This is a genomic window from Lacticaseibacillus thailandensis DSM 22698 = JCM 13996 (assembly GCF_001436135.1).
GTDB lineage: Bacteria > Bacillota > Bacilli > Lactobacillales > Lactobacillaceae > Lacticaseibacillus > Lacticaseibacillus thailandensis.
Window position 1 is genome coordinate 1 of record NZ_AYZK01000004.1, and the last position, 56218, is coordinate 56218.

The 56218-nt window shown below is 50.6% G+C and carries 69 protein-coding genes and 1 pseudogene (1 of these 70 cut by a window edge); 49 read left to right on the top strand and 21 right to left on the bottom strand.

The window, feature by feature from the left end; translation table 11 throughout:
• Window positions 1–214 precede the first annotated feature (214 nt).
• The 4 genes from FD19_RS06570 to rpoC all read left to right on the top strand — a co-directional run bounded on the left by FD19_RS06570 (window position 215) and on the right by rpoC (window position 10715).
• The gene (locus FD19_RS06570) at window positions 215–682 is read left to right on the top strand and encodes a CtsR family transcriptional regulator (protein WP_056969434.1); all 468 of its coding nucleotides are present in this window, start codon (window positions 215–217) and stop codon (window positions 680–682) included.
• Between the two features lie 21 nt (window positions 683–703).
• The gene (locus FD19_RS06575) at window positions 704–3199 is read left to right on the top strand and encodes an ATP-dependent Clp protease ATP-binding subunit (protein ID WP_056969437.1); all 2496 of its coding nucleotides are present in this window, start codon (window positions 704–706) and stop codon (window positions 3197–3199) included.
• 242 nt (window positions 3200–3441) lie between these two features.
• Window positions 3442–7044 (top strand): DNA-directed RNA polymerase subunit beta, encoded by a 3603-nt coding sequence (rpoB, locus tag FD19_RS06580; RefSeq protein WP_305068999.1) that lies wholly within the window; start codon window positions 3442–3444, stop codon window positions 7042–7044.
• A gap of 11 nt (window positions 7045–7055) precedes the next feature.
• The gene (rpoC, locus tag FD19_RS06585; RefSeq protein WP_056969438.1) at window positions 7056–10715 is read left to right on the top strand and encodes a DNA-directed RNA polymerase subunit beta'; all 3660 of its coding nucleotides are present in this window, start codon (window positions 7056–7058) and stop codon (window positions 10713–10715) included.
• 114 nt (window positions 10716–10829) lie between these two features.
• Here the strand turns inward: rpoC and FD19_RS06590 are convergent, their stop codons facing one another.
• Together FD19_RS06590 and FD19_RS06595 are read right to left on the bottom strand one after the other, a co-directional pair.
• The gene (locus FD19_RS06590; RefSeq protein ID WP_054750911.1) at window positions 10830–11264 is read right to left on the bottom strand and encodes an ACT domain-containing protein; all 435 of its coding nucleotides are present in this window, start codon (window positions 11262–11264) and stop codon (window positions 10830–10832) included.
• Between the two features lie 119 nt (window positions 11265–11383).
• Window positions 11384–11803 carry a prepilin peptidase gene (locus FD19_RS06595; RefSeq protein WP_056969440.1) on the bottom strand — a complete coding sequence of 140 codons (420 nt, stop codon included), beginning with the start codon at window positions 11801–11803 and terminating at the stop codon, window positions 11384–11386.
• 598 nt (window positions 11804–12401) lie between these two features.
• Here FD19_RS06595 and rpsL point away from each other — a divergent pair.
• From rpsL to fusA, 3 genes are all read left to right on the top strand, one after another.
• Entirely contained in the window at window positions 12402–12818 is a 417-nt protein-coding gene (gene rpsL, locus FD19_RS06600; RefSeq protein ID WP_056969442.1) for a 30S ribosomal protein S12, read from the top strand.
• A 53-nt stretch (window positions 12819–12871) separates the two neighbouring features.
• Window positions 12872–13342 (top strand): 30S ribosomal protein S7, encoded by a 471-nt coding sequence (gene rpsG / locus FD19_RS06605; protein ID WP_054750914.1) that lies wholly within the window; start codon window positions 12872–12874, stop codon window positions 13340–13342.
• Between the two features lie 123 nt (window positions 13343–13465).
• On the top strand, window positions 13466–15553 hold the full coding sequence (gene fusA / locus FD19_RS06610) for an elongation factor G (RefSeq protein ID WP_056969444.1): 2088 nt from the start codon (window positions 13466–13468) through the stop codon (window positions 15551–15553).
• A gap of 106 nt (window positions 15554–15659) precedes the next feature.
• Here fusA and FD19_RS06615 read toward each other — a convergent pair.
• Window positions 15660–16214, bottom strand: a pseudogene (locus FD19_RS06615) (cysteine hydrolase family protein).
• A 432-nt stretch (window positions 16215–16646) separates the two neighbouring features.
• Here FD19_RS06615 and rpsJ point away from each other — a divergent pair.
• The 35 genes from rpsJ to rpsI all read left to right on the top strand — a co-directional run bounded on the left by rpsJ (window position 16647) and on the right by rpsI (window position 35330).
• On the top strand, window positions 16647–16955 hold the full coding sequence (rpsJ, locus tag FD19_RS06620; protein ID WP_054649271.1) for a 30S ribosomal protein S10: 309 nt from the start codon (window positions 16647–16649) through the stop codon (window positions 16953–16955).
• 26 nt (window positions 16956–16981) lie between these two features.
• Window positions 16982–17617, top strand: coding sequence for a 50S ribosomal protein L3 (gene rplC / locus FD19_RS06625; protein WP_082383919.1), 636 nt, complete (start codon window positions 16982–16984; stop codon window positions 17615–17617).
• Window positions 17618–17641: 24 nt separating this feature from the next.
• Window positions 17642–18265, top strand: a complete 624-nt coding sequence (gene rplD, locus FD19_RS06630; RefSeq protein ID WP_054750915.1) for a 50S ribosomal protein L4 — start codon at window positions 17642–17644, stop codon at window positions 18263–18265.
• The gene (gene rplW, locus FD19_RS06635) at window positions 18265–18549 is read left to right on the top strand and encodes a 50S ribosomal protein L23 (RefSeq protein WP_054750916.1); all 285 of its coding nucleotides are present in this window, start codon (window positions 18265–18267) and stop codon (window positions 18547–18549) included. The genes rplD and rplW overlap by 1 nt, the downstream gene beginning before the upstream one ends.
• 31 nt (window positions 18550–18580) lie before the next feature.
• The gene (gene rplB / locus FD19_RS06640) at window positions 18581–19414 is read left to right on the top strand and encodes a 50S ribosomal protein L2 (protein WP_054750917.1); all 834 of its coding nucleotides are present in this window, start codon (window positions 18581–18583) and stop codon (window positions 19412–19414) included.
• A 33-nt stretch (window positions 19415–19447) separates the two neighbouring features.
• Window positions 19448–19729, top strand: a complete 282-nt coding sequence (gene rpsS, locus FD19_RS06645) for a 30S ribosomal protein S19 (RefSeq protein ID WP_056969446.1) — start codon at window positions 19448–19450, stop codon at window positions 19727–19729.
• Window positions 19730–19746: 17 nt separating this feature from the next.
• Complete coding sequence (rplV, locus tag FD19_RS06650; RefSeq protein ID WP_054750918.1) at window positions 19747–20100, top strand: 50S ribosomal protein L22; 354 nt, start codon at window positions 19747–19749, stop codon at window positions 20098–20100.
• A 13-nt stretch (window positions 20101–20113) separates the two neighbouring features.
• Window positions 20114–20773: a 30S ribosomal protein S3 gene (gene rpsC / locus FD19_RS06655; protein WP_054750919.1), complete on the top strand. Its 660-nt coding sequence runs from the start codon at window positions 20114–20116 to the stop codon at window positions 20771–20773.
• A 3-nt stretch (window positions 20774–20776) separates the two neighbouring features.
• Window positions 20777–21208 carry a 50S ribosomal protein L16 gene (rplP, locus tag FD19_RS06660; protein WP_054750920.1) on the top strand — a complete coding sequence of 144 codons (432 nt, stop codon included), beginning with the start codon at window positions 20777–20779 and terminating at the stop codon, window positions 21206–21208.
• Complete coding sequence (rpmC, locus tag FD19_RS06665; protein ID WP_054649285.1) at window positions 21198–21392, top strand: 50S ribosomal protein L29; 195 nt, start codon at window positions 21198–21200, stop codon at window positions 21390–21392. Before rplP ends, rpmC begins: the two co-directional genes overlap by 11 nt.
• Before the next feature lie 20 nt (window positions 21393–21412).
• A complete protein-coding gene (gene rpsQ / locus FD19_RS06670; protein ID WP_054750921.1) occupies window positions 21413–21676 on the top strand; it encodes a 30S ribosomal protein S17 in 264 nt (87 codons plus the stop codon).
• A gap of 30 nt (window positions 21677–21706) precedes the next feature.
• A complete protein-coding gene (gene rplN, locus FD19_RS06675; RefSeq protein ID WP_054649289.1) occupies window positions 21707–22075 on the top strand; it encodes a 50S ribosomal protein L14 in 369 nt (122 codons plus the stop codon).
• Between the two features lie 22 nt (window positions 22076–22097).
• Window positions 22098–22409 (top strand): 50S ribosomal protein L24, encoded by a 312-nt coding sequence (rplX, locus tag FD19_RS06680; RefSeq protein WP_054750923.1) that lies wholly within the window; start codon window positions 22098–22100, stop codon window positions 22407–22409.
• Between the two features lie 22 nt (window positions 22410–22431).
• Window positions 22432–22974, top strand: coding sequence for a 50S ribosomal protein L5 (rplE, locus tag FD19_RS06685; protein WP_054750924.1), 543 nt, complete (start codon window positions 22432–22434; stop codon window positions 22972–22974).
• A gap of 13 nt (window positions 22975–22987) precedes the next feature.
• A complete protein-coding gene (locus FD19_RS06690) occupies window positions 22988–23173 on the top strand; it encodes a type Z 30S ribosomal protein S14 (protein ID WP_054750925.1) in 186 nt (61 codons plus the stop codon).
• A 32-nt stretch (window positions 23174–23205) separates the two neighbouring features.
• Complete coding sequence (rpsH, locus tag FD19_RS06695; RefSeq protein WP_054750926.1) at window positions 23206–23604, top strand: 30S ribosomal protein S8; 399 nt, start codon at window positions 23206–23208, stop codon at window positions 23602–23604.
• A gap of 30 nt (window positions 23605–23634) precedes the next feature.
• Window positions 23635–24165 carry a 50S ribosomal protein L6 gene (rplF, locus tag FD19_RS06700; RefSeq protein ID WP_054750927.1) on the top strand — a complete coding sequence of 177 codons (531 nt, stop codon included), beginning with the start codon at window positions 23635–23637 and terminating at the stop codon, window positions 24163–24165.
• Window positions 24166–24198: 33 nt separating this feature from the next.
• Complete coding sequence (gene rplR, locus FD19_RS06705) at window positions 24199–24567, top strand: 50S ribosomal protein L18 (protein ID WP_054750928.1); 369 nt, start codon at window positions 24199–24201, stop codon at window positions 24565–24567.
• A gap of 20 nt (window positions 24568–24587) precedes the next feature.
• Complete coding sequence (gene rpsE / locus FD19_RS06710) at window positions 24588–25091, top strand: 30S ribosomal protein S5 (RefSeq protein ID WP_054750929.1); 504 nt, start codon at window positions 24588–24590, stop codon at window positions 25089–25091.
• A 13-nt stretch (window positions 25092–25104) separates the two neighbouring features.
• Window positions 25105–25290, top strand: a complete 186-nt coding sequence (gene rpmD, locus FD19_RS06715) for a 50S ribosomal protein L30 (protein WP_054750930.1) — start codon at window positions 25105–25107, stop codon at window positions 25288–25290.
• A gap of 31 nt (window positions 25291–25321) precedes the next feature.
• Window positions 25322–25762, top strand: a complete 441-nt coding sequence (rplO, locus tag FD19_RS06720; RefSeq protein ID WP_054750931.1) for a 50S ribosomal protein L15 — start codon at window positions 25322–25324, stop codon at window positions 25760–25762.
• Window positions 25762–27075, top strand: a complete 1314-nt coding sequence (secY, locus tag FD19_RS06725) for a preprotein translocase subunit SecY (RefSeq protein ID WP_056969448.1) — start codon at window positions 25762–25764, stop codon at window positions 27073–27075. The genes rplO and secY overlap by 1 nt, the downstream gene beginning before the upstream one ends.
• A gap of 19 nt (window positions 27076–27094) precedes the next feature.
• Window positions 27095–27748, top strand: a complete 654-nt coding sequence (locus FD19_RS06730) for an adenylate kinase (protein WP_056969451.1) — start codon at window positions 27095–27097, stop codon at window positions 27746–27748.
• A 148-nt stretch (window positions 27749–27896) separates the two neighbouring features.
• Window positions 27897–28115, top strand: a complete 219-nt coding sequence (gene infA, locus FD19_RS06735; RefSeq protein ID WP_054750933.1) for a translation initiation factor IF-1 — start codon at window positions 27897–27899, stop codon at window positions 28113–28115.
• Window positions 28116–28138: 23 nt separating this feature from the next.
• Window positions 28139–28255, top strand: a complete 117-nt coding sequence (gene rpmJ / locus FD19_RS09615; protein WP_003567518.1) for a 50S ribosomal protein L36 — start codon at window positions 28139–28141, stop codon at window positions 28253–28255.
• 30 nt (window positions 28256–28285) lie between these two features.
• The gene (gene rpsM / locus FD19_RS06740) at window positions 28286–28651 is read left to right on the top strand and encodes a 30S ribosomal protein S13 (RefSeq protein WP_054750934.1); all 366 of its coding nucleotides are present in this window, start codon (window positions 28286–28288) and stop codon (window positions 28649–28651) included.
• Between the two features lie 18 nt (window positions 28652–28669).
• Window positions 28670–29059 (top strand): 30S ribosomal protein S11, encoded by a 390-nt coding sequence (rpsK, locus tag FD19_RS06745; RefSeq protein WP_054750935.1) that lies wholly within the window; start codon window positions 28670–28672, stop codon window positions 29057–29059.
• A 75-nt stretch (window positions 29060–29134) separates the two neighbouring features.
• Window positions 29135–30076, top strand: coding sequence for a DNA-directed RNA polymerase subunit alpha (locus FD19_RS06750; protein ID WP_054649313.1), 942 nt, complete (start codon window positions 29135–29137; stop codon window positions 30074–30076).
• 20 nt (window positions 30077–30096) lie between these two features.
• On the top strand, window positions 30097–30477 hold the full coding sequence (gene rplQ, locus FD19_RS06755; RefSeq protein ID WP_054750936.1) for a 50S ribosomal protein L17: 381 nt from the start codon (window positions 30097–30099) through the stop codon (window positions 30475–30477).
• Window positions 30478–31051: 574 nt separating this feature from the next.
• Window positions 31052–31903, top strand: a complete 852-nt coding sequence (locus FD19_RS06760) for an energy-coupling factor ABC transporter ATP-binding protein (protein ID WP_054750937.1) — start codon at window positions 31052–31054, stop codon at window positions 31901–31903.
• Window positions 31879–32745 (top strand): energy-coupling factor ABC transporter ATP-binding protein, encoded by an 867-nt coding sequence (locus FD19_RS06765; protein ID WP_056969453.1) that lies wholly within the window; start codon window positions 31879–31881, stop codon window positions 32743–32745. The genes FD19_RS06760 and FD19_RS06765 overlap by 25 nt, the downstream gene beginning before the upstream one ends.
• On the top strand, window positions 32738–33535 hold the full coding sequence (locus FD19_RS06770) for an energy-coupling factor transporter transmembrane component T family protein (RefSeq protein ID WP_054750939.1): 798 nt from the start codon (window positions 32738–32740) through the stop codon (window positions 33533–33535). The genes FD19_RS06765 and FD19_RS06770 overlap by 8 nt, the downstream gene beginning before the upstream one ends.
• A gap of 20 nt (window positions 33536–33555) precedes the next feature.
• Window positions 33556–34326, top strand: a complete 771-nt coding sequence (gene truA / locus FD19_RS06775; protein ID WP_056969455.1) for a tRNA pseudouridine(38-40) synthase TruA — start codon at window positions 33556–33558, stop codon at window positions 34324–34326.
• 153 nt (window positions 34327–34479) lie between these two features.
• On the top strand, window positions 34480–34926 hold the full coding sequence (rplM, locus tag FD19_RS06780) for a 50S ribosomal protein L13 (protein ID WP_054750940.1): 447 nt from the start codon (window positions 34480–34482) through the stop codon (window positions 34924–34926).
• 11 nt (window positions 34927–34937) lie between these two features.
• Window positions 34938–35330: a 30S ribosomal protein S9 gene (gene rpsI, locus FD19_RS06785; RefSeq protein ID WP_054750941.1), complete on the top strand. Its 393-nt coding sequence runs from the start codon at window positions 34938–34940 to the stop codon at window positions 35328–35330.
• A 208-nt stretch (window positions 35331–35538) separates the two neighbouring features.
• Here the strand turns inward: rpsI and FD19_RS06790 are convergent, their stop codons facing one another.
• From FD19_RS06790 to FD19_RS06850, 13 genes are all read right to left on the bottom strand, one after another.
• Window positions 35539–36807 carry a site-specific integrase gene (locus FD19_RS06790; RefSeq protein ID WP_056969457.1) on the bottom strand — a complete coding sequence of 423 codons (1269 nt, stop codon included), beginning with the start codon at window positions 36805–36807 and terminating at the stop codon, window positions 35539–35541.
• 61 nt (window positions 36808–36868) lie between these two features.
• Window positions 36869–37189, bottom strand: a complete 321-nt coding sequence (locus tag FD19_RS06795; RefSeq protein WP_225353571.1) for a helix-turn-helix domain-containing protein — start codon at window positions 37187–37189, stop codon at window positions 36869–36871.
• Window positions 37190–37488: 299 nt separating this feature from the next.
• Window positions 37489–37746 (bottom strand): helix-turn-helix domain-containing protein, encoded by a 258-nt coding sequence (locus FD19_RS06800; RefSeq protein WP_054750945.1) that lies wholly within the window; start codon window positions 37744–37746, stop codon window positions 37489–37491.
• 20 nt (window positions 37747–37766) lie between these two features.
• A complete protein-coding gene (locus tag FD19_RS06805; protein WP_054750946.1) occupies window positions 37767–38165 on the bottom strand; it encodes a sigma-70 family RNA polymerase sigma factor in 399 nt (132 codons plus the stop codon).
• A gap of 218 nt (window positions 38166–38383) precedes the next feature.
• Complete coding sequence (locus FD19_RS09945) at window positions 38384–38995, bottom strand: CatB-related O-acetyltransferase (RefSeq protein ID WP_056969460.1); 612 nt, start codon at window positions 38993–38995, stop codon at window positions 38384–38386.
• Window position 38996: 1 nt separating this feature from the next.
• On the bottom strand, window positions 38997–39272 hold the full coding sequence (locus FD19_RS06815) for a hypothetical protein (RefSeq protein WP_054750947.1): 276 nt from the start codon (window positions 39270–39272) through the stop codon (window positions 38997–38999).
• Window positions 39273–39411: 139 nt separating this feature from the next.
• On the bottom strand, window positions 39412–39924 hold the full coding sequence (locus FD19_RS06820) for a hypothetical protein (RefSeq protein ID WP_054750948.1): 513 nt from the start codon (window positions 39922–39924) through the stop codon (window positions 39412–39414).
• A 382-nt stretch (window positions 39925–40306) separates the two neighbouring features.
• Entirely contained in the window at window positions 40307–40894 is a 588-nt protein-coding gene (locus FD19_RS06825) for a TVP38/TMEM64 family protein (RefSeq protein WP_054750949.1), read from the bottom strand.
• A 35-nt stretch (window positions 40895–40929) separates the two neighbouring features.
• A complete protein-coding gene (locus tag FD19_RS06830; protein ID WP_056969462.1) occupies window positions 40930–41334 on the bottom strand; it encodes a GtrA family protein in 405 nt (134 codons plus the stop codon).
• A 2-nt stretch (window positions 41335–41336) separates the two neighbouring features.
• On the bottom strand, window positions 41337–43295 hold the full coding sequence (locus FD19_RS06835; RefSeq protein WP_054750950.1) for a hypothetical protein: 1959 nt from the start codon (window positions 43293–43295) through the stop codon (window positions 41337–41339).
• An 8-nt stretch (window positions 43296–43303) separates the two neighbouring features.
• Window positions 43304–44251 (bottom strand): glycosyltransferase family 2 protein, encoded by a 948-nt coding sequence (locus FD19_RS06840; protein ID WP_054750951.1) that lies wholly within the window; start codon window positions 44249–44251, stop codon window positions 43304–43306.
• Window positions 44233–44904 carry a phosphatase PAP2 family protein gene (locus FD19_RS06845; RefSeq protein ID WP_056969464.1) on the bottom strand — a complete coding sequence of 224 codons (672 nt, stop codon included), beginning with the start codon at window positions 44902–44904 and terminating at the stop codon, window positions 44233–44235. The genes FD19_RS06840 and FD19_RS06845 overlap by 19 nt, the downstream gene beginning before the upstream one ends.
• Window positions 44894–45550 carry a VTT domain-containing protein gene (locus FD19_RS06850; RefSeq protein WP_054750952.1) on the bottom strand — a complete coding sequence of 219 codons (657 nt, stop codon included), beginning with the start codon at window positions 45548–45550 and terminating at the stop codon, window positions 44894–44896. Before FD19_RS06850 ends, FD19_RS06845 begins: the two co-directional genes overlap by 11 nt.
• A gap of 359 nt (window positions 45551–45909) precedes the next feature.
• On the opposite strand from FD19_RS06850, the gene FD19_RS06855 reads away from it, so the two are divergent.
• A complete protein-coding gene (locus FD19_RS06855; protein ID WP_056969466.1) occupies window positions 45910–46989 on the top strand; it encodes a hypothetical protein in 1080 nt (359 codons plus the stop codon).
• Window positions 46990–47082: 93 nt separating this feature from the next.
• On the opposite strand, the gene FD19_RS06860 is transcribed toward FD19_RS06855, so the two are convergent.
• Both FD19_RS06860 and FD19_RS06865 read right to left on the bottom strand, forming a co-directional pair.
• Entirely contained in the window at window positions 47083–48447 is a 1365-nt protein-coding gene (locus FD19_RS06860) for a HAMP domain-containing sensor histidine kinase (protein WP_056969467.1), read from the bottom strand.
• Window positions 48447–49145, bottom strand: a complete 699-nt coding sequence (locus FD19_RS06865; RefSeq protein ID WP_056969469.1) for a response regulator transcription factor — start codon at window positions 49143–49145, stop codon at window positions 48447–48449. Before FD19_RS06865 ends, FD19_RS06860 begins: the two co-directional genes overlap by 1 nt.
• Before the next feature lie 177 nt (window positions 49146–49322).
• Here FD19_RS06865 and FD19_RS06870 point away from each other — a divergent pair, with 177 nt between their 5' ends.
• The 6 genes from FD19_RS06870 (at window position 49323) to FD19_RS06895 (ending at window position 54006) form a co-directional block, all read left to right on the top strand.
• Window positions 49323–49973 (top strand): ABC transporter ATP-binding protein, encoded by a 651-nt coding sequence (locus FD19_RS06870; protein WP_054750959.1) that lies wholly within the window; start codon window positions 49323–49325, stop codon window positions 49971–49973.
• A complete protein-coding gene (locus FD19_RS06875; RefSeq protein WP_054750954.1) occupies window positions 49966–50724 on the top strand; it encodes an ABC transporter permease in 759 nt (252 codons plus the stop codon). The genes FD19_RS06870 and FD19_RS06875 overlap by 8 nt, the downstream gene beginning before the upstream one ends.
• Before the next feature lie 370 nt (window positions 50725–51094).
• On the top strand, window positions 51095–51625 hold the full coding sequence (locus FD19_RS06880) for a hypothetical protein (protein WP_054750955.1): 531 nt from the start codon (window positions 51095–51097) through the stop codon (window positions 51623–51625).
• A gap of 155 nt (window positions 51626–51780) precedes the next feature.
• Window positions 51781–52458: a response regulator transcription factor gene (locus FD19_RS06885; RefSeq protein WP_056969471.1), complete on the top strand. Its 678-nt coding sequence runs from the start codon at window positions 51781–51783 to the stop codon at window positions 52456–52458.
• Window positions 52451–53503: a HAMP domain-containing sensor histidine kinase gene (locus FD19_RS06890; protein ID WP_054750820.1), complete on the top strand. Its 1053-nt coding sequence runs from the start codon at window positions 52451–52453 to the stop codon at window positions 53501–53503. Before FD19_RS06885 ends, FD19_RS06890 begins: the two co-directional genes overlap by 8 nt.
• A gap of 89 nt (window positions 53504–53592) precedes the next feature.
• Window positions 53593–54006 (top strand): hypothetical protein, encoded by a 414-nt coding sequence (locus FD19_RS06895; protein ID WP_054750819.1) that lies wholly within the window; start codon window positions 53593–53595, stop codon window positions 54004–54006.
• Between the two features lie 61 nt (window positions 54007–54067).
• On the opposite strand, the gene FD19_RS06900 is transcribed toward FD19_RS06895, so the two are convergent.
• The 3 genes in view from FD19_RS06900 to FD19_RS06910 are tightly spaced (at most 9 nt apart) and all read right to left on the bottom strand, a layout consistent with a single transcriptional unit that may run on beyond the window.
• On the bottom strand, window positions 54068–54991 hold the full coding sequence (locus FD19_RS06900; protein WP_054750818.1) for a conjugal transfer protein: 924 nt from the start codon (window positions 54989–54991) through the stop codon (window positions 54068–54070).
• On the bottom strand, window positions 54988–55521 hold the full coding sequence (locus FD19_RS06905) for a hypothetical protein (RefSeq protein ID WP_054750817.1): 534 nt from the start codon (window positions 55519–55521) through the stop codon (window positions 54988–54990). The genes FD19_RS06900 and FD19_RS06905 overlap by 4 nt, the downstream gene beginning before the upstream one ends.
• A 9-nt stretch (window positions 55522–55530) precedes the next feature.
• On the bottom strand, window positions 55531–56218 hold the 3' portion of the coding sequence (locus FD19_RS06910; protein WP_056969473.1) for a bifunctional lytic transglycosylase/C40 family peptidase. Its footprint extends 308 nt past the window's final position; the window shows 688 of its 996 coding nt (coding positions 309–996); its start codon lies off the right edge, out of view — the gene reads right to left on this strand; the stop codon is at window positions 55531–55533.

Consider the following 56218-nt stretch of genomic DNA (forward strand, 5'->3'; position numbering starts at 1 on the left):
AGGTTCGAATCCTGTTTTCCCGACTCATTTGACGATTTAGCCGTCACGGTTAGACCGTTTTTTTGTGCTTTCATTGACAAGTACTCCACAAACTGGTAACTTAAAGCACCAAACCACCGTGTTATAGGCTGACAAATCGTGTTTGGCAAACTTCATTAAAATAAGTATAATGGATGAAAGTCAAGATTAGTCAAATACAAGGGGTGGTGATCGCGTGCAAGCGCAAAGCATGTCGGATATTATTGAGGCGTACTTGAACGCAATACTGGCGGAGCAGCGACAAGTGGAGATTCGCCGGTCGGAAATTGCTGAACGGTTCAACTGTGTACCTTCGCAGATCAATTACGTGCTAAAGACCCGCTTTACCCCGCAGCGTGGCTATGCGGTGGAGAGTAAGCGCGGCGGTGGCGGGTATATTCGCATCGTGAAGGCGCAGTTGCGCGATGAACAGGAACCATTGACCCTGATGCGGGCCCACGTTCCCGACCACTTACGTGAAAGTGACGCTCGCGTAATGACGCAGCAATTGTTCGATGCACACGTCATTGCACGTGAGACTGGTAACGCGATGTTGGCGGCGATGAGTCACCATACGTTAGCCATTGCCGATAGTGAGTCAGAACAGGTTATCCGGGCACGGTTGATGCGTGCGTTTCTGGATAGTCTGCGGTATGAACGTTAACCACGTTCCAGGAGGTATAGTATGGATAATTTATTTACGATCAGTGCCAAGAATGTGCTGTTAATCGCACAGGAACAGGCCAAGTCCTTCCACCACCATGCAGTGGGCTCTGAACACATCCTCCTGGCTTTGGTTGTTGAACAAGAGGGCGTTGCCGGCAAAACTTTGCGGCAACTGGGCGTCAATGAGGACGAGGTCCACGACGACATTGAAGCCTTCACCGGTTACGGAACTGTGCCCGACAGCGCGTTGGGTCCGGACAGCTTTTTGCCCTACTCACCCAAAGGCAAAGCCATTTTGGCCGCCGCTGGTGATGAGGCTAAGCAGATCGGCGCGGTCAAAATCGGTACGGAGCACATCCTGTTGGGATTACTGCGTGATGACGATACCATCGCCGCCAAGATCATTCAGAATTCCGATTTGTCCCTCACTAAATTACGGCAACTGGTATTGAAGAAAATGGGCGTGACCGAGCGGCAGCAGGCCAAGCGTCCCCGTGCGCGTCAGCGCCAAACGGTGGAGACCCCAACGCTTGACGGGTTGGCCCGCGACTTAACCCAAACCGCCCGTGAAAACAAACTGGACCCCGTGGTGGGTCGGAACCAAGAAATTCACCGCCTGATTCAAGTCCTGGCGCGGCGGACCAAGAACAACCCGGTGCTTGTTGGCGAACCTGGTGTCGGTAAAACGGCGGTGGTCGAAGGCTTTGCTCAGCGTATCGTCGCCGGTGACGTGCCGGTGGAAATGCGCCAGAAGCGGCTGATGATGCTCGACATGGGCTCATTAGTTGCCGGTACTAAGTATCGTGGTGAGTTTGAGGACCGCTTGAAGAAGGTCATCGAGGAGGTAGCCGCCAACGGGCAAGTTATCCTGTTTATTGACGAGCTGCACACCTTGATTGGGGCCGGTGGTGCTGAAGGCGCCATCGATGCTTCCAACATTCTGAAGCCAGCGTTGGCCCGGGGTGAGCTGCAACTCATCGGTGCTACCACCCTGGATGAATACCAAAAGTACATTGAAAAGGACGCGGCCCTAGAGCGGCGGTTTGCTACCATTCAGGTCAACGAACCAAGCACCGACGATGCGTTCAAGATTTTGCAGGGCTTACGCCCACGCTATGAACAGCACCACGGTATTACCATTAGTGATGCTGCACTCTCCGCGGCTGTCCGCTTGTCTAACCGGTACATCTCGTCACGGTTCTTGCCGGACAAGGCTATTGACCTGGTTGATGAAGCTGCGGCCATGGTACGTCTGGATGCGGATGAGCAGCCGACTGCGGCCGATAAGGACGCGCAGAAACTCGCTAAATTGGTTGCTGACAAAGAAGAGGCCATCAGTGAACAGGACTTCGAAGCTGCTGCTAAGATTCGTGCGCGCGAGATGAAGTTGCGCGACAAAATTGCGAACAACGCCGCGGTCGCCGATAGCGATGACGGTGAGCCACACGTACGGACCGATGTTGTGGTTGGCGAGGAAGATATTGCCAAAGTTGTAGCTCAATGGACGGGGGTTCCGGTTACCCAGCTCACGAGTAAGGACAGCGAGCGGTTGATCAAGCTTGAACGCGTCCTGCACCATCGGGTCATTGGTCAGGATGAGGCCGTGAGTGCGGTTGCCCGGGCCATTCGGCGGGCACGTAGCGGTATCAAGGACCCTAACCGGCCAATTGGGAGCTTTATGTTCCTCGGCCCAACTGGGGTTGGTAAGACGGAATTGGCCAAGGCTTTGGCTGAAGCCATGTTCGGGAGTGAAGATGCCCTCATCCGTGTCGACATGTCCGAGTACATGGAAAAGTACAGTACTAGCCGCCTCATTGGGGCAGCACCGGGTTACGTCGGCTACGAAGAGGGTGGCCAGCTCACGGAAAAGGTTCGTAACAAACCATATTCCGTTGTGCTGTTGGATGAAGTTGAAAAAGCTCACCCGGATGTCTTCAACCTGTTGCTGCAGGTGCTTGATGATGGTTACCTGCGTGACGCCAAGGGGCGGATGGTCGACTTCCGGAACACCATCCTGATTATGACCTCGAACTTAGGGGCAACCGCGCTACGTGACGAAAAGAGCGTCGGTTTTGGTGCCGAAAACCATGGTCATGATTATGAGGCCACCAAGGCTCGGGTACTGGAGGAACAGAAGAAGTACTTCCGTCCTGAATTCATCAACCGGATTGACGAAACGATCGTCTTCCACAGTCTGGGCAAAAAGGAGTTGCACGCCATCGTGAAGTTGATGGCCAAGACGCTGATCAACCGGGTCACGGCGATGGGCATCGGCGTCCGGATCACGCCCGCCGCGGTGGACGCGATTGCCAAAGCCGGCTTTGATCCTGAATACGGCGCCCGGCCGTTACGGCGGGCCCTCCAGAGCAAGGTTGAAGACCGGATGAGTGAAATTTTGCTGGCGGGTGATGCCGTTGCTGGTGACACCATCGTTATTGGTGCCCGTAAAGGTAACATCACCTTCGACGTTAAGAAGCAGGAGCACCCCGCGGACGACGCCGTGACCATCCAGTAATTTCATTGACATGCAACCAGAAGACTGATAATATTATCACCAGTTGCATTTCGGTTACGAAGCAGAAGGTTAAGCGCGATCTATTGTCCGCGTGGCGCCGCAGAAAAAGTCAAAAGCAGTGGCGTGAATTTACTGCTTTTGGTTTTTTTTTGCCTGTAAGGTCGTAACCGTAGCAGTTGTAATCTGAACTTAACAAAATTTACGTTCTCTTTACAATGGATTGCCGCCAATATTTTAGAGGGGTGAACAACTTGGCAGAGCAGCACTTAGGACACAATGTGAACTACGGTAAGCACCGTACGCGCCGGTCATACTCCCGGATCAAGGAAGTTTTGGACCTGCCCAACCTGATTGAAATTCAAACGAATTCCTACCAGTGGTTCCTCGACGAAGGCCTGAAGGAAATGTTCGACGATATCATGCCGATTTCCGATTTCCAGGGTAACTTGAGTCTGGAATACGTTGATTACCAGTTGCTAGAACCAAAGTACACGGTGGAGGAAGCTCGTCAGCACGACGCCAACTACTCCGCACCGTTGCACGTGACGCTACGTTTGACGAACCACGAAACTGGTGAGATCAAGTCGCAAGACGTCTTCTTTGGTGACTTCCCGCTGATGACTGAACAAGGTACCTTCATCATTAACGGGGCCGAACGGGTAATCGTTTCGCAGTTGGTACGTTCCCCTGGGGTGTACTTCAACAGCGAAATCGATAAGAACAGCCGCACGACTTGGGGGACGACCGTTATCCCTAACCGTGGTGCATGGCTGGAATACGAAACCGACGCTAAGGACATTGCTTACGTCCGTATCGACCGGACGCGGAAGATTCCGTTGACCGAACTGGTACGGGCGCTGGGCTTTGGCTCGGATCAAGACATCATCGACATGTTCGGTGACAGCGATTCGTTGATGCTGACGTTGGAAAAGGACGTCCACAAAGACACGAACGATTCCCGGACTGATGAGGCCCTGAAGGACATTTACGAACGGTTACGCCCAGGCGAACCAAAGACGGCTGACTCCAGTCGCTCCTTGCTGTACGCCCGGTTCTTTGACCCGAAGCGTTACGACATGGCTCGTGTTGGCCGTTACAAGGTCAACAAGAAGCTGTCCTTGAAGTCCCGCCTATTGGGTCAGACGCTGGCTGAGACGCTGGCTGACCCCGATACCGGTGAAGTGATCGCCAAAAAGGGTGACCGTGTGACCCACAAGATGATGGATACACTGGGCCAGTACCTGGACCGCGACGACTTTAAAACCGTCACCTACCAGCCGAACGAAGACGGTGTCCTCCAAGACCCCGTTACGTTGCAGGTAGTGAAGGTTTACTCCCAGGTAACACCGGACAAAGAAGTCAACATGATCGGTAATGGTCACATTGACGAATTGCTGAAGCACCTAACGCCAGCCGACATCTTGGCATCGATGAACTACTTCTTGCTGCTGCAAGAAGGCATCGGTTCGACCGATGACATCGACCATTTGGGTAACCGGCGGATCCGTTCCGTGGGTGAACTGCTACAGAACCAGTTCCGTATCGGTTTGTCCCGGATGGAACGGGTGGTCCGTGAGCGGATGTCCATTCAGGACACTTCCACCGTTACGCCACAGCAATTGATTAACATTCGGCCAGTGGTTGCATCCATTAAGGAATTCTTTGGTTCATCCCAGCTGTCACAGTTCATGGACCAGACCAACCCGTTGGGTGAATTGACGCATAAGCGGCGTCTGTCCGCCTTAGGACCTGGTGGTTTGACCCGTGATCGTGCCGGTTACGAAGTGCGTGACGTGCACTACACACATTATGGGCGGATGTGCCCAATCGAAACGCCTGAAGGGCCTAACATTGGGCTGATCAACAGCCTGGCTAGTTACGCCGTGGTTAACCGTTATGGCTTCATCGAAACGCCATACCGGCGTGTCGACTGGACGACCCACAAGGTTACCGACAAGATTGATTACCTGACGGCTGACGAAGAAGATAACTTCGTTGTTGCCCAAGCCAACTCCGTGTTAAACGAAGACGGTACGTTCCGTGACGCGACCGTTCTGGCCCGGCACAAGGATGACAACATTGAAGTTAGTCCTGAGAAGGTTGACTACATGGACGTTTCGCCAAAGCAAGTAGTTGCTGTGGCCACGGCCTGCATTCCGTTCTTGGAAAACGACGACTCCAACCGTGCCCTGATGGGTGCCAACATGCAGCGTCAGGCCGTACCTTTGGTTCGCCCCCACGCACCGTTGGTTGCCACGGGGATGGAGTACAAAGCTGCGCATGACTCTGGTACTGCGTTGCTTGCTAAGCACCCTGGTCGTGTGGAGTACGTTGACGCCAAGGTCATCAAGGTACGGCGTCAAGACGACACGCAGGATGTTTACCACCTGATGAAATTCCGGCGTAGTAACGCCAACAAGAACTACAACCAAACACCAATCGTACGTTTGGGTGACCAGGTTGACGCCGGCGAGATTATCGCCGACGGGCCAGCCATGGACCAGGGCGAATTAGCCTTGGGCCAGAACCCAATTATCGCCTTCATGACGTGGAACATGTACAACTACGAAGATGCCATCGTTATGTCCGAGCGTCTGGTGAAGGAAGATATTTACACCTCGATTCATATTGAGGAGTACGAGTCCGAATCACGTGACACCAAGCTGGGACCTGAAGAGGTCACCCGCGAAATTCCTAACGTTGGTGACGACGCCTTGAAGGACCTGGATGAGGACGGGATCGTCCGCATTGGGGCCGAAGTTAAGGACGGCGACATCCTGGTTGGTAAGGTTACGCCCAAGGGTGTGACGGAACTGTCCGCTGAAGAGCGGCTGTTGCACGCCATCTTTGGTGAAAAGGCTCGTGAAGTCCGTGATACTTCCCTCCGTGTTCCGCATGGTGGTGGTGGTATCGTGCAGGACGTCAAGATCTTCACGCGTGAAGATGGTGACGAACTGTCTCCAGGTGTCAACATGATGGTCCGGGTTTACATCACCCAGAAGCGTAAGATTCAGGTTGGTGACAAGATGGCCGGTCGTCATGGTAACAAGGGTACTGTTTCCATCGTGGTTCCTGAAGAGGATATGCCATACTTACCAGACGGTACGCCAGTTGACATTTGTCTGTCACCAATGGGTGTGCCATCCCGTATGAATATTGGGCAGGTACTTGAACTGCACTTGGGGATGGCCGCACGTAAGTTAGGCATCCACGTCGCTACACCAGTCTTTGATGGTGCGACTGAAGATGACATGTGGGCCACCGTTAAGGAAGCCGGTATGGCTAGCGATGGTAAGAGTGTGCTGTATGATGGCCGCACTGGTGAACCGTTCGAAACGCGGGTTGCCGTCGGGGTTATGTACTACATGAAACTCTCCCACATGGTTGATGACAAGATCCATGCTCGTTCCATTGGACCTTACTCCTTGGTTACGCAGCAGCCGCTGGGTGGTAAAGCTCAGTTTGGTGGCCAGCGTTTCGGGGAAATGGAAGTTTGGGCCCTTGAAGCCTATGGTGCTGCTTACACCCTGCAAGAAATTCTGACGTACAAGTCCGATGATGTTGTGGGTCGTGTGAAAACGTACGAGGCGATCGTTAAGGGCGAACCAATTCCGCACCCAGGTGTCCCAGAAAGTTTCCGGGTTCTGGTGAAGGAATTGCAGTCTTTGGGCTTGGACATGAAGGTGCTTGACACCCAGAAGAACGAAATTGAACTGCGTGACCTGGACGACGATGATGACGAAGGCGGTTCCGCCGACGCATTAGCGAAATTTGCGGCTCAGCAGGAAGAAAAGAAGGCAGCTGAAGCGGAAGCTAAGGCTGCACAGCAAAAAGATAACGAATAGGAGGGTACCCTGTGATTGACGTCAACAAGTTTGACAGTATGCAAATCAACCTGGCATCGCCAGACAAGATTCGCAGCTGGTCGTATGGGGAAGTTAAAAAACCCGAAACCATCAACTACCGTACGTTGAAGCCAGAACGCGACGGTCTGTTCGACGAGCGCATCTTTGGCCCGACCAAGGACTGGACCTGTGCTTGTGGTAAGTACAAAGGCATTCGGTACAAGGGCATTGTTTGTGACCGTTGTGGTGTTGAAGTTACCCGTGCTAACGTTCGCCGTGAGCGGATGGGCCACATTGAGTTGGCTGCACCGGTTTCCCACATCTGGTACTTCAAGGGTATCCCTAGCCGGATGGGCCTGGTACTGGACATGTCGCCACGCTCCCTCGAAGAAGTAATCTACTTTGCTTCCTACGTTGTGATTGACCCAATGGACACACCATTGGTCAAGAAGCAACTCCTGACCGAAAATGAATACCGTGAAAAGTACGAAGAGTACAACGGTAAGTTTGTGGCCAAGATGGGTGCTGAAGGGGTCAAGGAACTGCTGGAGCAGGTTGACCTGGAGAAGGAAGTTGCTGACCTCAAGGAACAGCTGAAGAAGGCAACCGGTCAGAAGCGGACCCGTGCCATTCGTCGGTTGGACATCTTGGATGCCTTCCTCGAATCTGGCAACAAGCCGGAGTGGATGGTTATGGACACGATTCCGGTTATCCCACCGGACTTGCGGCCCATGGTGCAACTTGAAGGTGGTCGGTTTGCCACTTCCGACCTGAACGACTTGTACCGGCGGGTTATCAACCGTAACAACCGGTTGAAGCGCCTGCTGGACCTCAAGGCACCAAACATCATTGTCCAGAACGAAAAGCGGATGTTGCAGGAAGCCGTCGACGCCCTGATCGACAACGGTCGTCGTGGCCGTCCCGTTACGGGTCCTGGTAACCGTCCGTTGAAGAGTTTGTCACACCTGCTCAAAGGTAAGCAGGGCCGGTTCCGTCAAAACCTGCTCGGCAAGCGTGTTGACTACTCTGGCCGTTCGGTTATCGACGTTGGCCCTACGCTGAAGTTTTACCAGTGTGGGTTGCCCCGTGAAATGGCTTTGGAACTGTTCAAGCCATTCGTGATGCGCGAATTGGTTAAGCGTGACCTGGCCAGCAACATTAAGAACGCCCGGCGGAAGATCGACCGTCAGGATGATGACATTTGGGATGTTTTGGCCGATGTCATCAAGGAACGGCCAGTACTCCTGAACCGTGCGCCTACGCTGCACCGTTTGGGGATTCAAGCCTTTGAACCCGTTCTGGTTGATGGTAAGGCGATGCGTTTGCACCCAATCGTGTGTGAAGCCTACAACGCCGACTTTGATGGTGACCAAATGGCTATCCATGTGCCACTGTCTGATGAAGCTCAGGCTGAAGCGCGCATGCTGATGCTGGCGGCACACCACATCCTGGCACCTAAGGATGGTAAGCCAATCGTTACGCCTTCTCAAGATATCGTTTTGGGGAACTACTTCTTGACGATTGAGGAACCAGGCAAAGTTGGCGAAGGCATGATCTTCAAGGATCCTGCCGAAGTCATCATGGCGCATGAGGATGGCGACGTCACGTTGCATACTCGCATTGGCCTGTCTACGGAAGGTCTGCCCAACAAGCCGTTCGGTGATGATCAGCGTGGTAAAATCATGGTCACCAGCGTGGGTAAGGTCATCTTTAACGAAATCATGCCCGAAGGTTTGCCGTTCCTGAACGAACCGACGCGTGACAACATCGTTAATGGTGTACCGGACAAGTACTTCTTGGCAGAAGGTCAGGATATTAACGATTACTTGGCCAACGCGGAACCAATCAGTCCGTTCAAGAAGGGCTTCTTGTCCGACATCATTGCCGAGGTCTTCAAGACCTACAAGGTGCAGCGGACTAGTGACCTGTTGGATGACATGAAGACCCTGGGTTACACGCAGGCCACCAAGTCTGGCTTGACTGTTGGGGTTGCCGATGTGCCTCACTTGCCTGAAAAAGCGGACATCGTCGCTGAAGCCCACAAGCAGGTCGACATGGTTTCCAAGCAGTTCCGGCGTGGGTTGATCACTGATGACGAACGTCATGAGCGGGTCATTTCCATCTGGAACGACGCGAAGGACCAGGTTCAGCAGAAGCTGATCGAACACTTTGACCAGAAGAACCCTATCTCCATGATGAGTGATTCTGGTGCCCGTGGTAACATTTCTAACTTTACCCAGCTTGCCGGGATGCGTGGTCTGATGGCTGCGCCTAACGGTGGGATGATGGAAGTGCCCGTTATCTCGAACTTCCGTGAAGGCTTGTCCGTCATGGAAATGTTTATGAGTACTCATGGTGCACGTAAAGGGATGACCGATACCGCCTTGAAGACCGCCGATTCTGGTTATCTGACGCGGCGTCTGGTCGACGTTGCCCAGGATGTCATCGTCCGTGAAGAGGACTGTGGCACTGACCGTGGTTTGGTTGTTCGGGCCATCACTGAAGGTAACGAAATGATCGAACCGCTGTACGACCGTCTGGTTGGCCGTTACAACATGAAGACCATCCGTGATCCGAAGACGGGCGAAATTTTGGTACCACGCATGACGCTGATGGACGAAGATATCGCCCAGAAGGTTGTTGATGCTGGTGTCGAAGAAGTCACGATCCGTTCCGTCTTCTGCTGCAACACCCGTCATGGTGTTTGCCAGAAGTGCTACGGCCGTAACTTGGCTACTGGTGAAGAAGTTGAAGTTGGTGAAGCTGTTGGTACTGTTGCCGCTCAGTCGATCGGTGAACCAGGTACCCAGCTGACCATGCGTAACTTCCATACCGGTGGTGTTGCCGGTGGTGAAGATATTACCCAAGGGCTGCCTCGTGTTCAGGAAATCTTTGAAGCACGTAACCCTAAAGGGCTGGCTGTTATTACTGAAGTTACTGGTGAAATTACCGGGATCGATGAGAACCCGGCTGAACACACCCGTGAAATTACCGTTCAGGGTACGACTGACACGCGGACGTACAACGTACCGTACGCTTCCAGTGTGGCCGTTGCCGAAGGTGATCACGTTGAACGTGGTGACCGTCTGACTGGTGGTTCAATCGACCCGAAGGAACTGATTAAGGTCAGCGACGTGATGGTGACCGAAAACTACCTGCTCAGTGAAGTACAGAAGGTTTACCGTATGCAAGGGGTTGAAATCGGGGATAAGCACGTTGAGGTCATGGTGCGGCAGATGCTGCGCAAGATCCGTGTGCTCGACCCTGGTGATACCGACATCTTGCCTGGTACCCTGTTGGATATCGGTGACTTCAAGGACCAGAACCGCGACACCATCATTAGTGGTGGTATTCCGGCTACTGGCCGGGCCGTCCTACTCGGGATCACGAAGGCGTCCCTGGAGACGAACAGCTTCCTGTCCGCCGCTTCCTTCCAGGAAACGACCCGTGTCCTGACGGATGCCTCCATCCGCGGGAAGAACGACCCACTGGTTGGTTTGAAGGAAAATGTTATCATCGGGAAGATCATTCCTGCTGGTACTGGTATGGCTACTTACCGTCACGAGGAACCAAAGACGGTCGGTACTGTTTCTGACAATGTGTACTCTATTTCTGACATTGAACAGCAGATGAAGGAAACGGACACGCAGGGTGAGGATACAGACAAGTAGTTGGTTTTGCCCACTACTTGACGTCCTAGTTACACAAAAGGAGCTTGTCGCAATTCGTTGCGGCAAGCTCCTTTGCGTTACATATAGCAATGAGGTGTTGGTTGCAGGCGGGGATTATTCCACCGCGAGTAACCTTACGTCACTGACCCCGTTTAGAACCTTGAGGGCGGCGGTGAGGTCATCCAGCGTTCCGGTCAGGCTGGAGACGTCAAACGAGATGGTCACACTCGCCCATTCATGAATGGGGATGTTTTGGTTGATGGTCAAGATGTTGGCCGCTGCGTGTGACAGGGCCGCCAGCACCTCGGATAGGACACCCCGCGAGTGATGGAGCATCAGTGAGATTACGGCCTTCCGGGTCGCGGGCTGGGAGTCGGCGGCAAAGACCAGGTCCTTATACTTATAGTAGGTTCCGCGACTGATGCCAACCTGCTTGACGGCCTCACTGACCTGCTTCACGCTTCCGTTTTCGAGCAGGGTCCGGGCCGCAATCACTTTCTCAATGACTGCCGGTAGCATGGAGCTATCGACAATATAATATTTTTCCATAAGGGAACTTCCCTTCCGTGGTAGTATGTATTGGCTGCACGCCGGGTGGGTCATGGCGCGCAACTGATAGGTTCAATCTTAATATGTTTATCATAGTAAGACAAGTGTATATGCTCCTATCACAAGTAGCGGCGCAACGTGGCTACGGTGACAACGACAATACCAGCGAGGGTGAGTGCGGGGACAAAGGGGATGCGGCGTGTGTGGCGCCAGCAACTATGCGCCAACCCCAGCCCACACGCCAGCAGAATCGTCAGCAGGACGCTGGAAAGGCCGAGACAAGCACCAAGCGCACCCATCACCAGTACGTCGGCACTGCCCAATCCATGGGTGCTCCAAGCAAGTAACCCGACGACCGCCATGGTGCTGAGGGCTACGGCGAGCAGGCGCCAGTCCCGCATGGCCCCATACAGGCAGATGATGGTCGTCCACACTTCAAGCGGGTAGGCGGGGATGCTCATGGTGTGGAGGTCACAGTAAGCAAAGTAGGTCAGGGGGCCAAAGCAGAGTACGAGTTGGACGGGTTGAAGCCAGAACATGGGCATACCTCCGGGTGAGATGTTTTCATAGGGAGATTTCGCCATTTTGGGTCGGCGAGTCGGTGGTTAAGGCCAAAATTATCAGTTTGTCGGTTTTCGCGTTACAATCGGGGCAGAGCGGGGGATCACTTCGTTGGTGGCTGCTGTGGGAGATTGAAACGCGCTGCATCCCGCAGAAACTTGCACGTAAAGCGTTTCAGCAGTGAAACCAAGCACGGGCTTCACCGCTAAAGCGCGTTACGTTCTAGTTTCTGAACGTGGGGTTCCGCTCCCTGATTGAAACGAGCTGCGCCCCCCAGAAAACTACCGCGTAGCAGACTATAGCCAAAAGGCTAAGTGCGAGCCTTCCGGCTATTGTCCACTACACGCTCGTTTTCTGCACAGCCGGCTTCGTTCGCTTAAATAAACAGTTGACTTTCCCCGTGAAAACTTTGTATACTATCAAAGGTGCTTTTTTCAGTTTATGCGGTTCACCCGACGGCTGACTGGCACCGCGCCAAACTGCCGCCGAAGTGGCCATTTTTTACAATCAAAAATGAACCGCCCGGATGTGTGGACTTAAATAAGTAGTACCGAAATCGAAAGGAGGAACCTAGATATGCCAACAATTAACCAACTGGTACGTCAAGGTCGTAAGTCTCATGGCAAGAAGAGTAATGCTCCTGCCCTGAACTTTAGCTACAACAGTAAGACAAAGTCTTTGGGTGACAACCCTGCACCTCAGAAGCGTGGTGTTGCTACCCGTGTTGGTACGATGACACCAAAGAAGCCAAACTCCGCCCTGCGGAAGTACGCTCGTGTACGTCTCTCCAACCTGATTGAAGTTACGGCTTACATCCCTGGTGAAGGCCACAACCTGCAGGAACACTCGGTCGTTTTGATCCGTGGTGGTCGTGTCAAGGACTTGCCTGGGGTTCGTTACCACATCGTTCGTGGTGCCTTGGATACTGCCGGTGTTGACGGCCGTATGCAGAGCCGTTCCAAGTACGGTGCAAAGCGCCCTAAGAAGAAGTAATTCGTAATGGAAACGCCCGTTAACGGGTAATAAACAATTAGGAGGGTTTTAGGATGCCACGTAAAGGCTACGTTAAAAACCGAGATGTCCTGCCTGACCCAGTTTACAACTCAAAGCTGGTTACCCGCTTGATCAACCACATGATGGTTGATGGCAAGCGTGGTAAGGCGCAGAAGATTCTCTACGATGCATTTGACATTATTAAGGAACAAACTGGTAACGACCCAGTCGAAGTTTTCGAAGAGGCAATGAAGAACGTTATGCCTGTTCTGGAAGTTAAGGCTCGTCGTATCGGTGGTTCTAACTACCAGGTGCCAATCGAAGTTCGACCAGAACGTCGGACCACTTTGGGCCTGCGCTGGATCGTACAGTACGCGCGTTCTCGTGGTGAACACACCATGGACGAGCGGCTGGCCCGCGAACTGATGGATGCCGCCAACAACACTGGTGCAGCCGTTAAGAAGCGTGAAGATACCCACCGTATGGCAGACGCCAACCGGGCATTTGCACACTATCGTTGGTAATATGAAGGGCTATTATATGCGGTTGCTACGCCATATAGTAGCCCTTTCTTTGAACCAACTTCATTTGAACAGCACAATGGGTGCTGTCACTCTGTATTAACTTGAGAGGAGTAAATCTTTCACATGGCTAACAAGCGTGAATTCCCACTTGAAAAGACCCGTAACATTGGGATCATGGCCCACATCGATGCTGGTAAAACTACTACCACTGAACGTATCCTGTACTACACAGGTAAAATTCACAAAATCGGTGAAACTCATGACGGTGCTTCCCAGATGGACTGGATGGCTCAGGAACAAGAGCGTGGTATCACGATCACTTCCGCCGCTACTACCGCCCACTGGAAGGGTAACCGTATCAACATCATCGATACCCCAGGACATGTTGACTTCACTATCGAAGTTGAACGTTCCCTGCGTGTTTTGGATGGTGCCATCACCGTGCTAGATGCTCAGGCTGGGGTTGAACCTCAGACCGAAAACGTTTGGCGTCAGGCTACCACATACAGTGTTCCGCGGATCGTGTTCGTCAACAAGATGGACAAGGTCGGCGCCGACTTCCAGTACTCCGTGGGTACTATCCGCGACCGTCTGGGTGCCAACGCCCACGCTATCCAGTTGCCGATCGGTGCTGAAGACAAGTTTGAAGGGGTTATCGACCTCCTTGAAATGAAGGCCGACCTGTACGACGAAGACGAATTGGGGACGGAATGGGATACTGTTGAGATCCCTGACGAATATAAGGAACAGGCAGAGAAAGCTCGCCAGGACCTTGTTGAAGCCGTTGCCGATGTTGACGATGACATTATGGAAAAGTACCTGAATGGTGACGACATTAGTGTGCCGGAACTGAAGGCTGCTATCCGTAAGGCGACCATCAACCTGGAATTCTTCCCTGTTCTGGCTGGCTCTGCCTTCAAGAACAAGGGTGTCCAGATGCTGCTCGACGCCACGGTCGACTACCTGCCTAGCCCACTGGACGTTAAGCCATATAACGCCAAGGACCCAGAAACTGGTGAAGAAGTTGAATTGATGGCCGGTGACGACAAGCCGTTCGCTGCGTTGGCCTTCAAGATTGCCACCGACCCATTCGTTGGTCGTCTGACTTTCATCCGTGTTTACACTGGTAGTTTGGAATCCGGTTCCTACGTTGAGAACACGACGAAGGGCAAGCGTGAACGTGTTGGTCGTCTGTTGCAAATGCACAGTAACCACCGTCAGGAAATCCCTGAAGTCTTCTCTGGTGATATTGCGGCCGTTATCGGTTTGAAGAACACCACTACTGGTGATTCCCTGACCGACCAGGACCACCCACTGGTATTGGAATCCCTTGAAATTCCTGACCCAGTTATCCAGGTTTCCGTTGAACCTAAGTCCAAGGAAGACCGCGACAAGCTTGATGTTGCCATCCAGAAGCTGGCCGAAGAAGACCCAACGTTCCAGGCGGAAACTAACCCTGAAACTGGTGAAACTTTGATCGCCGGCATGGGTGAACTGCACTTGGACATCATGGTTGACCGTATGCGGCGTGAATTCAATGTTGACGCCCAGATTGGTGAACCACAAGTTGCCTACCGTGAAACCTTCACCAAGCAAGCTAGCGCCCAAGGTAAGTTTGTGCGTCAGTCTGGTGGTAAAGGTCAGTATGGTGATGTTTGGATCGAGTTCACTCCTAACGAAGAGGGCAAAGGCTTCGAATTCGAAGACGCCATCGTCGGTGGTGTGGTTCCGCGTGAATACATTCCATCCGTTGAGCAGGGTCTGAAGGAAGCTATGGCTAACGGTGTGTTGGCCGGCTACCCATTGATTGACGTTAAGGCCAAGCTTTACGATGGTTCTTACCACGAAGTCGATTCTTCCGAAGCTGCGTTCAAGGTTGCCGCATCCATGGCTTTGAAGGCTGCTGCGCCTAAGGCCGGTGCCGTCATCCTGGAACCAATCATGAAGGTTGAAATCGTGGCTCCAGAAGACAACTTTGGTGACGTTATGGGCCAGGTTACTGCCCGTCGTGGCCGTGTTGAAGGTATGGAAGCCCGCGGTAACGCCCAGGTCGTTAACGCCATGGTACCGTTGGCCGAAATGTTCGGTTACGCGACGACCCTGCGTTCTGCTACCCAGGGTCGTGGGACCTTCACGATGACCTTTGACCACTACGAAGCAACGCCAAAGTCCATCCAAGAAGAGATCATCAAGAAAAACGGTGGCCAGTAATTAAACTGGTTGCTTAAACGAAACGCCCGCTGCGGGTTTAGCCGTAGCGGGCGTTTTTTGCATACGCGTGCGCAGGCTGGCACGCAAGTTACTATGGTAAGGGCCGTTAAATGACCTCGGCGCCCAACGCGGAACGGAAGTGGTTCAGTGCCCAGTCCTGGCCACCCGGTGTGAACGTCGCGGTCGCGTTGGTCGGGATGGTCAACGCGTAACCCAAGTTGTACGCGTCCACGGCGGTGTGCAGGACGCAGATGTCGGTGCAGACACCGACAAGGGTGATAGTACGAATCGACCGTTAACGTAGCCAGAGGTCAAGCGGCGTGCCAGCAAAGCTGGAGTAGCGGGTCTTGGCAAAGGCGTGCACCTGCGCGTCAGCGTGGTGCGCGGCATACCATTCCCCGGTGTGGCCATAAAATGCGCGCCCCCAAGTGTCACGTTCGTTGTGGGGTGGGAAGAGCTTGGTCTCAGGATGGTACTGGTCGCCGGCAACATGCAGGTCAGTCGGTAGGTACACCCAGCCACCGTCAGCCAGAGTTTGGTCGGCTGCAGCCACGATGGCGTCGTCAATAGCCTGAGCGGGGGCGCCGGCCGTGAGGGCACCATTGGGCGCAACAAAGTCGTTAGTGTAATCGATAATCAGTAGGGCGTGAGTCATGAGCATATCCTCCAGTTTGTGTTCACTAAGCATCGGTGTTAATGTATATGCACGGTGCGTGCGTTGGTGTCTTGACACCTGATTTTACACCAGAAAATGCGGGATGAAAATGGGTGTATGGGGTTGCGCTCCCCAGAATAGCTGTTTGTCCCTGAACGCGAACGTGTACGGGCAAATTACGGGGTCGGCACGCGCAAACGCGAACGTTGCAAATTACGCGAGAAAGCTGTATAAAGGCCTTGAACTCGGCGTTAATATCATGTATACTAACAAAGTTGCAGGTTAATTCGGGGCGCAGTGTGCGCTCCGCGGCGGTTTGCACAAGCATAGCGTGGATGTGAGAGGTTGCGACACGCCCGGCCGCTTTGCCACGGAGAGCGCGACGGAAATTTTCACGGAGCTAGTCTACTAAAGATAATAGACGAAGGAGGACACACAATGGCAAAACAGAAGATTCGGATCCGGCTTAAGGCTTACGAGCACCGGATTATCGATCAGTCCGCAGAAAAGATTGTCGAGACCGCAAAGCGCACAGGTGCTACGATCTCTGGCCCAATCCCACTGCCAACGGAACGCACACTTTACACGGTGCTACGTTCACCGCATAAGCACAAGGATTCACGGGAACAGTTCGAAATGCGCACGCACAAGCGTCTGATCGACATTGTTAACCCAACGCCAAAGACAGTTGATGCTTTAATGAAGCTCGACCTGCCAAGCGGTGTTGATATCGAGATTAAACTTTAATCTGTAAGAAACTGGAGGTGTACCCATTGTCTCGAAAAGGAATCTTAGGTAAAAAGGTCGGCATGACCCAGGTCTTCACTGAAAACGGCGAGTTGGTTCCAGTAACTGTCATTGACGTTACTGGCAACAAGGTGTTGCAGGTTAAGACTAACGAAACTGATGGCTATGAAGCCGTTCAGCTCGGGTTTGACGACAAGCGTGAAGTTCTGTCCAACAAGCCAGAAGCTGGCCACGCAAAGAAGGCAGACACCACCCCTAAGCGCTTCATTAAGGAGATCCGCGATGTAGCGCTTGATGATTATGAGGTCGGTGCCGAAGTAAAGGCTGACACCTTTGCAGCAGGCGACATCGTGGATGTCACCGGGATTACAAAGGGTCACGGATACCAAGGTAACATCAAGAAAGACGGTCAGCGTCGCGGTCCTATGGCCCACGGTTCTCGTTACCACCGTCGTCCTGGTTCACTTGGTGCCATCATTAACCGTGTGTTCCCTGGTAAGAAGTTGCCAGGCCGCATGGGTAACAAGAAGGTTACCATGCAGAACCTCGAAGTTGTGGCCGTAGATACGGATCACAACGTATTGCTCATCAAGGGTAACGTCCCTGGGGCAAACAAGTCCTTTGTTACCGTTCGCACGGCTGTTAAGTCGGTCGCAAAATAAATCACGAAGGGAGGACATTAACAGATGGCTAACGTTACTTTGTACAAGCAAGATGGCTCTGAGAACGGCTCCGTTGAATTAAACGATGCTATTTTCGCCATTGAACCAAACCAGAACGTGGTGTTTGATGCAATCATCATGCAGCGTGCTTCTCTTCGTCAGGGCACCCACGCGGTTAAGAACCGTTCCGCCGTTTCTGGCGGTGGCCGCAAGCCATGGCGCCAGAAGGGTACCGGTCGTGCCCGTCAGGGTTCCATCCGTTCACCACAGTGGCGTGGCGGTGGGATCGTCTTCGGACCAACCCCACGGAGCTACAGCTACAAGCTGCCTAAGAAGGTTCGTCGCCTGGCACTGAAGTCGGTCTTATCCGAAAAGGTTGCTGACAAGAACCTGGTAGTCGTTGACGCTTTGAGCTTCGACGCACCAAAGACGAAGGCATTCGCACAGGCATTGACTGCACTGAACGCCAACGAAAAGACTCTGGTTGTTCTCGAAGCCGGCAACGACAACGCTGCTCTGGCTGCACGGAACCTGCCAAACGTCAAGGTTGTAGTTGCTGATGGTATCAACGTTTTGGATATCGTGAACAACAACAAGCTGGTTGTCACACAAGCAGCTCTCCAGAAGATTGAGGAGGTATTCGCATAATGGATGCACGCGATATTATTCTTCGCCCAATCATTACCGAACAGTCTACCGCCGAGATGGACAACCGCAAGTACACGTTTGAAGTTAACCTGAACGCCGACAAGACCCAGGTTAAGCGCGCTGTCGAAGAAATCTTCGGCGCAAGCGTTAAGAACGTCAACATTGCCAATGTTCGCGGCAAGAAGAAGCGTCAGGGTCGTTACGAAGGTATGACCCGTCGTCGTCGTAAGGCGATCGTTACCCTGAATGCTGATTCTAAAGACATCAAGATTTTCGAAGATTAATTCGAAAAATTTTTAAAAGGAGGTTAATAAAGTGGCGATTATTAAGTACAAACCAACCACCAACGGTCGTCGTAACATGTCTGGTTCCGACTTTGCCGACATCACCAAGAAGCGTCCAGAACGCTCCCTGTTGGAAAGCCAAAACCACACCGCCGGCCGTAACGCGCATGGACACATCACTGTCCGTCACCGTGGCGGTGGTAACAAGCAGTTCTACCGTGTGATCGACTTCAAGCGGCAGAAGGATAACGTTACTGCTAAGGTAACGGCTATCGAATACGATCCAAACCGTACGGCAAACATTGCTTTGCTGACATATGAAGATGGGGTTAAGTCCTACATCCTGGCACCTAAGGGTCTCAAGGTTGGTGACAAGGTTGTTTCTGGCCCTGACGCCGACATTAAGGCTGGTAACGCACTGCCACTGAGCAACATTCCTGATGGGACTTTGATTCACAACGTTGAATTGAAGCCTGGTAAGGGTGGTCAGTTGGCCCGTTCCGCTGGTGCCTCCGCACAGTTGCTGGGTCACGATGGCAAGTACGTCACCGTTCGCCTATCTTCCGGTGAAGTCCGGATGGTCCTGGCAGTTAACCGTGCAACGGTTGGTGAAGTTGGTAACGCTGAACACTCACTGATTAGCATTGGTAAGGCCGGTCGCAAGCGTTGGCTCGGTTTCCGTCCAACGGTTCGTGGTTCGGTTATGAACCCTAACGATCACCCACATGGTGGTGGTGAAGGTAAAGCACCTATCGGTCGTCCATCGCCATTATCCCCATGGGGTAAGAAGACGTTGGGTAAGAAGACGCGTGATCACAAGGCTAAGTCCGAGAAGTTCATCGTCCGTCACCGTAAGCACAAGTAAACCACTACAAGTAGTAGTTAAGGAGGTCACAAAATGGGTCGCAGTCTTAAAAAAGGACCTTTTGCCGATGCCAGCCTTCTGAAGAAGGTTGAGGCACAGGCAGGTAACGACAAGAAGACCGTCATCAAGACGTGGTCGCGTCGTTCAACTATTTTCCCAAGTTTCATCGGCTACACCTTCGCAGTGTACGATGGCCGGAAGCACGTTCCAGTTTACGTGTCTGAAGACATGGTTGGTCACAAGCTCGGTGAGTTTGTACCTACCCGGACCTTCCATGGTCACGCTGTCGATGACAAGAAAACCGCAGCACGCTAGAAAGGAGCAATTCAGACATGGCTGAAACAATTACGTCTGCAACCGCAACGGCGAAGACAGTACGAATTGCTGCTCGCAAAGCGCGGTTGGTAATCGACTTGATTCGCGGCCGGAGCGCAGCAGAAGCTCTGGCAATCCTTGAATTCACGCCCCGCGCGGGTTCACCGATTATTGCTAAGGTATTGAAGAGTGCGATTGCTAATGCAGAACACAACTTCGACCTGGATGCACAAAACCTCTACGTCAAGGACGCTTTCGTTAACGAGGGTCCAACCTTGAAGCGGTTCCGTCCACGGGCCAAAGGTTCTGCATCACCAATCAACAAGCGTACGAGTCACATCACCGTGACCGTTGCTGAGAAAGAAGCATAAGGAGGGATAACGCGTGGGTCAAAAAGTAAATCCAAATGGGTTCCGTGTCGGTGTCATCCGTGACTGGGAAGCTAAGTGGTATGCCGAGAAGGACTATGCCACATTCCTGCACGAAGACCTGCACATCCGGGACTTCATTAACAAGAAGCTCGCCGATGCGTCTGTCTCGACCATCGAAATCGAGCGTGCCGCTAACAAGGTCAACATTTCTATCCACACCGCTAAGCCAGGGATGGTTATCGGTAAGGGTGGTGCTCAGGTCGAAGCCCTGCGTAAGGACATCGTCGCATTGACCGGTCGTAACGTGCACATCAACATTGTTGAAATCAAGAAACCTGACCTGGACGCCAAGTTGGTCGCCGAGAACATCGCCGATCAGTTGGAACAGCGTATTGCATTCCGTCGCGCAATGAAGCAGACGATGCAGCGCACGATGCGGGCAGGTGCTAAGGGTATCAAGGTCCAGACATCCGGCCGTTTGAACGGTGCGGACATGTCTCGCCGCGAGCACTATTCCGAAGGAACGGTGCCTCTGCACACTCTGCGTGCAGATATTGATTACTCTTGGCAGGAAGCAAAAACCACTTACGGTCAGCTAGGCGTGAAGGTCTGGATCTACCGTGGTGAAATCTTGCCAGAAAAGGCAAATAAACCTGCGAAGGGAGCGAAGTAACCAATGCTAGTACCTAAGCGTGTTAAGCACCGCCGTGAATTCCGTGGCAAGATGCGTGGCGCCGCCAAGGGCGGTACCAAAGTTGACTTTGGCGATTATGGTCTGCAGGCCTTGGAATCCCACTGGATCTCCAACCGTCAGATTGAAGCCGCTCGTGTTGCCATGACTCGTTACATGAAGCGTGGCGGTAAAGTTTGGATCCGGATCTTCCCGCACAAGTCCTACACCAGCAAAGGTGTTGGGGTACGTATGGGTAATGGTAAGGGTGCACCAGAAGGCTGGGTAGCCGTTGTTAAGCGCCAGAAGGTGATGTTTGAAGTTGGTGGCGTTTCTGAAGAAGTCGCTAACGAAGCATTGCGTTTGGCTTCCAACAAACTCCCAATCCGTACCAAGGTGATCAAGCGCCAGGAAGCAGGTGAGCAGAATGAAGGCTAAGGAAATTACCGCATTGAGCACTGCTGAGATGTTGGACAAGGAAAAGCAATACAAAGACGAATTGTTCAACCTCCGTTTCCAGCAGGCGACCGGTCAGCTGGAAAACACTGCTCGTTTGAAGCAGGTTAAGAAGAACATTGCCCGGATTAAGACGGTTCTGCGTCAGCAGCAACTGAACAAATAATCGGAAAGGAGCCCAGTACTTTGGAAGAACGTAATAGTCGTAAAGTTTATCAGGGCCGCGTTGTCTCTGACAAGATGGACAAGACCATTACCGTCGAGGTCAACACTACCAAGACCCACCCGGTATATGGCAAACGTGTAAAGTACTCCAAGAAGTACTACGCCCAGGATGAGAACAACGAAGCCCACGTTGGTGACACCGTTCGCATCATGGAAACCCGTCCTCTGTCAAAGACCAAGCGTTTCCGGTTGCTCGACATTGTCGAGAAGGCCGTTATTATCTAGAGCATTTCGTGACGAAAGGAGGACATAACAGTGATTCAACAAGAAAGTCGCCTCAAAGTGGCAGACAACTCCGGTGCGCGCGAAATCCTCGTGATTAAGGTTCTTGGTGGTTCTTACCGCAAGACCGGGAACATCGGTGACGTCGTAGTCGCAACTGTAAAACAGGCAACACCAGGTGGCGTTGTCAAAAAGGCAGATGTCGTTAAGGCTGTAATCGTACGGACTAAGTCAGGTGCACACCGGACTGATGGTTCATACATCAAGTTTGACGAAAATGCCGCTGTCATCATCAACGATGACAAAACGCCAAAGGGTACCCGTATCTTTGGCCCCGTGGCTCGTGAGTTGCGTGACAACGACTTTATGAAGATCGTTTCACTAGCACCCGAAGTTCTGTAATTTCCATAGGAGGAGGTGCAACATGTTATTCAAAACAGGTGATAAGGTGCGCGTCATGCGTGGTAAAGACGCTGGCAAAGAAGGCACCATCAAGCAGGTCCTGAAGAACAAGGACCGCGTCATCGTTGAGGGCATCAACATGGTTAAGAAGCACGTGAAGCCGTCGAATACTAACCCTAACGGTGGTATCGTCGATGCTGAAGCAGCAATTCACGTTTCTAACGTCATGTTGCTCGACCCGAAGGACAACAAGCCATCCCGTGTCGGTGTTACCGAACAGGATGGTAAGCGTGTGCGCGTAGCCAAGAAGTCTGGCACCGCTCTCGACAAGTAATAGAAAGGAGGACCTATTTTTCATGGCAAACCGTTTACAAGAACGTTATAAGCAGGAAATTGCACCGGCGCTGAACAAGCAGTTCAGTTACAAGAGCACGATGCAGACGCCGAAGATTGACAAAATCGTCTTGAACATGGGTGTTGGTGATGCTACACAGAACGCCAAGAACCTGGACGAAGCCGTTAACGAATTGGCACTGATCTCTGGTCAGCACCCCATGACGACTAAGGCTAAGAAGTCGATTGCCAACTTCCGTCTGCGTGAAGGCATGCCGATTGGTGCGAAGGTCACCCTTCGTGGCGAGCGGATGTACGACTTCCTGGACAAGTTGATCAATGTTTCCCTACCACGTGTGCGGGACTTCCGCGGTATTTCACCAAAGAGTTTTGACGGTCGTGGTAACTACACCCTGGGTGTTCGTGAACAGTTGATCTTCCCAGAAATTGACTACGATCAGGTTAACCACGTTCGTGGTCTGGACGTTGTAATCGTTACTACTGCACAAACTGATGAAGAAGGTCTCGCGCTGCTCAAGCAGTTCGGGATGCCATTCGCTAAGTAAGGAGGTCAACCACTTGGCTAAGAAGTCTTTAATTGTAAAGAACCACCGGCCTGCAAAGTTCGCTGTTCAAGAATACACGCGCTGCGAGCGCTGTGGTCGGCCACACTCCGTTTACCGGAAGTTTAAGCTTTGCCGGATTTGCCTTCGTGAGTTAGCACACGCCGGTCAGATTCCTGGTTTGAAGAAGGCCAGCTGGTAATTCAATTCACTTAGACAAAGGAGGTTAAATCAATGGCTCTGACAGATCCTATTGCAGACTACTTGACTCGCATTCGTAACGCCAACATGGTACGTCACGAAAGCCTGGAAGTACCTGCTTCCAAGATGAAGAAATCCATTTCCGAAATCTTGAAGAACGAAGGGTTCATCCGTGACTATGAAGTTATCGATGACGACAAGCAAGGCATGATCCGCATCTTCCTGAAGTACGGGAAGGACAACGAAAAGGTCATCTCTGGTTTGAAGCGTATCAGCAAGCCCGGCCTACGTACTTACGTAAAGGCGGACGCTGTCCCTAAGGTTCTCAATGGTCTCGGGATTGCAATCATTTCCACTTCCAACGGTGTTATCACCGACAAGGAAGCCCGTGCCAAGAACGTCGGTGGCGAAGTACTCGCCTACGTTTGGTAATACAAAAATTAACAAAGGAGGTGCCTACCTGTGAGTCGTATTGGTTATAAAAGCGTCACGCTACCAGAAGGTGTTTCTGTAGCGCAAGACGGCAACGTTGTGACCGTTAAGGGTCCTAAGGGTGAACTGACCCGTGAGCTCAGCGCCGACATTAAGATGACGGTGGACGGTAACACGGTGTCATTTGACCGTGACAACGATAATTTAAAGGCTATCCACGGCACTACCCGTGCCGTATTCAACAACATGGTTGTTGGGGTAACCGAGGGCTACAAGAAGGACTTGTCTCTGGTCGGTGTTGGTTACCGTGCCCAGATGCAGGGTTCCAAGTTGGTCCTGAACGTTGGTTACTCTCACCCGGTTGAGATGGAAGCCCCAGAGGGCGTAAAGGTTGAAGTACCTGGTACTACAGCTATCACCGTTTCTGGGATCAGCAAAGAGAAGGTTGGCCAGTTTGCCGCCGAGATCCGTGCTGTTCGCTCCCCTGAACCATACAAGGGTAAGGGTATCCGTTACGTCGACGAATACGTTCGGCGTAAGGAAGGTAAGACTGGTAAGTAGTAGTCAGTTATTGGCTGCATAAAATTTTATGAGGTGAACATTGTGATTTCAAAGCCAGATAAGAACAAGACTCGTGCAAAGCGCCATGCGCGTGTACGGGGCAAGATTTCTGGTACGAGCGAGCGCCCACGCTTGAACGTATTCCGTTCCAACAAAAACATCTACGCTCAATTAATTGATGACGTAGCGGGTGTGACGTTAGCAAGTGCCTCCACTCTCGATAAAGAAATTAAAGCCGATGCTACTAAGACTGAGCAAGCAGCTCAAGTCGGTGCCTTGATTGCCAAGCGCGCTGTTGCTGCTGGTAAGTCTGATGTAGTCTTCGACCGTGGTGGTTACATCTACCATGGTCGTGTCGCTGCACTAGCCGAAGCTGCTCGTGAGAACGGCCTCGAATTCTAACACAGGAGGAAAAACCTAACATGGCATCATTTATCGATCCAAACCAACTCGATTTGGAAGACGAAGTCGTCGCTATCAACCGAGTTACTAAAGTTGTCAAGGGTGGTCGCCGCCTGCGTTTCGCTGCTATTGCGATTGTTGGTGACAAGAACGGCCACGTCGGTCTTGGTACGGGTAAGGCCCAGGAAGTTCCTGAAGCCATCCGTAAGGCCGTCGAAAACGGTAAGAAGAACCTGATCGCCGTACCACGTGTTGGTACTACGATTCCTCACGAAGTAATTGGTCACTACGGCGCTGGTGAAGTGCTGTTGAAGCCATCCGTTGAAGGTTCTGGGGTTGCCGCTGGTGGTGCCATCCGTGCCGTTATGGAATTAGCGGGTATCGGTGACGTTACTAGTAAGTCCCTTGGTCGGAACACGCCAATTAACATGGTGCGTGCAACGATCGAAGGCTTGAAGCAGCTAAAGACCGCTGAAGAAGTTGCTGAGTTGCGCGGCGTTTCCGTTGCACACCTACAAGACTAGGAGGTAGTCAACAATGGCTCAATTGAAGATCACGTTGACTCGGTCTGCGGCACACCGTTTGCCGAAGCAGCGCAAGATTGTCAAGGAATTTGGCCTGGGCCGTGTGAACAGCACGGTGATCAAGCCAGATAACGCCGCTACTCGTGGTGTTATTAACCAGATTTTCCACCTGGTTTCCGTTGAAGAAGTTAAGGACTAACAAAACTATATACAAGGAGGTGCGCACATCCATGAAGTTACACGAACTCACTCCAAGTGAAGGTTCACGTCACAGCCGCAAGCGTCTTGGCCGTGGTACTTCTAGTGGTCAGGGTAAGACTGCTGGTAAGGGTACTAAGGGTCAATTGGCTCGTCAGGGTGGCAAGACTCGTCTTGGGTTTGAAGGTGGCCAGATGCCACTGTTCCGTCGTATGCCGAAGCGCGGTTTCAAGAACGTTAACCGCAAAGACTACGCGGTTATCAACCTATCCGACCTGAACCGTTTTGATGATGGTACGGAAGTTACTCCAGCATTGCTCGTTGAGAGCGGCTTGGTTAAGAACGAACTTGACGGCATCAAGCTGTTGGGTGATGGCGAGTTGACCAAGAAGTTAACCATCAAGGTAGCAAAAGCATCCGCAACTGCTAAAGAAGCTGTTGCAGCAGCAGGCGGTTCAATTGAGGTGATCTAATGATTGCGACCCTCAAAAACGCACTCAAGGTGAAGGACATTCGTCACAAGATGTTGTTCACCCTGATCGTTTTGCTGGTTTACCGGTTAGGTGCCAGTATTTCGGTACCAGGGATTGACGCTGGTCAGCTCACTAAGCTGGGCGATACCGGACTGATTTCCATTCTATCGACCGTCAGTGGTGGTGGTTTGTCGAACTACTCCATCTTTGCCCTTGGGGTGTCGCCATACATTACCGCACAGATCATCATTCAACTGTTACAGATGGACATTGTCCCGAAGTTTGTTGAATGGAGTAAGCAAGGGGAAGTTGGTCGGCGCAAGCTGAACCAGGTGACCCGCTACCTAACCATTATCCTGGCGTTTGTTCAGGGTATTGGGATTACCGCTGGGTTCCAAGTCCTCTCCCAATACGGGCTGGTAAAGAACCCGAGCGTGCAACAGTACCTCGTTATCGGTGTTATTCTCACCGGTGGGACGATGTTACTGACCTGGATGGGGGAACAAATCACGGATAAGGGTCTCGGCAACGGGGTCTCCATGATTATCTTTGCCGGGATTATTGCCCGGCTCCCATCCGGGGTCAAGGAAATCTGGACGGACCAGATTACGAACAACGACCCGTCTGATCGCTGGCAGGGGGCCCTCTTCATGGTGGGTCTGCTGATTCTGGTGATTGTCGTCGTTGCTTTCGTGACCTGGGTACAACAAGCTAACCGTAAAATTCCGATTCAGTACACGCGCCGTGTGACCAGTGCGGGTGACAATTCCTACCTGCCCCTGAAGGTTAACGTTGCCGGGGTGATTCCCGTCATCTTTGCTAGTTCACTCATCGTGACGCCACAAACTATTTTGATGGCGTTCCAGAAGAGTCATGGCAGTGATGGCTGGTACATCACGTTGACCAACATCTTCAGTCTCGAAAAGCCGATTGGGATTGCGCTTTACACCTTACTGATCGTCTTGTTCACGTTCTTCTACGCCTTCGTTCAGGTTAACCCGGAGAAGTTGTCGGAGAACTTGGTCAAGCAGGGTAGTTACATTCCGGGTGTTTGGCCTGGGAAGGAGACGGAGAAATTCGTTTCCCGGATTCTCATGCGGTTGTCCGTTGTCGGGGCACTCTTCCTGGGGTTGATTGCCTTGATGCCACAACTAGCCGCGTTACTGTGGAACTTGCCACAATCCATCGGGTTGGGTGGTACCAGCCTGTTAATTGTGGTCATGACGGCCATTGAGTTGGTCCGCCAGCTAGATGGGTTGCTCATGAAACGCGAATACGTTGGCTTCATCCAGGGTGACCTGGTGAAGAAATAGCTAAACGGAGGCTACAAAAGTGAATCTGATTTTAATGGGTCTACCAGGCGCGGGTAAGGGTACGCAAGCTGAAAAGATTGTGGTTAAATATCCCATTGCCCACATTAGTACTGGCGACATGTTCCGGGCGGCGATGGCTGACGGTACCGAGTTGGGTAAGCAGGCTCAGTCCTACATGGACAAAGGTCAGCTGGTGCCCGATGAGGTCACTGAAGGTCTCGTTAAGGAACGGCTTCAGCAACCAGATACCGATGCTGGTTACATGCTGGACGGTTTTCCCCGGACGATTGCGCAGGCGGAGGCGTTGACTGATATCACCGCCGAGTTGAACAAGCCGTTGGACGCAGTCATCAACATTGATGTTGATCCCAAAGTCCTGGCCGACCGTCTGAGTGCGCGTTATATCTGCAAAACCTGTGGGGCCACGTACAACAAGTTGTACCACAACCCCAAGGTGGAAGGTACCTGTGACCGTTGCGGTGGCCACGAGTTCTTCCAGCGGGATGATGACAAGCCGGAGACCGTTCAGAACCGTCTGCAGGTAAACATTAAGATGAACACGCCCCTGCTTGATTTCTACGCTAACCGTCAGTTGCTGTACACCGTTAATGGTGATCAGGATATCGACGCGGTGTTCGCTGAGATTGAAAAAATTCTCGCGGCTAGGGCCTAGTTCGAGAACGGCATCGTCTGTCAGCTGACAGCTTTGTTTTCAACTTGCGAACTTTGTGGTACACTGCTTTGGTGTGCCGGACGGTCGGCGCCCATTTTTGGGTGCGTGATTTAATTGTGACCAAAACGGACGAGGAGGAATAGGTTTCGTGGCAAAAGACGATGTCATTGAGATTCAGGGCACCGTGGTGGATACATTACCCAACGCGATGTTTAAAGTAAAGCTTGAAAACGATGCGGAGATTCTGGCGCACGTTTCCGGGAAGATCCGGATGCACTACATCCGGATTCTGCCTGGTGACCGCGTGACGGTGGAGTTGTCTCCATACGACCTGACTAAGGGCCGGATTACGTACCGTTTCAAGTAGTCAACACAGGAGGCATTTTAAAGATGAAAGTACGTCCATCTGTAAAGAAAATGTGTGAGCACTGCAAGGTTGTCCGCCGCAAGGGCCGCGTGATGATCATTTGCTCTGCAAACCCAAAGCACAAGCAGCGCCAAGGATAAAACAAACACTATCATAGGAGGTGTCATCACATGGCTCGTATTGCAGGTATTGATTTACCCCGCAACAAGCAAATTGTCATTGGTTTGACCTACATTTTCGGTATTGGCAACAGTACTGCACAAAAGATCTGTGCAGCTGCTGGTGTACCAGAAAACGTGCGGGTTGCAGACCTGACTCCTGACCAGGAAGACAAGTTGCGTGCGGAAGTAGATAACATTCGTGTCGAAGGTGATTTGCGCCGTGAAGTCAGCATGAACATCAAGCGGCTTCAGGAAATTGGCTCATACCGTGGCATGCGTCACCGTCGTGGTTTGCCAGTTCGCGGTCAGCACACCAAGAACAACGCACGTACTCGCAAGGGTAAGAAAGCTACCATTGCTGGTAGGAAGAAATAATAAGGGAGGTCTGTACTGATGGCAACAAGGAAAACAACGCGCAAGCGTCGTGTGCGTAAGCACATCGAAAGCGGTGTTGCGCACATCCACGCCACTTTCAACAACACACTGGTCATGATTACTGATGCCCAGGGTAACGCAGTGGCTTGGTCTTCTGCTGGTGCACTTGGCTTCAAGGGCTCCCGTAAGTCCACGCCATACGCTGCACAAATGGCTGCAGAAGCAGCTGCTAAGGAAGCAATGGAACACGGCATGAAGTCTGTTGAAGTAGCCGTTAAGGGTCCTGGTTCGGGCCGTGAAGCAGCTATTCGTGCCATTCAGGCTGCCGGTGTCGACGTTACGGCTATCCGTGACGTTACGCCAGTACCTCACAATGGTTCTCGTCCTCCAAAGCGTCGTCGGGTGTAGTTCGTGTGCCCTGCGCTTTGTTGAGCGCGTGGGTATGTCGCACATCACTCTCGATTTGAAAGGGGTACACAATAGATGATTGAATTTGAAAAGCCAAACATCACCAAGGTTGAAGAAGACAACAACTACGGTAAGTTTGTCGTCGAGCCACTCGAACGCGGGTATGGTACTACGCTCGGCAATTCGTTGCGGCGAATTTTGCTTTCATCTTTGCCTGGGGCAGCGGTTTCTAGCGTACACATTGATGGCGTCGTGCATGAATTCTCGACGATTGATGGCGTTCTGGAAGACGTGACCCAGATTATCCTCAACATTAAGAAGCTTGCTTTGAAGGTTGAGGGTGAGGAAGAGGACAAGAAGGCCACCATCTTGGTCGAGGGTCCGGCTGTCGTGACGGCTGCGGACATCAAAACAGATGCTGACGTCGAGGTGTTAAACCCTGACCAATACATTTGTACCATTGCAGAAGGCGGTCGCCTGGAAATGGAAATGACGATCAAGACTGGTCGTGGGTATGTTCCGGCTGATCAGAACAAGTCTGACGACCAGCCGATTGGGGTCATCGCTGTGGATTCCATCTTTACCCCAATTAGTAAAGTTAATTACACGGTTGAGAGTGCTCGTGTGGGCCGTCGTAGTGATTTTGACAAACTAACGTTGGATGTCTGGACGAACGGGTCAATCACCCCCAGTGCAGCCATCGCGTTGGCCGCCAAAATTTTGACGGATCACCTGGCAATCTTTGTCAACCTGACTGATGACGCCAAGAACGCCGACATCATGGTTGAAAAGGAAGACAGTCAGCGTGAAAAGTTGCTCGATATGACGATCGAGGAACTGGACCTGTCTGTTCGTTCTTACAACTGTCTGAAGCGTGCCGGGATCAACACCGTTCAGGAATTGACCGACAAGACTGAAGCAGAAATGATGAAGGTACGTAACCTCGGCCGGAAGTCGCTTGAAGAAGTAAAGAACAAGCTGTCCGACTTGGGCCTCAGCCTACGTCAAGAAGACTAATTGTAAAGGAGGAATAACACATGAGTTACCGGAAATTGGGCCGTACAAGTTCCCAGCGTAAGGCATTGCTCCGTGACCTGACTACTGACTTGATCATCAACGAACGTATCATCACGACCGAAGCACGCGCTAAGGAAGTTCGTTCGACGACTGAAAAGATGATCACGTTGGGTAAGCATGGTGACCTGCACGCACGTCGTCAGGCCGCAGCGTTTGTCCGCAACGAAATTGCTGACGTTACTGAAGAAGGGGACGCAGTGGTGGTTACATCCGCATTGCAGAAGCTGTTCAGTGACCTGGCAAAGCGTTACGAAGGTCGTAACGGTGGTTACACCCGGATTATGAAGACCAGCCCACGGCGTGGTGACGCCGCACCGATGGTTATCATCGAACTGGTTTAATTAAGACGGGTGGCATCTTGATGCCACAACCGGACGGGTCGCACCCGTGCGGGCGGATCAAGACGTGTGCGGAAGCAATTGCGCACACCACTAAATAAAACCGAATCGACCCTCGTTGGCCGGTTCACTTTGATCATTTGATCGATGGAGCGTTACGATGATGGGTGCCACAGAGCGGAGCGGGGCGTTCAGAAGCTGAGCATTAACGTGACATTGACGGAGGCGGTTTTCGCCGCAGTCGATGTCACGTTAAGCGCCAGCTTCTGCCCCGTATAGCTCGACTACGCTAAGGTAACTTAGCGCGCGGCATGGCCAAATAGTGCCGGGGCGACGGCCCTCTTAGTCTAGCTTGCGAGTGCCAGGGCAACCTGGTCCTCCATCATTGAATGATTTATACATAGCAATCAACAGTGCCACTTTGCGCAAAGGGTGACTACGGTTGGGCAACGTTGCTAGGGCGGGTCGCTGACCCGCCTTTTTGATTGGCGTGAAGTCTGACCGGCTACCATCCCGAGTGGGGCCTGTGTTATTATTGTTGGGTCTAAATATATGGTTATACAGGGGGGTGCCACGCATGCAACCAGTGATTGATATTCAGGACTTATCGTTTCGTTACCGAGAAGCAACGACCGATGCGCTCAAACACGTGTCGTTGACGGTCAACCCTGGGGAATGGGTGGCCATTATCGGGCGTAATGGTAGTGGCAAAAGCACCCTGGCGGGTAACATCATCGGTTTATTGGAACCGGAACGCGGCTCGGTGACCAGTGGCCACGTGACGGTGAGCGGCTTACCGCTGGACGATGAACACGTGTGGGATATCCGGGCACGCGTGGGGATCGTCTTCCAGAATCCCGATAATCAGTTTGTGGGGGCAACCGTCGCCGATGACATTGCCTTTGGCATGGAGAACCGCGCCGTCCCACGCGCGGAGATGCAGCAGCGTGTGCAGGCCGCCTTGTCGGCAGTTGGTATGACTGACTTTGCGGAGCGCGAACCTGCCCGGCTATCGGGGGGGCAAAAGCAACGGGTCGCCATCGCTGGCATCGTCGCGCAGGCTCCGGACATCATCATTCTGGACGAAGCCACGTCGATGTTGGATCCGGCGGGGCGCCGTGCCGTCATCGACCTGGTGACGCAGCTCCAACAGGAACGCCACATGACGGTTCTGTCCATCACCCACGACCTGGACGAAGCGGCCCGGGCCGACCGTATCATCATGCTGGCACACGGCGCGGTGGCTGATGTGGGCACACCGGCAGAAATTTTCACCCGGGGGACCGAGTTAGCTGCCAACGGACTGGACGTGCCGTTCCCCGAACAACTCAAAGTAGCATTGCGTGCTCGCGGCGTGAGCGTACCGGACGACTACCGCACGGAGAAAGGACTGGTGGATTACTTATGGACATTACGTTCAACCATGTAAGTTTCACCTACCAGCCCGGGACCCCCTTTGCTGGTACGGGCCTGCGTGACGTCAATACCACCATTCATGGGGGTGAATACACGGCGATTGTTGGTCATACCGGCTCTGGTAAGTCGACGTTGTTACAACACCTGAACGCACTGCTGAAGCCCACGGCGGGGACGGTGACCATTGGTGATCGCGTGATTACGCCGACGACGAACAACAAGCACCTGCGCGCCTTGCGGCAACAGGTGGGGATGGTGTTTCAATTTCCGGAGAGCCAGCTCTTTGAATCGACGGTGCAGCGGGACATCGCCTTTGGCCCGGAAAACTTTGGCATGGCCCCGGACGAGGCAGCCGCATTGGCCGCTGAGACGGCGCGGCTGGTGGGCTTGCCCGATGACCTGCTGACCCGGTCGCCATTTGACCTCTCGGGTGGGCAAATGCGGCGGGTGGCGATTGCCGGCGTGTTGGCGATGCGTCCATCCGTGTTGGTGCTGGATGAACCCACCGCGGGACTGGATCCCGCGGGGCGACGTGACCTAATGGCGCTGTTTGCCCGGTTGCACACGGAAGAGGGCCTGACTATCGTTTTGGTGACCCACCAGATGGACGATGTGGCCAACTTTGCCGAGCACGTACTCGTCATGGATGGCGGCGCGCTGGTACGCGAGGGCACACCGCGCGAAGTGTTTGCCGACGCGGCGTGGCTACGCGACCACAGCTTAGCGCAACCGACCACTACGCGGATGGCGGGGGCACTGGCTGCCCGCGGCTTCCACTTTGACCAACCACCACTGACCCTCGATGAGTTAGCGGACGCCCTGGCACCGCAGTTAGGGGGGCACACCCATGAATAGCATGATCCTGGGCCGGTACATTCCCGGCGATTCACCCATTCACCGGTTGGATCCGCGCACTAAGCTCCTCGGGTGTTTCTACTATATCGGTATTGTGTTCCTCGCCAACAATTGGATCACCTACGCGTTGATGTTCGCCCTTACGCTGGGGTTGTTACCACTCGCCCACGTGCGCTTGGGCTTCTTCCTGCGCGGGGTGCGTGCCATTATCTACCTGATTCTGTTCACCGTGCTGTTGCAACTGTTCTTCACGACTGGGGGACACGTTTGGTGGCAGTGGGGGTGGTTGACCGTGACGAGCAAAGGGGTGGTGAACGCCGTGTACATTTTGTGCCGGCTCGTCCTGATCATCTTTGCCTCGACGCTGCTGACCTTGACCACACAACCGCTGGGGTTGGCCGACGCGGTAGAGTCCATTCTCAAACCGCTGAAGCCACTCCACGTCCCGGTCACGGAACTAGCCTTGATGCTGTCGATTGCGTTACGCTTCGTGCCGACGTTGATGGACCAAACAACCAAGACGATGAACGCGCAACGGGCGCGGGGGGTCGATTTTGGTAGCGGTGGCCCGATCAAACAGCTCAAAGCCATCGTGCCGTTGTTTATTCCGTTGTTCGTCTCGGCCTTTTCGATGGCTGATGACCTCGCAACCGCGATGGAGGCCCGGGGTTTCCGTGGCGGGGACGGCCGCACGCGTTATCGGGCACTGGCCTACCACCGCGGGGACGCGGTCGCCGTAGTACTACTCGTCGTCCTGACGGTGGTACTGATCGTGTTGCGGACCCATTAGTTAGCAAAGGAGATTGCAGTTTGGCTCACTACCGCATTACAGTTAAATATGACGGGACCAAATTTTCCGGGTATCAGGTGCAACCGCACCAGCGGACCGTGCAGGGAGTCATCGAACGGGCGCTGGCCAAGATGGCCAAGGTGCCACACATTCACATCGACGGTTCGGGCCGCACGGATGCCGGGGTACACGCGCTGGGGCAGGTAATCACCTTTGATACGCCCATCGACATTCCCGACCGTAACATGTTGGCGGCCCTCAACAGTATGATGCCACTGGATATTTTAGTGCTGGAATGTGCCCACGTACCGGCGGACTTTCACGCGCGCTATTCGGCGGTGGGTAAGCGCTACTTGTACCGCGTTGCTCTAGGCCGGTACACGGACCCCTTGAAGCGGCTGTACACTGGGCATTACCCGTACCACGTGGATGTCGCCCGCATTCAGGCGGCGTTACCCGACCTGGTGGGCACGCACGACTTTACCAGTTTTGCCGCCAGCGGTGGGCAGATAGAGGACAAGGTGCGTACCATTTACGAAGCAACCTGCACTGAAGATAAGGTGCATAATGAGCTACGCTTCGAGTTTTATGGGAATGGCTTCCTGTACAACATGGTCCGGATCATGGTCGCCACGGCGCTGGAGATTGGTAACGGTCGCCGTGATTTGCACGATTTTCAGCGGGTGCTGGCAGCCAAGGACCGCCAACAAGCGCGTGGGACGGCTCCGGCGTCGGGGCTTTACCTCAAGCACGTTTATTACCCGGGAAATATCACCGGCGCCACGATTTAAATAGCACCGGGGCACATGATGCGCGGAACACGCCTGGACGCGTTGACGAGCGCATGAATATTTGATATTATATTAGCTGGTATTGTTTGCCCCACGTAAGCCCCGGAATCTTACTAGTGTCAAACAAACACAGAACATTGGAGGAAACTCATTATGAGTAAGTCATTTATGGCCAAGCCAGGTGAAGTTGACCGCAAGTGGTACGTTATCGACGCTACCGACATTGCGCTTGGCCGCTTGGCATCCGTTGTTGCCAGCATCCTGCGTGGCAAGAACAAGCCTACATTCACACCAAACATAGATACTGGTGATAACGTCATCGTTATCAACGCAAGCAAGGTTAAGTTGACGGGTCGTAAGGCCACGGACAAGATCTACTACCACCACAGCCAGCATCCAGGTGGGTTGAAGCACGAAGTCGCTGGCGACTTGCGCGACAACAACCCAGAACGTTTGATTGAATACGCCGTTAAGAAGATGCTGCCTACCAAGAACACGCTGGGTCACCAGCAGTTCCTGAAGCTGCATGTTTACGCAGGCGCTGACCACAAGCACGAGGCGCAGAAGCCAGAAGTGCTTGACATCAAGGGCTTGATTTAAGGAGGATACACATGGCAGACGTAGTATACAGCGGCACTGGTCGCCGCAAGAACTCCGTAGCCCGCGTACGTTTGGTACCTGGGAGCGGTAAGATTACCATGAACGGCAAGGATGCTAACGAATACTTGCCCTTCAACACTTTGATTCAGGATATCAACCAGCCATTCGATTTGACTGAAACCAAGGGTCAGTACGACGTCTTGGTCAACGTTAACGGTGGTGGCTTCACCGGCCAGGCCGGTGCCACCCGTCACGGTATTTCCCGTGCACTGTTGAAGGTTGACCCTGACTTCCGTGCAGTCCTGAAGAAGGCCGGCATGCTGACACGTGACCCTCGTATGAAGGAACGTAAGAAGTATGGTCTGAAGAAGGCTCGTAAGGCATCTCAATTTAGCAAACGTTAATAGCGTTATGCTATCGAGATGGAAACGTTGGTACGACAGCGTTTCAAGTAAGTCTCGAACATCGAAAGTGGTTCTCCAAATTAGGGCGAGCCACTTTTTTTATCCTCAAATTAGGGCGTGATTTGTGCGCGTCTTTCATTTGAGGCGTTCTGGCTTCAAGAACTTTTAGGGCGTGTGTCCTAGTTTTACGTTCTTTTGGGCGTCAATTTTAATGAGTTTCGTTAAGTTTCATTTCCTGTGCGAGTGAGTTCTTTCTAGCTTCTGCGATTCGTGCAGCGAACTTGTCATGAACATCCAGGCCGACAATATCAGGCGTGTTAACATACACGCGCGTGGTCTTGATGCTGGAATGTGACAGCGCTTCGGAAATCAACTGTAAGCTGGCGCCACCTTGACGTGCAAGCGTTGAGAACGTATGCCGCAGCTTGTGTGGCGTGACCCGAACAAGGTCAGGGTGGCGCTTGTAGATCGAATTCAAGCGATAGTTGAGATAGTCGGCGTGCAGCGGTTGGTTGATCTCGCCTTTGAAGTTCGTGTAGGTAAACAGAAACTGGTTTGGCCCAGATTCTACGTTCACTTCTGCGAGTTGACTAGCTTGCTTGTCGCGCCATTCTTTCAGCATCGGGATCAAAACAGGTGGTAAGGCGTGGGAAGTTTCCTTCTTGGCCTTGGTTGGCCCAACCTTGCCACTTTTCTTGAGTGCCTGAACAATCAGAACATAGCCGGTGTTGAAGTCAACGTGCTTCCACTGCAATCCGTATGATTCTCCTTTACGATCTCCGAGGTGGAGCGTGAGGAAAAGTAACAGATAATCCTGGTCACTCAACTTGCCGTTGTCGTGATCTGTGTTGGCGGCGTCGAGCCAAGCCACCATTTCATCAGCGGAAAGTGATTCACCAGTCATCTTGCGACGAGTGGCGAGCCGTTCCTTCTTGGGACTACCGATGGAGGCGATGGCTTTTTCTAGCCGGTTCACGTCGATGAAGTCCACCATTTCGGCGGTATCAAACATCTGGCTGACGTATGACTTCACTGTGCGAATGTTTGCGTACTTCTCTGACAGAATTGCCAGCTCTTGCATGACGAACTGCTTATTGAGATTCAAGTAGGTCATGGAATACTCGCCGAACATCGGAAGCAAATGCAGCCGGAAAATGTTGCGTGTATTCGCTTGAGTCTCCTCCGAAGGAATAATGCGAATACGTCCGGTTGCGCCCGCAGCGTATAGCGGCCACCAGATTTCACGGTAGAAGTCCTTGAATAGCATTTCACCGTTCTTCTTGATAGTACCCGCAGATTGCGTTTTTTGAGCTTCCTTAATTTTCGCATCGACTTGTTTTTGCAGCGTCTTGGCTTCCAGTTTCGTCGCTACGGTTTTACGGTAGCGGGGAACCTTCACGCCAAGAATACCGCGAATATCTTTAGGGTAGAACACCTCCACAAAGTAAGTGCCTGCATCAGTTTTAGTAATAGACATGATATTTACCTCCTGTTGTTTGTCAACGAGCTTGAACAGGACGTAAAGCTACATCGACATATTACCATCCTTCAACGTGTTTGCGAAGCCAGTTATCAACTGCATCGCGATCGTAACGAACAACGCCACAGATATTGATCCGTGGTAAGCCAAGCTCAATCCACTTATCTAAGGTGTTGTTAGAGATTTTCAGGTATGCGCACAATTCCATCTTCAACAGGTACCGATCATGCTGTGCTTGTTCTTCGCGAGCTCTGTGAACTTCATCGATAAATAAAGTAGACAGCGCGTTACGAATCGCAATCACGTTCTCATCGTTCATGGGAAAATCGATTGGCGTTTCCGTTGCTTGCGCTGAAATATGACATGCCTCCTTCTTCACGGTATTGGTGAAACTGATGTTGTGACGAGCAGCTCATCATTCAGCCCGGGTCCAACCAACTATCGAGGATCTCAATAAGAGCCTCTCTCCCTCGTTTCGTCAGGGTGACGTGCAAGTATCCGGCTCACTGGTTTAGTCGCTCGCTCGTGGGAGGTCATGGCGGTGTGGAGCCTTCGTTGCTGAATGATGCTATTCAGTTGTCAAAGGACATAGCGAGCAAAAGAAAATCCCGCTTCTGCATATACAGACAGCGGGAACGGGTCGAAATGAAACCAAAATCAGAAAAAAGTTGAAATTGATTATGTGCGAGTTAGTTGTGAACCTGATTGAGTGGACGGTTGCGATAGGTGTTCAGCAACATTAAAGCGCTGAACGCTGAATACAAATTTGATTTGAAGTTCTTGCTTCAAATCGGGATCGACATAGCTTTTTCCGTATGCAGCCTCGCAATCAAAGTCGTGGCTGAACATATCGAGTAGTCTGGACATTGCCTCAGCGTCTCCGTCCTGTGCTGCCAAGATAACCGGGATCAGGTTATCGACCTCTGTATAATGCATTGAACACTCCTCCGTATTCATTACATGCTTTCGTAAACTTTCTTAATCCGCGCTATTGCCCGTCGCCGCCGTTTGTTCACCCCCTGACTGGTTTTGCCTGTGCGGCTGCCGATTTCCACGTCGTTGAGTTCAGAAAAGTAGTATTGATACAACACCATCTTATCAGCTATGGAAAGGGTTGCAATGGCCGTGGCAAGACGTTCATTTTCGATGAATGACTCTAGATGTGCGATTTCTTCATCAGTCAGAACAAAGTCCTCAAGATGACCTGGTTCAGCAATTTCCTCTAACAACCAGTCTTCAAGTGGAGTTTCTTTGACGTCTTTGAGATGCTTACGGTAGATGTTGATTCGCTCATTACGAAGGACTTGCTGCATGTATCTGATGAACATACGAGAAACCTCACGTTCGCTGCTCATATTGTTGACCTCCTGATAGATAATTTTTGCTACACAGTTACAGACGGTTTTTTGCCAGACAAATGAAACCGGTTCTGAAATAAATAGAAAAAGAACCGACGAGTACAAGTTGCATACTCGTCGATTCTTGTTGGTTGGGTGATTGGCAAGTGTGGGAATACCGGTGCTGCTGGCTTAGGTCAACAGTTAGAGGTTACGAATGTGATTATCCTGAACTTTTATGAAGCTAGCTTCGCAGTATCTGCAAGCCTGTCTAACTTGATACGCGCTTCCTTCGTGTGCACGGTAGTTAATAATGGCACGATTTTTTCAAGTAGAGCATCGTCATACTGCCACCACTGGAAGGCCTCCAGCCAGTCGATCGTGGCTTGGTCGAAACGAGAGCGGATCACTTTTGCTGGGTTGCCGCCGACAATGGCGTAGGCAGGCACGTCCTTGGTGACCAGAGCATACGCACCGATGACGGCGCCGTCGCCGATATGCACGCCTGGCATGATGATAGCGTGGCGGCCGATCCAGACGTCATTCCCAATGACCGTGTCGCCTTTGACTGGCATATCTTCTTTGGTCATGCCGAGCTTGGCGATCAGGCTACGGTCTAGTTCTGGGAAGATGAAGGTGGAGAAGGAGTTCATCGGGTGGTTGGCGGCGCCCATAATGAAACGAACGTTGCGCGCAAAGCTGCAGAAGCTGCCGATGATCAAGCGGCCGTGGCCAGGACGGTTGTACAGCACGTTTTCGCTGTTGAAATCAGTGCCGTCTGCGGCGTCGTAGTAGTTGTGTCGGCCGACGAGAATGTTATTATCGAGCTTTTGTTTTTCGATCCACATATTAGTGAGCCACCTTTCCTAAGACAAACTTGCGCACGCCGTAGGTCACGACGAAGCTAAGCACTAAGCCGCCGACCAGCGTCGGGAGAATATCAACGCCAAGCAGGTGTGGGCCGTAGTTGACCAGATAAGTGCCAGAGTAGCTACCAAGGGCCCCGAAGGCGAGGTCTAAACCTAACATGATAATGCTCTTTTCATGGAAGAAGCGGTCGATGGCGTAGACAGCAGCGCCCATAGCGAGCCCGACGATGACAGCAGTGATGATGGATAGTAACATTTGAATTACCTCTTTTGATTTGAGTGATGAACAGGGACAATAATATTCGGTCGGCGGTGATGGAATCGTTGAATGGTGAATGCTACCGCACTTAATATAACGAGAACCGCAGGATCTTTGATAAGTACATGGTGACCTCCTAGTGCAACAGCTGGAAGGCTTGCTGGCAATAGTTTGCGGCGTTGTCGTAGGACTGTTCCAAGATCGGGCCAACTTTGGCAATGCGGCGGGTCTTGGCCCAACCGTAGCTGAAATATCCGAGTGCCCAGCCGAGGAAGGCGGGGACGGCGAGAATTGCGCAGAGAATTACCATTTGGTTAGTGACCGCAAATACCGATCCGGCCATGAATGCAGTACCAATCAAGCCAACGGTCATCGCGACCACGGTAGGTACTGATGACTTGCTGCGTTCCAGCCCGGCAGCGGCAGCCATTTCCTGCTCGAATTGTTTTTGTAGTCGATTTAACGCTGCTTTTTCGGGCAAGTTACGATCTCGCTTTAATTTCAACGTAACCGTGCTTTTACCGATGTCCGGCGTACGATCAGTTACTTGCCAACCGAAGTTCATATAGCCGTCAATATAATTGTTTTGCATTGCCTTGGGAATCTGTTGTTCAAGATACTCGAAGGCTACAAAGTCGGATTCTGTCATGGATATATCTCCTTTTTCTTTAACTATTTAACAACGTCAGTATATCTACGCGATATTTGCAAATTGTTGGCGATATGTTTCTGAGATGTTAAATCTGAAAACAGGATTGTATCTATGCTGTTTGTTGAATGCTATTCACTAGTCCCTGTTCAAGACTAAATCATAAAAAAGGCCACCTCGATGTATCAGCGTAGAAGACATCGGGATGGCCTCATTGTTGAGTCACAGCTCAGTAGGGGGACTGCTGCGTGTGTTGGAGTCAAGCATTGTGCAAGTTAGGTCATTAACCGTTGTTGAGTGGGAGTGTATCAAGTGTGATATAACCATGACCTTCTTTGCACGTAATGGTTGCACTGGCATCACCTCCTTAGGTGTTGAAGTCTTACAAATAAGGCGCAATGAACTTAAAGGCAGTGTTTAAGCCGAGACTGTATGCAAGTATCGTCCAAGGTTTGCATAAAACAATGATTGTCACGAATTTTCTCACGGACATTTTTGTTAATCCGGCAAACATACATAAGAGGTCGTCGGGTGCGACTGGCATTAGAATTGCAATCGCAAACACGCGATCAAACTTTGTTCCGCCATCGAGGTAATACTGATACTTCGCCATCGTTTTCTTTGGAACAAGTAGTGATATAAAGTTCCTGCCAAAGCGGCGAACCAGCAGGAAGCTAGCGATGGAGCCAATACTGATGCCAATGTAGTTATAAACAAAGCCCCATTTAGCACCAAACATGGCAATCGCTGCGACGGTTGAAAGCCCGCCAGGAATCACGGGGAAAATTACCTGAATGATTTGTAAAAGAATAAACAGTAACGGCGCCCATATTCCGGCCTGCAAGATAGTTGCTTGCAGCGATGCCGGGTCAGTCAGGTATCCAAGCCGATAACAGGTTATCCCAAATAGGATTATGGCCACCAATCCGCTGAGCTGTATCAGGCGCAAGACTTTCCGCGAGTTCGTCATAGGTTGCTCTCCTTTTTTCCGCCGTTGCTGTCGCTTCATGCAAAAATGTGTTTGCTAAAGACGTAGTTCAAAGCAATCACGACAATCTGATCGATAATCTTGACGATGATTGGCGAACCCTTGAGTAAGGTTAGGCCAACGAATAGAATTGCTGTGTCAGCTAACAGAGAAGCCCCGCGTAAAGTGAAGAAGCTGATACTTTCTTTTAGCAAGGTGTGCAGCGCCATATCAGCTGAGCCGAACACAACTTTTTTGTTGGTGATAAAGGCAAACAGAACGCTGAGAAACCATGCCACAATGTTTGCCCAGAACCACTGTATTGAAAGGTGCGTTAGGCCGAAGAACAGCACAATGTTGATCAGTGTCGTCAGCCCCCCTACAACGAGGTAGCGGAAAGCCGTTCCATATTTGCTATACAGCGTCGTTATCGTTTTCTCCATGACTATCCCTTCTTTTGAACCCGTTGCATGCAGGTGAAGACAAATGATGCGGTTGGATTGCTATGCTCGTCGATGATCAGCGGATGTGTTGCGAGCCGGTATTGATAGGTGTGCACCACATCGACCAACTGGTGCTTATTTGTATTGTTCCGCACAGTGATACGGTAGCGACCGGCACTCAACTGATGATGTAGTCGATAAACCGATCCGGCATCATACAGTGTATATGAACTGTTGGTCTTGAGGTTTGTTAGCGTGACGCGTTCTGTTGAACCGGCGTGCATTTGTACCGAGAAGTAGTTTGCTTTGGCGTGTAGGTCAACGTCTTCGGTTAAGACCGCACCAGGTTTCAGCGCCTTTGGCTTAGCATGATATTGCACTGATAGTTGACTGCGTTGCGCAGCCACAACTTGATTTTGTGGGACTGCCTTGCCAATAATGCCAGCCAGCCCAAGTGCAACTAACACACTAGCAAGCAGAGATGACTGACCTGCCACTTGCTGCCAGCGTCGTTGAGGATTTGATTCATGCTGTGGTTGAGGAAGCGCAGCTAAGGCAATCCAGCTGAGCGGCAGAATTGCCTGACCATATCGAGGCTCGACCTCCCACAACAAAGTGTGAAATGCGAGATAACCAAGTGCTGTGACGATTGTCAGTAACGCAATGACCTGTTTTGAATCACTGAGATCTGGCCGCCAAGTGGTCAGTCGAAGCATGAGGATGAGCCACAACACAATGGTTGCGGAGGCATAGCTGATCGTGGTCAACATCCGGAAAAAGTTCACACGATTGTGATACCAACTTGGGGCTGAACGAAAACCGCCGTTGTACCAATTCTGAATTCCCCGTACATTGAGTAGAATGCCTAGCTTCACAATCCATAACCGTAGCACACCGAAAGCTCCTAGTCGCTTGAGCCGTTGTGGAATTGCTTGTAGATCATGTTGTTGGCGTGCAGCCTTACTTGGCTGCTTGATGCTTTTTCCAACATCGCTGCCAGAATAACCACCGTTGCTGACTGAGTTATAACCCATCAAAATCCAATTAGTAACGGGAAACTCAAACTTGGTCTCCGTATGGTAGTTGCTGACTTCGTCGATCACTTTAGTGGTCGGTAAGCTAAGTCCGAATCCCAATGCAATCAAGATCACCGGTATCATCAACTGTGATTTGTGCAGTAGTCGTTGGCGAGCAAGTATAGTCAAAACAATCGCTAGTGCTGGCAGAATCACGATTAGGTTCGCTTTGATCAAGAGGCCAGCCAATGCTGTGAGGACAAGACCGGCACCTTTGATCAGATGCTGGTTATGCGTGCCCTGCGACCAGTTCAGCAAGGTCTTCATGATAATCAGGAGAATCAGCATTGTCGGTAAATCTGAATAGAAGACTTGTAGATAGTACGTGTAAGCGAACGGCGTCAAAGCGAAGAAAGCAAACGCGCCGATTAGCGTGCTGTGGCGCCGGCTAAGTTGCCAAACTGTGCAGAGCGCTAAGAGAATGAACCCGTCCAAGGTCAGGATACTTAGCAAGTGAACGGATAGGTTGGTGCTCAAGCCAAATAACTGGGTGAATCTGAGCCACAAGGACATGAAGTAAGTCAGTGGGACATTGTTTGCATAGCGCCAAAAGTAGGTAATGTCCCAAGTCATGTGTCCGGCAGCCATTTGATCTGCTTGTGATAGTACTCGGTATGGATCGTGGTAAACCGTGTTTGGCATGACGTTGAGGACAAAGATCTGCCCAATTAGCATCAATAACAGTCCAATACCAATACCCCAATAAACGTGCACTGATTTCATTTGATCAAGCCACTTGGCGGTAAGGTGAATACCAATAAACGCTAAAATGGCGACGATCAGAACCGCGATGCCTGTTGATTTGATTAAATTGCTAGCAATTCCAACGATTAAGCAAATCATCAGAACCAAGGGTAGGAAGGTTGGCATGAACTTGTGAGTCATATTTACACCTATTCTAAGATTGTTTGGACAGTGTAGCGCGGACGTCGCTTCACTTCCGTTGTGAGCTTACCGATGTATTCACCAATCACGCCGAGGCTGACCATCTGCACCCCGCCAATGAACCATAGTGATACCATCAGTGAAGACCAGCCGTGGACTGTCATACCAAGCAACTTGGTTACTACGGCATAAGCGACCATACCGACTGCCAGCAAGCAGGCCAGTGTACCGAGAATCAGGATCAAGCGTACCGGAGCAATCGTCAGACTTGTGATGCCATCCCAAGCAAAGGCTAGCATTTTCTTGAGTGGATACTTCGATTCGCCTGCCATGCGCGGCGTTCGCTTGTAGTCAACTTCCTCAGTCTTGTAACCGAGTTTTGGAATTAAGCCACGAATGAAAACATTTCGTTCTGGGTAGTCTAGGAAAGTTTCAACTGCCCGTTTGGACATCAACCGAAAGTCTGCATGATTAGGAATCAATTCGACTCCTAACATTTTGAGTGTTTTGTAATAACCCTGGGCAGTGGTTCGTTTGAACCAACTGTCAGACTCGCGATTATTTCTAACGCCGTAGACGATGTCTGCGCCCTCAGCGTATTTATCAACCATCTCTGCAATCTTTTCAGGGTCGTCTTGTAAGTCAGCGTCGATTGTGACAATCATATCTGCACTTTTCACGGCTTCTTTCATACCCGCGATCAATGCAGATTGATGACCGAAATTGCGGGAGAAACGTAAGCCACGAATCCTTGAATTACTGTGGTGAAGCTTCTCAATAATCTCCCAGGTATGATCAACTGAGCCATCATCGACAATCAGAATGTCTGCCCGCTGGCCCATGATATTTTGCGCTGCAATCTTATCTTCAATCGAGAGCAGTTTCTGAATGGAAGACGTCAATACTTCTTCTTCGTTGTATGCAGGAACAACAATCGTTAGTTTTTGGGTGTCCATGGTTTCAATATCCTTTCTGGCAAGATGCTTCGCAACTTACTTTGAACAGCTTCTGCGTATGGTGCGATGATCAGTAAGTAGCCTCCAGCTAAGAGCAAACTCGCAATAACGTCAGAGGCGTAATGGTCGCGTAGATAAACTCGCGAAGCAGCCACCATACCAATCCATACGACGCCGATTACAATGGCGATCAGCTGATTTTCTTGATCTTTAATTTGGGGCAAGCATAGTATTAGCAAGGTGATCACTAGAACTGTCGTGCAGAATGTGTGCCCGCTTGGAAAGCTATAACCACTATCAGGGACGAGCTGATGCAGTGGGCGTGATCGACCAACCAGTTGCTTGATAATTTCAGCAAATGCCGATCCAACAAGCTGTAATCCACCGACCCACAAGCTGATGACAAGGTCTTTTTTGAACCAAAGCCAGCAGCACCCCAGGATGGTTAAACCAATCACGGTCGCGGGACTACCGAAAAATGCGACGATTTTGAAAATGAATGTGTTGACGGGATTGATGGATCTCGTAAACAGCGCACTCGCACTATTGTCAAAGGAGTCCAGCCATGGTGCTTTCGTCATCACACCCAGCACCAAGCCAGCAAAACACAGCAGTAACAGGATGCCGAGCATATTTTTTTGTTTAGTCCTCATCGGCTTCACCTCCGCGATTACGCAGCGCCATGATTGCTGCTGGTAGTAAGGAAATGACGATGATTGCCAGCATGATCAACTCGAAGTGGGCTTTGACGACCGCGATGTTGCCAAAGAAGTAACCGGCGCCTAGTGCAACCAATACCCAGGTCACGCCGCCAAGGATGTTGTATGTGACGAATGAGCGATAGTGCATTTGACTCACGCCAGCGGTAAAGGGAATGAACGTGCGAATGATCGGCATAAAGCGACCGAGGAAAATTGCCGGCTTGCCGTGTTTCTCGAAAAAGCGTTGCGAGCGGGCTAAATATTCTGGCTTGATGAGCCGGCTTAGTTTGGGACTGTGTACGAGGCGAGTACCGAAGTGTTCACCAATTTCAAAGTTTAGGGAATCACCAAGAATCGCTGCCACGCTCAGTAAGATAAACAATACCCAGATATTCAAGGAATGATTGCTCATTGCGGCAAGTGATCCGCAGAGGAATAAGAGCGAGTCCCCGGGTAGGAAAGGCAGAATGACGATACCCGTTTCGATGAAGATTAAGGCAAATAAGCCAACATAGATTAGGCTACCGAACTGAGTGATGAGCTGTGGTAGAAGTTGGCTCAGGTTAGGAATTAAAGATGTAAGCATGAGCATTGACATGATGAGTTCCCCTTTAAGTGATTTTCGTAATGCTTGACTATGGCATAAGCATAGCTGGATTGACGTAGTGCTCCCACTTATGAAAACTGAGGTAAAACTCAGTAAATTTCAGAACACGATTCTGAAATGCCTGTGTTAAGGGCTATGTATCTGAAAAAAATTTAGATTGTTCAAATCATAGGCCTAGAAAAACCGCTCAATTTTTTTGAGCGGCACGGGGAAAGTTGTTTGAAATCAGATTTAGCGTAAATACCTGCTAGCAAGTGTCTGTATTAAGGGTTGATAGGGGCTTTTCAATGTGAAAATTGAATATTACCGCGAGCCAACGTTTTGCTACAATGGCAGATAGAGGGTAGAAGATGAAAAAATTATGGAGCGTTTTGATTTTGTGCGGACTATTAGCTGGGTGTAGTCAAGCTAAACCTCAAGTGGCCGATGATCCAGCACATTCGGTGAGCGTTTTTGGTACGACAATCAGTCCAACGGTTGCCAACAAGCATGACTTTTATGATGCTTTGATTAAGCAGTATCCACATTTGCAATCAGCACTCGATCATGACGCGAAGCCTGAAACTTATACGATTCCAGGCTTATTAAAGACGCGCAGCTTAAATCTGGCAGGCAAGCTGGGCACTTCTACCCAGATGGACCCGCAAGGCTTGGCGGTGACCAAAAAAGACGTCATCATTTCTGCGTACAGTCGTGATAAGGCATATCATTCAGTGTTGTACTTGCTTGATAAGAAAACTGGCGCTTATAACAAACAAATAGTATTGCCCAGCACGGATCATGTCGGTGGGCTTGCCTATGACACCGTCACAGGTCGCTTGTGGGTTACGACAATGTCTAAGAAGGGTAAAGCATCTCTGTCGGCCTACGACGGTAAAACGTTGAAATATGCAGACTTTTCGCGAATCAAAAAGGCAACACCGTTTGACCATGTAGTTGCTCTCCCAGATATTCCAAGAGCAAGCTTTTTGACCTATCACAACAATGCACTGTATGTGGGCTACTTTGCTGCTAGTGGTCAAGGGACTTTCCGTAGTTACCCACTAAACGCATCGGGAATGCCACAGGTACATCAGAAAGCGGACATGGATTTACGTGGCTCAGACTTACAGGTCGGTACCTACGAAACTAATAAGCGACTCCAAGGCGCAACATTTTTCCAGGGCAAGCTATTGTTTTCGCAATCTTTTGGCGTCCATCCGTCTAATATCTTGGTATTTGACAACGATGGGCAGAAGTCCTGGTTAGACTTCGATGGGGACGATACGTTGAAGTCCATAACCATGCCACCATACTTAGAACAAATCGTGGCTGTCGGTAGTGATTTATATGTGCTATTTGAATCAGCATCAATCCATTATCGTCAAGCTGATCTGGAATTTCATGCAGATCGGGTATTAAAATTAGATTTGAAAACTTTGTTGAAATGACGAACAGCATTGAAAACTTTTCATGTTTTCAATGGAACTGTAAGTCAAAGAAACATCAAGTTCACGAAACGTGTGATCGAGCCGGTAAAATCCTTATTCATGGGGTAGCGTAAGCGTAAAAATGGTTCCTTGTGGTTCATTATCTTGGACAGTTAGCTGGCTGTTACTGAGCTTAGCAAGCTGGGTGGCAATGGCAAGTCCTAGTCCAGTCCCCACAACGGTACCACGGACGTCGGCGCTGCGGTAAAAACGTTCAAAGATATGGACTTTATCGGTTTCGCTGATCCCGCTACCTTGATCTTTGACGGAAAGCTCAGGCGTGCCATCTGTTAGCAATGATAGAGATACGTCTATCTGGCTATTTGCAGGTGAATATTTAGCCGCATTGGTGACCAAGTTGATAAGAATCTGCTCTACTGCACTAGCGTTGCCGTTGACGTAAACATTTGGTTGAATCGAAGTGACAACTTTCTGTGAGAATGTTGGCGTGATTTTTTGCATAATCGTCTGAACGGTATCACTTAGATTGAGGTGGTGTAGTTCGAGGGCGAGTCGATCGGCGCGAGAAAGTTGAAGGAGCTCATCGATCAGTTGTTGCATCTGGCGAGATTCCTCGGTGATATAGTGAACTGACTTTGCAATGATTTCGGGGTGCGATTCCCCATGACGCTCAATCAGCTGTGCATGGCTCCGGATGGTTGCAATCGGAGTGCGTAATTCATGGGCAGCGTTCATCACAAAGAGTTTCTGTTGTTCCTGACGTTCGTTCAGCATACTGAGCAGTTCATTGAAGTTACCAGCTAACTCTGTCACTTCGGAAGGGGTAGCCGGAACTGGGAGTTGCATTGCGCCAGGCTCTTTAGCAGTCGCAATTACCTGAGTCGTTTGTGACAATGCGGTCAGTGGATCAGTCAAGCGCTTAATCATACGTCGAATGTAGAATGGCGTGATGATCAACGTCAAGACTAATATCATGGCGGTAACCTGAATAACTCGTTCTAGTACAGCGAGTTGTGGTTTCATATTCTGCCACAACGTGTAGTAAATTCCACGCGCATGCACCATCCGGTGATAAAGAAATCCAATTCCCGGCCGGTAATACAGGTGTGTCAAAAATGGTATTTTGATGGGCTTAACTTCTAGCACATCGTCTGCATTTGGTGACAAATACTGTTTTACTTTGGCATCAGCGCGTTTGTTGTGCACATAGACAAAACTGGCACTGGTGTCCAGGGTGCTGTTTTTACGCCAATCTTCCCAATCATCATCACCATCGATGTTTGTTTTCTTGAGGCTTGCAGTAATGTGACTGGTGGTCGATCGTACTCCTTGAAGCAGCTGATGACCGACGGCAACAATGATCAGCAGTCCAAGTGCCAGTGTTACGACTATGATTAGCCGCATCAGGCTACGAAGCATGATTGCAGCACTTGATTGATCAGTTTTTTTCATTGGCATCACCGCTCCACTACGTTTTGTGAAAGCATATAGCCGACTCCACGTACAGTGTGAATCAGCTTTTGCCTGTCTGGAAGATCAATTTTATTTCGTAAGTTACGAACATAGACATCTAATATATTAGGCTGGCCGTCAAAATCAACACCCCACACTGTATCCAATAATTCTTCACGAGAGCACGGCTCATTCTGATTGCTGATCAATGCGATGAGTAGCTCATATTCGCGTTGTGTCAGGGGAATGATTCGGCTGTCGCGGGTAACACGTTTAGAGCCAGTGTCAACGGTTAGATCTCCGACTGTATAAGTCTTTACTGGGTTATCGGTAGATTGACGATGACGCAAGGCGACTTCAACTCTGGCAATCAATTCTTCCATCTCAAAAGGCTTCGTCACGTAGTCGTCCGCGCCGCCTGTTAGTCCAGCCACTTTATCGCCAATGTAGTCCCGTGCGGTGAGCATAATGATTGGAATTTGACTGGACTTGCGAATGCGTCGCAGTACACTGAACCCGTCTAAGTGAGGCAGCATCCAGTCTAGAATAATCAGATTAATCTGGGCTTCATCTCGGTGAAAGAGATCAAGTGCAGTTAGGCCATCATTCGCCCAAATTACGTTGAAGCCCTCCAACTCGAACTCGGTTTTCAATGAGTCGGCCAGCCCTTCTTCATCTTCGACTAGTAGTAGTGTTGTTTTCAAATTTATTTCTCCTATTTTGTTCTGCATGGTACGCAAATCATCGCCTTCAATATAAGTCATTTATGTAAAGGAAGCTACCCAGAGAAACTAAAGCAAATCTAAAGAAAACTCAGAATTCTATGTTGGTGTTCTCAAACGTCGAGGACTAAACTTATTGAAAAAAGGATAGCGATTACCATGACCTTAATTTTGACCCTTGATCAGGTGAACTATGCGCCTCAGGGGAAACCAATTCTGTCCGACATTGATCTGGCAATTAACGAGAACGCCTTTATTACTTTTACTGGGCCATCCGGTTCGGGTAAAAGTACGCTTCTGCGACTGATTGCAACATTACTGACGCCTACTAGTGGTGTGATCAAATATCAAGGTCAGCCACAAGCACAGTTGCCCAAGCCGTACTATCGCCAAGAGGTTTCATACTGCTTCCAGCAGCCAAGTCTTTTTGGCGAAACTGTGCGGGATAATCTGGCGTTTCCTTTTTCAATTCGCGATCAGCCCTGGTCTCAAAAGCGAGCAGAGCAGGCACTGGCATCAGTCGAGTTGTCAGAGACGATGATCGATGCGCCGATCACTTCGCTTTCAGGCGGAGAGAAGCAACGCGTTGCGCTGATTCGCAACTTGTTGTTTCCACCCAAGGTCTTGTTGCTAGACGAAGTGACGACAGGGCTTGATGCTGATACGAAGAACTGTGTGCATCGTCTGATTGCGAATTACCATCAGCAAGGCATGACGATTTTGATGGTGACACACGACGAAACTGAGATTGCAGCAGCGGAAACCTTGGTAGAGATTCGTGGTGGGCGTTTGGAGGCAAAGCATGAATAGTCTAATCGTTAGTCCTACTGCGCTGGCCTTTGCTGTGGTATTAGTTTTGATTGCGCTGGTCATCAACTTACGTGAAAAAATCGGTTTGGAAAGGGATATGCTAATTGGGGTCATTCGGGCAGTAGTCCAACTTACCGTAGTAGGATATGTGCTGACCTACATCATCAAGGTTGATCGTTTGTGGTTGACTGGTTTGATGGTTGCAATCATTATCTTTAATGCTGCGCTGAATGCCAACAAACGCGCCAATGGGATTCCCCATGCTTTTGCTATCAGCTTACTGGCAATTAGCACGGCGACACTGTTGACCATCGCACTGCTGGTTTTAACTCACTCGGTCCGTTTTACCCCCAGTCAGATTGTACCAGTGTCAGGCATGATCGCATCAAACTCGATGGTTGCCATCGGCTTAGCCTACCGGAGTATGAATGCGAGCTTTCATGATCAACGGCAAGGTGTGTTGGAGCGTCTGGCGTTAGGTTCAACGTTGAAACAAGCCTCAAATGCGATTGTTCGGAGCGCGATTCGCACCGGTATGGCACCGACCATCGATTCTGCTAAAACAGTTGGAATCGTCAGTCTACCGGGCATGATGTCGGGCTTAATTTTTGCGGGTGTTGATCCAACTAAGGCAATTATGTATCAGATCATGGTCACGTTCATGTTACTAGCAGCTACGAGTATCGGGAGTGTCATTGCTTGTTACCTGGCTTATCCGCAATTTTACAATGTAGACTTACAGTTACGGTAGATTCTTCAAAAATTATCATAGCCAAAGCAACACTTCGGTAATCATACGAAGTGTCTTTTTGTCTGACACAATATTTTCCAACGATTTCTATTGGAACATAAATTAACAATTTGGCAACATTTCAGCAACAAATCACTAATAGCCACAGCTTATGATGTTTTTGAATAATGAAGCTGTGGAGGATTTGACATGAATAGAGCAAAACACTCGAAATTAAATGTTGTAACATCACTGGCCGTAATTGGGAATATTGTGTTGGCAATTCTCTTCCCCGCATTCAAACACTGGAATTAGCTGTTTGAAAAAAGTTGGGATTGGTGATAACTGACTAAGCTATAATTGGTTAGTAAGCTGTATTGGAGGATTCTACTTGCTCAACATGATAATTCGCTGGTTACATTTGCCAGTCAAGGTCGAGCATCGGCGCGATCGAATCGCACTTTATGCTGCACTATCAGTTCCTGTTGGAATTTTAATGGCTGTAACGAAGCTGGTGATGGGGATAGTATTCTTCTCCAGCTGGCTTCTAATCTTCGGCCTATATTATGCGATTTTGCTGAGTGTCAAGGTCTTGTCATTGATACGCTACCGGAAAATTCGGATGAGTAACAATCCTACCAGTGCGAAAATACGGGCTGAGCAAGCTTTCTTGGTGCTTGGTGGCCTTGGATATAGCCTGATTGGGCTTGTTTTTGGGGTGTTCTGCTTTGTGATGTATCACCATGGATATGACCAGAAATTTAATCTTAATGCTGCTTTGGTGATTGCTTTGATTGGCTTCACAAAGTTGATCAGTGCCATCGTTGGCTTGGTTCGCTCAAGACACCTTCTCAGTCCATTGATTACGCTGTTAAAGGCATATAGTGTGGCCGACGGAATGACCGCTATCGTTTTAACTTAATATGCTTTGTTGACCTACCAAAAAGCCTCTGAGGTAACGACAGCAACGGGTGTGTTTGGAATGGCGATTAGTGGAGTAGTGGTCGTTGTTGGCCTCTGGATTGCATTGTTCGCCTCCCACCGTAACCTGGCGCTGCAAGAGAAAGAAGAATCATAATGCAAAAGATCTTAATTGTTGAAGATGATGAAAAGTTCAACGAAATTCTAGTCCGTACACTGATGCAGACAGGATACCAGGCAATCGGTGCGCATACGGCCAATGATGCCTACAACTTAATGTACGACCAAACATTTGATTTGATATTATCTGATATCATGATGCCGGGTATTGACGGTTATTCATTTGCTGAAACAGTTCGTCGAACTGATCCCGCAATCCCGATTCTCTTTATTACAGCACGTGACGATATTGCATCGAAAGAAAAGGGCTTCAACATTGGCATTGATGACTATATGATCAAAACGATTCAACTTGACGAACTAAAGTTACGCGTTCATGCGCTGCTTCGACGTGCAAATATTGGTAAGACCAATCAGCTAACTGTCGGTAATGTGACGTTGGATCAAGAGGCACGAGTAGCACTGCTTAGTGGCAAAGAGGTTCCGTTGACCGTACGAGAATTCAACCTTTTAAGCAAGTTTCTTGAATACCCTAACCATGCTTTTTCTCGTGCTGAACTAATCAATGAGTTTTGGGATCTTGACAGTGAAACTTCATTACGGTCAGTAGATGTTTATATCACGAAACTTCGAGATAAGTTTTCTATGGCAGACGGCTTCGCAATCAAGACGGTACATGGATTAGGGTACAAAGGAGTCTTGACTAATGGGTAAACGAAAAGCTCATTTTCGAGTCCACGCAACAAGTTTCTCTTGGGTAGAACTTACAACCTTATTTTTGGGATTTGGTTTATTAGCGGCAGTACCGGGGCTCGCGTATAGCCAGGATTGGCGCGATGTCTTATCCCCATACGCGGGCTGGTATCTGCTTTATTGTTTGATTGTTGCAGTTGGGTTTGCCCTACTGGCATCGTGGCAACGCTATCGTACTTTCGACAAACCGTTAAGAGCATTGAGTACTGCTGCGGAGAGAGTTGCCAGTGGTGATTACTCGGTATACTTACAACCGGTACATCGACCAGAAAGATATGACTATCTGGATGCCATGTTTGCGAACTTTAACACTATGGTCGCAGAGCTAAATTCAATCGAAACATTACGTGGGGATTTCGTTGCAAATGTATCTCACGAATTTAAGCGACCGCTGGCAATCATCAGAAGCTATTCAGAAGCATTGCAACAATCCGATCTGGAAGCGACAACTCGTGCTACCTATCTAGCTACAATCAACACTGCCGCTACTGACTTAGCCGAACTGGTTTCAAATATATTGCGACTGAATAAACTGGAAACTCAAATCTCGCAACCCGAACACCAATCATTCGATTTAGTAGAACAGCTTACTCAGGTAATTTTTGCCAGTGATCCACTACTTGAATCATACAACTTGGAACTCGAAGTAGATATGCCAGAGAGGCTTCAAATAATTGGTGATCCCGATTTACTGAAAGTAGTTTGGAACAATCTATTGGCGAATGCCATTAAATTTACACCTGACAATGGTTCAATTCACCTGAATGTTTCCAATCAGCATGAGCATGTGACGGTAAGCATTTCTGATACTGGTATTGGAATGAATGATCAAACGCGTGCACACATGTTTCAGAAGTTCTATCAGGGTGATCGTTCTCATGCTGAGCTTGGCAACGGACTGGGACTTGCAATGGTCGCACAAATCTTGAAATTAGTCGAAGGACAGCTCGAAGTTCAAAGTGAGTTAGGCCAGGGCAGCACTTTTACAATCAGACTTCCTCGATAATTTGAAATCGAATATAAAATAAAATTGCAATCCCCCATCAGTATCTGGTATCCTCAAGCTCCAATACGAAATGGAGGGGGCAGTTGTTAATGATTGGGTCATTTATTTCAACGGTTAATAATGGATTAGATAGCTTTATTGACTTCTTTTCGAATGCGATTGGCGGACTACTTGTTATGCTGGTGACGGTTATCAGTGATGCGGTTAGCGTACTGTGGTGGCACGTTCTATCCCCATTCTTCATGCAGGACTGGGTGATGATCACAGTAACCTTGCTAGTCTGTGCGTTGGCATATTTCGCGTTGCCACTGTGCTTGTGGTTCTTCTATTCAATCATGCGAGTGGTCATGATACTGGCGATTGCTACGTTAGCTATCTTCATCATATTTCAAATTGGTAGAGTGCTTACTAAAATTGCGATCTTAGCTCTCGTCTTCGGCTACCTGCCTTATCTAGTTATTCGTAAAGTGCGCAGACGCAACGCTGGTACACAACCAGAATAACGACAATACCCGGCACGACCTGCCACGCTAGTTTCAGCGTGAAGGTCGTGCCGGGTATTTTTTAGATGCCGTCAGTGATTATCCAGTTGTTGCTCTGCTTGGAGAGGTTCAGGGTGTATTGCGAGACTTGGCTCATATCGGTGTCAGTGTCGAGATACTTCACAGATAAAGTGACAGTCAGACCGCGCTTGGTCTGCTTAAAGACTGGATCTAGAAGTTCTACAAACTTGAGATTCCGTTCGATAGGCCGTGTCCCTTCCTTGACGTAGTACTTGAGTTCGTTGCGGTCACTTTGCGGGTACAGGGTGAAGAAGGTTTTGAGAAACTTGGTTACCTCATCTGCGGTGCTGCTGGCTACTGTGTTATCGGACTGGGTGTCCGGCAGCTTGATCCGAGCTGTTGCTGGCTCCGCAGCGATGGTTGGGTTCTTGGTGACCACCATATCGCCGTTGTCATTTTGCATGACGTTAATGGTGTAAGTGCTAATCACGGTTTTCTTGTCTTTGCCCTTGGTGAGGTCTTGCTTCACCGTAAATAGTACGTGGAACGTGTCCTTGGCCGCCTTGCTCACGTCCCAGATCTTGACCTCACTCACTGTGGCCGTGGTGGGAATGTCACTACGCACCGTATCTGCGTTCAGCGATTGCAGTTGCTCCACAAGATACGGCTGCAAGGCTTTCTGCCGTTGATCGAGGGCTTCATGGCTTGGCTGCCACGAGTAGTAGAGCTTAGCGAAGTCGGTGGTGAAGGTCGCCAAGGCGTGTGTATCGATCACCTTGTTCTTGATCACTTGAACTTCGTGCACCGTATGGGTTTCGATAGCGGTCATGTTCTTGTAGACACCGAAGCTGGTGCTGCCGATCAACACCGACCAGCAAAGTAGTGTGACTGGACGGCGCAAGCCACGGTGCTTGATTTTAGGCGGCTTTGGGGCGGCTGGCTTCTTCTTGAACCAGCCGTTCTTTTGGGTTTTGTCTTTACTCAAGGTTCGTTCACCTTGTCCTTTCTAATTTCGTAGCAGCGGTAAAAATCATCGTAAATATCGAGAAAACGCACGAATAGGCGTTGCAGCGAGATTCGCTTGTAGCCCTCATAGTCGGTTTCGATATACTGACCGAGTTCACGGTCGTTGTTGAAATATTCTTCGGCCAAGTAGCGCTCGCGGTCGAGGATATACTTGCGGTCTTCCGGGGCGAAGACCTTGCCCTTGAGCCATCGATCAACGGCCACTTCATGCGCAACGGCGAGGCGATACTCGCGTCGGTGCCCGTATTCCATCTCCGGCATTCGGTCAACGAAGCGGTCGAGAACGTGGCACAGGTCGTCAGTATTGGGCAAGCGTTGTTTGAAGAACTTGATGCGTTCCCACTCACCTGACGCAAAGTCGAGTTCCTTGTTGCGTGGTGCGCGGTTGTCACCAAATTTGAGATCGACGTGCGCCTTTTGCAGCGCATCGTCATAGGTGTTGGTGATGAGATCCATCCAGTCAAAGTAGCCGATACCGTTTTGATCCATCGTCTTCACCTACTTCTTTACACGCCCAGCGCCGATCAGGTGGGCTTGCCAGTAACTTGAATTCAAGTCAGCGTAGCCAAGTGGATCGCCAGCGTTGTACATTTTCATGCCACCGACATAGATGCCAACGTGGGTCACATAGTCGGCAGTATCGTAGGTCGAATGAAAGAACACGAGGTCGCCGGGCTTGGTATCCTTGATGTTCAGGTGTGCCGTGGCGTCGTATTGTGCTTGGGCGGTACGGGGAAGTTTGATCCCGGCTTTGCCGTAGCACCAACTGGTCAGCCCGGAACAGTCGAATCCCGTTGTTGGCGTTGAGCCACCGAAGACATACCGGGTGCCTTGATACTTGAGTGCTTCGTCCATGATGGCTTGTACCGTTTTGTCGTCGAATTTCGCACCACCAGTGACAAGGTATTGCGAGATGACCGACACGTAATACATGTTCCCATAGGCATAGCGCCAACCATCCTTAGCAACCGCGTTGGTATAGGTGACTTTCTTGCCACCAGACTTCTCTTTGGCAAACGCCGTCGCTAGCGCCAGCGTGTACTTTTTGCCGTGCTTAGCAACGTAGTCAATAAAGCCGCCACCATAGTTGTAGCTTTGAATGGCGGTATTGAGATCCACCCCCGCCGCCTTCATGCTTTTCAGCAGCGACGCGAAATACTTCACGCCTTGCTTGATTGACGCTTCG

Bases quoted from the DNA above. Each gene is read 5' to 3' on its own strand.
- rplV (WP_054750918.1), top strand. From the start codon at position 19,747: ATGGCTGAAACAATTACGTCTGCAACCGCAACGGCGAAGACAGTACGA.
- rplP (WP_054750920.1), top strand. From the start codon at position 20,777: ATGCTAGTACCTAAGCGTGTTAAGCACCGCCGTGAATTCCGTGGCAAG.
- FD19_RS06850 (WP_054750952.1), bottom strand. From the start codon at position 45,550: ATGTCAATGCTCATGCTTACATCTTTAATTCCTAACCTGAGCCAACTT.
- rpsM (WP_054750934.1), top strand. From the start codon at position 28,286: ATGGCTCGTATTGCAGGTATTGATTTACCCCGCAACAAGCAAATTGTC.
- FD19_RS06590 (WP_054750911.1), bottom strand. From the start codon at position 11,264: ATGGAAAAATATTATATTGTCGATAGCTCCATGCTACCGGCAGTCATT.
- FD19_RS06875 (WP_054750954.1), top strand. From the start codon at position 49,966: ATGAATAGTCTAATCGTTAGTCCTACTGCGCTGGCCTTTGCTGTGGTA.
- rpmD (WP_054750930.1), top strand. From the start codon at position 25,105: ATGGCTCAATTGAAGATCACGTTGACTCGGTCTGCGGCACACCGTTTG.
- FD19_RS06805 (WP_054750946.1), bottom strand. From the start codon at position 38,165: ATGAGCAGCGAACGTGAGGTTTCTCGTATGTTCATCAGATACATGCAG.
- rpmJ (WP_003567518.1), top strand. From the start codon at position 28,139: ATGAAAGTACGTCCATCTGTAAAGAAAATGTGTGAGCACTGCAAGGTT.
- FD19_RS09945 (WP_056969460.1), bottom strand. From the start codon at position 38,995: ATGTGGATCGAAAAACAAAAGCTCGATAATAACATTCTCGTCGGCCGA.
- rpsJ (WP_054649271.1), top strand. From the start codon at position 16,647: ATGGCAAAACAGAAGATTCGGATCCGGCTTAAGGCTTACGAGCACCGG.
- FD19_RS06765 (WP_056969453.1), top strand. From the start codon at position 31,879: ATGGACATTACGTTCAACCATGTAAGTTTCACCTACCAGCCCGGGACC.
- FD19_RS06835 (WP_054750950.1), bottom strand. From the start codon at position 43,295: ATGACTCACAAGTTCATGCCAACCTTCCTACCCTTGGTTCTGATGATT.
- FD19_RS06820 (WP_054750948.1), bottom strand. From the start codon at position 39,924: ATGACAGAATCCGACTTTGTAGCCTTCGAGTATCTTGAACAACAGATT.
- FD19_RS06870 (WP_054750959.1), top strand. From the start codon at position 49,323: ATGACCTTAATTTTGACCCTTGATCAGGTGAACTATGCGCCTCAGGGG.
- rplE (WP_054750924.1), top strand. From the start codon at position 22,432: ATGGCAAACCGTTTACAAGAACGTTATAAGCAGGAAATTGCACCGGCG.
- FD19_RS06905 (WP_054750817.1), bottom strand. From the start codon at position 55,521: ATGGATCAAAACGGTATCGGCTACTTTGACTGGATGGATCTCATCACC.
- FD19_RS06770 (WP_054750939.1), top strand. From the start codon at position 32,738: ATGAATAGCATGATCCTGGGCCGGTACATTCCCGGCGATTCACCCATT.
- FD19_RS06855 (WP_056969466.1), top strand. From the start codon at position 45,910: ATGAAAAAATTATGGAGCGTTTTGATTTTGTGCGGACTATTAGCTGGG.
- fusA (WP_056969444.1), top strand. From the start codon at position 13,466: ATGGCTAACAAGCGTGAATTCCCACTTGAAAAGACCCGTAACATTGGG.
- FD19_RS06845 (WP_056969464.1), bottom strand. From the start codon at position 44,904: ATGAGGACTAAACAAAAAAATATGCTCGGCATCCTGTTACTGCTGTGT.
- rpmC (WP_054649285.1), top strand. From the start codon at position 21,198: ATGAAGGCTAAGGAAATTACCGCATTGAGCACTGCTGAGATGTTGGAC.
- FD19_RS06890 (WP_054750820.1), top strand. From the start codon at position 52,451: ATGGGTAAACGAAAAGCTCATTTTCGAGTCCACGCAACAAGTTTCTCT.
- rpsG (WP_054750914.1), top strand. From the start codon at position 12,872: ATGCCACGTAAAGGCTACGTTAAAAACCGAGATGTCCTGCCTGACCCA.
- rpsH (WP_054750926.1), top strand. From the start codon at position 23,206: ATGGCTCTGACAGATCCTATTGCAGACTACTTGACTCGCATTCGTAAC.
- rplX (WP_054750923.1), top strand. From the start codon at position 22,098: ATGTTATTCAAAACAGGTGATAAGGTGCGCGTCATGCGTGGTAAAGAC.
- FD19_RS06595 (WP_056969440.1), bottom strand. From the start codon at position 11,803: ATGTTCTGGCTTCAACCCGTCCAACTCGTACTCTGCTTTGGCCCCCTG.
- secY (WP_056969448.1), top strand. From the start codon at position 25,762: ATGATTGCGACCCTCAAAAACGCACTCAAGGTGAAGGACATTCGTCAC.
- FD19_RS06830 (WP_056969462.1), bottom strand. From the start codon at position 41,334: ATGGAGAAAACGATAACGACGCTGTATAGCAAATATGGAACGGCTTTC.
- rpsS (WP_056969446.1), top strand. From the start codon at position 19,448: ATGGGTCGCAGTCTTAAAAAAGGACCTTTTGCCGATGCCAGCCTTCTG.
- FD19_RS06800 (WP_054750945.1), bottom strand. From the start codon at position 37,746: ATGCATTATACAGAGGTCGATAACCTGATCCCGGTTATCTTGGCAGCA.
- rpsK (WP_054750935.1), top strand. From the start codon at position 28,670: ATGGCAACAAGGAAAACAACGCGCAAGCGTCGTGTGCGTAAGCACATC.
- FD19_RS06815 (WP_054750947.1), bottom strand. From the start codon at position 39,272: ATGTTACTATCCATCATCACTGCTGTCATCGTCGGGCTCGCTATGGGC.
- FD19_RS06790 (WP_056969457.1), bottom strand. From the start codon at position 36,807: ATGTCTATTACTAAAACTGATGCAGGCACTTACTTTGTGGAGGTGTTC.
- FD19_RS06840 (WP_054750951.1), bottom strand. From the start codon at position 44,251: ATGGACACCCAAAAACTAACGATTGTTGTTCCTGCATACAACGAAGAA.
- rpsI (WP_054750941.1), top strand. From the start codon at position 34,938: ATGGCAGACGTAGTATACAGCGGCACTGGTCGCCGCAAGAACTCCGTA.
- FD19_RS06575 (WP_056969437.1), top strand. From the start codon at position 704: ATGGATAATTTATTTACGATCAGTGCCAAGAATGTGCTGTTAATCGCA.
- rplQ (WP_054750936.1), top strand. From the start codon at position 30,097: ATGAGTTACCGGAAATTGGGCCGTACAAGTTCCCAGCGTAAGGCATTG.
- rpsL (WP_056969442.1), top strand. From the start codon at position 12,402: ATGCCAACAATTAACCAACTGGTACGTCAAGGTCGTAAGTCTCATGGC.
- FD19_RS06825 (WP_054750949.1), bottom strand. From the start codon at position 40,894: ATGACGAACTCGCGGAAAGTCTTGCGCCTGATACAGCTCAGCGGATTG.
- FD19_RS06860 (WP_056969467.1), bottom strand. From the start codon at position 48,447: ATGCCAATGAAAAAAACTGATCAATCAAGTGCTGCAATCATGCTTCGT.
- rplW (WP_054750916.1), top strand. From the start codon at position 18,265: ATGGATGCACGCGATATTATTCTTCGCCCAATCATTACCGAACAGTCT.
- rplD (WP_054750915.1), top strand. From the start codon at position 17,642: ATGGCTAACGTTACTTTGTACAAGCAAGATGGCTCTGAGAACGGCTCC.
- FD19_RS06895 (WP_054750819.1), top strand. From the start codon at position 53,593: ATGATTGGGTCATTTATTTCAACGGTTAATAATGGATTAGATAGCTTT.
- rplM (WP_054750940.1), top strand. From the start codon at position 34,480: ATGAGTAAGTCATTTATGGCCAAGCCAGGTGAAGTTGACCGCAAGTGG.
- rplO (WP_054750931.1), top strand. From the start codon at position 25,322: ATGAAGTTACACGAACTCACTCCAAGTGAAGGTTCACGTCACAGCCGC.
- FD19_RS06760 (WP_054750937.1), top strand. From the start codon at position 31,052: ATGCAACCAGTGATTGATATTCAGGACTTATCGTTTCGTTACCGAGAA.
- FD19_RS06885 (WP_056969471.1), top strand. From the start codon at position 51,781: ATGCAAAAGATCTTAATTGTTGAAGATGATGAAAAGTTCAACGAAATT.
- rpsE (WP_054750929.1), top strand. From the start codon at position 24,588: ATGGCATCATTTATCGATCCAAACCAACTCGATTTGGAAGACGAAGTC.
- FD19_RS06750 (WP_054649313.1), top strand. From the start codon at position 29,135: ATGATTGAATTTGAAAAGCCAAACATCACCAAGGTTGAAGAAGACAAC.